At 57.0% G+C, this 56,674-nt stretch carries 52 protein-coding genes and 3 riboswitches (1 of these 55 cut by a window edge); of the genes, 32 read left to right on the forward strand and 20 right to left on the reverse strand.

The window, feature by feature from the left end; all coding sequences use genetic code 11:
• Nucleotides 1-214: 214 nt before the first annotated feature.
• The 3 genes from H6F57_RS14065 to H6F57_RS14075 form a co-directional block, all read right to left on the reverse strand.
• Complete coding sequence (locus H6F57_RS14065; RefSeq protein WP_190627055.1) at nt 215-1,342, reverse strand: DUF3352 domain-containing protein; 1,128 nt, start codon at nt 1,340-1,342, stop codon at nt 215-217.
• A gap of 77 nt (nt 1,343-1,419) precedes the next feature.
• A complete protein-coding gene (mutY, locus tag H6F57_RS14070; protein ID WP_190627058.1) occupies nt 1,420-2,514 on the reverse strand; it encodes an A/G-specific adenine glycosylase in 1,095 nt (364 codons plus the stop codon).
• A gap of 182 nt (nt 2,515-2,696) precedes the next feature.
• Complete coding sequence (locus H6F57_RS14075; RefSeq protein WP_313933592.1) at nt 2,697-3,047, reverse strand: DUF760 domain-containing protein; 351 nt, start codon at nt 3,045-3,047, stop codon at nt 2,697-2,699.
• A gap of 534 nt (nt 3,048-3,581) precedes the next feature.
• Here H6F57_RS14075 and egtB point away from each other — a divergent pair.
• The 3 genes from egtB to H6F57_RS14090 all read left to right on the forward strand — a co-directional run bounded on the left by egtB (nt 3,582) and on the right by H6F57_RS14090 (nt 7,854).
• Entirely contained in the window at nt 3,582-4,868 is a 1,287-nt protein-coding gene (gene egtB, locus H6F57_RS14080; protein WP_190627060.1) for an ergothioneine biosynthesis protein EgtB, read from the forward strand.
• Between the two features lie 103 nt (nt 4,869-4,971).
• Nucleotides 4,972-5,943 (forward strand): L-histidine N(alpha)-methyltransferase, encoded by a 972-nt coding sequence (egtD, locus tag H6F57_RS14085; RefSeq protein ID WP_190627062.1) that lies wholly within the window; start codon nt 4,972-4,974, stop codon nt 5,941-5,943.
• 94 nt (nt 5,944-6,037) lie between these two features.
• A riboswitch (TPP riboswitch) is annotated at nt 6,038-6,134 on the forward strand.
• A gap of 187 nt (nt 6,135-6,321) precedes the next feature.
• Nucleotides 6,322-7,854, forward strand: a complete 1,533-nt coding sequence (locus H6F57_RS14090; RefSeq protein ID WP_190627064.1) for a Na+/proline symporter — start codon at nt 6,322-6,324, stop codon at nt 7,852-7,854.
• Nucleotides 7,855-7,970: 116 nt separating this feature from the next.
• Here the strand turns inward: H6F57_RS14090 and H6F57_RS14095 are convergent, their stop codons facing one another.
• Nucleotides 7,971-8,471: a DUF4383 domain-containing protein gene (locus tag H6F57_RS14095; RefSeq protein ID WP_190627066.1), complete on the reverse strand. Its 501-nt coding sequence runs from the start codon at nt 8,469-8,471 to the stop codon at nt 7,971-7,973.
• A 435-nt stretch (nt 8,472-8,906) separates the two neighbouring features.
• Nucleotides 8,907-9,003: riboswitch (TPP riboswitch) on the forward strand.
• A gap of 176 nt (nt 9,004-9,179) precedes the next feature.
• Here H6F57_RS14095 and thiC point away from each other — a divergent pair.
• The 5 genes from thiC (at nt 9,180) to H6F57_RS14120 (ending at nt 14,420) form a co-directional block, all read left to right on the forward strand.
• Nucleotides 9,180-10,568 carry a phosphomethylpyrimidine synthase gene (gene thiC, locus H6F57_RS14100; protein ID WP_190627067.1) on the forward strand — a complete coding sequence of 463 codons (1,389 nt, stop codon included), beginning with the start codon at nt 9,180-9,182 and terminating at the stop codon, nt 10,566-10,568.
• Nucleotides 10,569-10,704: 136 nt separating this feature from the next.
• Complete coding sequence (locus H6F57_RS14105) at nt 10,705-11,154, forward strand: DUF29 domain-containing protein (protein ID WP_190627069.1); 450 nt, start codon at nt 10,705-10,707, stop codon at nt 11,152-11,154.
• A 121-nt stretch (nt 11,155-11,275) separates the two neighbouring features.
• The gene (locus tag H6F57_RS14110; RefSeq protein WP_190627071.1) at nt 11,276-12,754 is read left to right on the forward strand and encodes a CoA-acylating methylmalonate-semialdehyde dehydrogenase; all 1,479 of its coding nucleotides are present in this window, start codon (nt 11,276-11,278) and stop codon (nt 12,752-12,754) included.
• Between the two features lie 87 nt (nt 12,755-12,841).
• Nucleotides 12,842-13,732: an AEC family transporter gene (locus H6F57_RS14115; protein ID WP_190627074.1), complete on the forward strand. Its 891-nt coding sequence runs from the start codon at nt 12,842-12,844 to the stop codon at nt 13,730-13,732.
• Nucleotides 13,733-13,763: 31 nt separating this feature from the next.
• Complete coding sequence (locus H6F57_RS14120; protein ID WP_190627076.1) at nt 13,764-14,420, forward strand: DNA-3-methyladenine glycosylase 2 family protein; 657 nt, start codon at nt 13,764-13,766, stop codon at nt 14,418-14,420.
• Here the strand turns inward: H6F57_RS14120 and H6F57_RS14125 are convergent.
• Complete coding sequence (locus tag H6F57_RS14125; protein WP_190627078.1) at nt 14,406-14,879, reverse strand: Fur family transcriptional regulator; 474 nt, start codon at nt 14,877-14,879, stop codon at nt 14,406-14,408. The genes H6F57_RS14120 and H6F57_RS14125 overlap by 15 nt on opposite strands.
• 364 nt (nt 14,880-15,243) lie before the next feature.
• On the opposite strand from H6F57_RS14125, the gene H6F57_RS14130 reads away from it, so the two are divergent.
• On the forward strand, nt 15,244-15,780 hold the full coding sequence (locus tag H6F57_RS14130; RefSeq protein ID WP_190627080.1) for a DNA starvation/stationary phase protection protein: 537 nt from the start codon (nt 15,244-15,246) through the stop codon (nt 15,778-15,780).
• Nucleotides 15,781-15,991: 211 nt separating this feature from the next.
• Here H6F57_RS14130 and H6F57_RS14135 read toward each other — a convergent pair whose 3' ends face one another.
• Both H6F57_RS14135 and H6F57_RS14140 read right to left on the reverse strand, forming a co-directional pair.
• Complete coding sequence (locus H6F57_RS14135; protein WP_190627083.1) at nt 15,992-16,576, reverse strand: (2Fe-2S) ferredoxin domain-containing protein; 585 nt, start codon at nt 16,574-16,576, stop codon at nt 15,992-15,994.
• Complete coding sequence (locus H6F57_RS14140) at nt 16,573-16,860, reverse strand: Asr1405/Asl0597 family protein (protein ID WP_190627085.1); 288 nt, start codon at nt 16,858-16,860, stop codon at nt 16,573-16,575. The genes H6F57_RS14135 and H6F57_RS14140 overlap by 4 nt, the downstream gene beginning before the upstream one ends.
• Before the next feature lie 1,661 nt (nt 16,861-18,521).
• Here H6F57_RS14140 and gltB point away from each other — a divergent pair.
• The 8 genes from gltB to H6F57_RS14185 all read left to right on the forward strand — a co-directional run bounded on the left by gltB (nt 18,522) and on the right by H6F57_RS14185 (nt 28,231).
• A complete protein-coding gene (gltB, locus tag H6F57_RS14145; protein ID WP_190627087.1) occupies nt 18,522-23,162 on the forward strand; it encodes a glutamate synthase large subunit in 4,641 nt (1,546 codons plus the stop codon).
• A gap of 235 nt (nt 23,163-23,397) precedes the next feature.
• A complete protein-coding gene (gene gltD / locus H6F57_RS14150; RefSeq protein ID WP_190627089.1) occupies nt 23,398-24,882 on the forward strand; it encodes a glutamate synthase small subunit in 1,485 nt (494 codons plus the stop codon).
• Between the two features lie 12 nt (nt 24,883-24,894).
• Complete coding sequence (locus H6F57_RS14155; protein WP_190627091.1) at nt 24,895-25,188, forward strand: BrnT family toxin; 294 nt, start codon at nt 24,895-24,897, stop codon at nt 25,186-25,188.
• Nucleotides 25,136-25,432: a hypothetical protein gene (locus tag H6F57_RS14160; protein WP_190627094.1), complete on the forward strand. Its 297-nt coding sequence runs from the start codon at nt 25,136-25,138 to the stop codon at nt 25,430-25,432. Before H6F57_RS14155 ends, H6F57_RS14160 begins: the two co-directional genes overlap by 53 nt.
• Nucleotides 25,433-25,526: 94 nt before the next feature.
• Nucleotides 25,527-25,733, forward strand: coding sequence for a type II toxin-antitoxin system HicB family antitoxin (locus tag H6F57_RS14165; protein WP_190627097.1), 207 nt, complete (start codon nt 25,527-25,529; stop codon nt 25,731-25,733).
• A 41-nt stretch (nt 25,734-25,774) separates the two neighbouring features.
• Complete coding sequence (locus H6F57_RS14170; protein WP_190627098.1) at nt 25,775-26,476, forward strand: HNH endonuclease; 702 nt, start codon at nt 25,775-25,777, stop codon at nt 26,474-26,476.
• A gap of 280 nt (nt 26,477-26,756) precedes the next feature.
• On the forward strand, nt 26,757-27,410 hold the full coding sequence (gene rnc / locus H6F57_RS14180; RefSeq protein ID WP_190627101.1) for a ribonuclease III: 654 nt from the start codon (nt 26,757-26,759) through the stop codon (nt 27,408-27,410).
• Nucleotides 27,407-28,231 (forward strand): SDR family oxidoreductase, encoded by an 825-nt coding sequence (locus H6F57_RS14185; protein WP_190627103.1) that lies wholly within the window; start codon nt 27,407-27,409, stop codon nt 28,229-28,231. The genes rnc and H6F57_RS14185 overlap by 4 nt, the downstream gene beginning before the upstream one ends.
• Before the next feature lie 5 nt (nt 28,232-28,236).
• Here the strand turns inward: H6F57_RS14185 and H6F57_RS14190 are convergent, their stop codons facing one another.
• From H6F57_RS14190 to H6F57_RS14200, 3 genes are all read right to left on the reverse strand, one after another.
• Nucleotides 28,237-29,940 carry a hypothetical protein gene (locus H6F57_RS14190; protein ID WP_190627105.1) on the reverse strand — a complete coding sequence of 568 codons (1,704 nt, stop codon included), beginning with the start codon at nt 29,938-29,940 and terminating at the stop codon, nt 28,237-28,239.
• A gap of 145 nt (nt 29,941-30,085) precedes the next feature.
• A complete protein-coding gene (locus H6F57_RS14195) occupies nt 30,086-31,636 on the reverse strand; it encodes a D-Ala-D-Ala carboxypeptidase family metallohydrolase (protein WP_190627107.1) in 1,551 nt (516 codons plus the stop codon).
• Nucleotides 31,637-31,708: 72 nt separating this feature from the next.
• Nucleotides 31,709-32,521, reverse strand: coding sequence for a cation diffusion facilitator family transporter (locus tag H6F57_RS14200; protein ID WP_190627109.1), 813 nt, complete (start codon nt 32,519-32,521; stop codon nt 31,709-31,711).
• A gap of 331 nt (nt 32,522-32,852) precedes the next feature.
• Here H6F57_RS14200 and H6F57_RS14205 point away from each other — a divergent pair, with 331 nt between their 5' ends.
• Complete coding sequence (locus H6F57_RS14205) at nt 32,853-33,587, forward strand: histidine phosphatase family protein (RefSeq protein ID WP_190627111.1); 735 nt, start codon at nt 32,853-32,855, stop codon at nt 33,585-33,587.
• Here H6F57_RS14205 and ubiG read toward each other — a convergent pair.
• Both ubiG and H6F57_RS14215 read right to left on the reverse strand, forming a co-directional pair.
• A complete protein-coding gene (gene ubiG / locus H6F57_RS14210) occupies nt 33,584-34,351 on the reverse strand; it encodes a bifunctional 2-polyprenyl-6-hydroxyphenol methylase/3-demethylubiquinol 3-O-methyltransferase UbiG (RefSeq protein ID WP_190627113.1) in 768 nt (255 codons plus the stop codon). The two genes, H6F57_RS14205 and ubiG, sit on opposite strands and share 4 nt — an antisense overlap.
• 58 nt (nt 34,352-34,409) lie before the next feature.
• Nucleotides 34,410-35,399, reverse strand: coding sequence for a TonB C-terminal domain-containing protein (locus tag H6F57_RS14215; RefSeq protein ID WP_190627115.1), 990 nt, complete (start codon nt 35,397-35,399; stop codon nt 34,410-34,412).
• A 205-nt stretch (nt 35,400-35,604) separates the two neighbouring features.
• On the opposite strand from H6F57_RS14215, the gene H6F57_RS14220 reads away from it, so the two are divergent.
• Together H6F57_RS14220 and H6F57_RS14225 are read left to right on the forward strand one after the other, a co-directional pair.
• The gene (locus tag H6F57_RS14220) at nt 35,605-36,219 is read left to right on the forward strand and encodes a GNAT family N-acetyltransferase (protein ID WP_190627117.1); all 615 of its coding nucleotides are present in this window, start codon (nt 35,605-35,607) and stop codon (nt 36,217-36,219) included.
• Nucleotides 36,220-36,526: 307 nt separating this feature from the next.
• Nucleotides 36,527-36,991, forward strand: a complete 465-nt coding sequence (locus H6F57_RS14225) for a hypothetical protein (protein ID WP_313933593.1) — start codon at nt 36,527-36,529, stop codon at nt 36,989-36,991.
• Between the two features lie 60 nt (nt 36,992-37,051).
• On the opposite strand, the gene H6F57_RS14230 is transcribed toward H6F57_RS14225, so the two are convergent.
• Nucleotides 37,052-38,176 (reverse strand): histidinol-phosphate transaminase, encoded by a 1,125-nt coding sequence (locus H6F57_RS14230; protein ID WP_190627119.1) that lies wholly within the window; start codon nt 38,174-38,176, stop codon nt 37,052-37,054.
• 214 nt (nt 38,177-38,390) lie between these two features.
• On the opposite strand from H6F57_RS14230, the gene H6F57_RS14235 reads away from it, so the two are divergent.
• The 4 genes from H6F57_RS14235 (at nt 38,391) to H6F57_RS14250 (ending at nt 42,045) form a co-directional block, all read left to right on the forward strand.
• The gene (locus tag H6F57_RS14235; RefSeq protein ID WP_190627121.1) at nt 38,391-39,473 is read left to right on the forward strand and encodes a PIN/TRAM domain-containing protein; all 1,083 of its coding nucleotides are present in this window, start codon (nt 38,391-38,393) and stop codon (nt 39,471-39,473) included.
• Nucleotides 39,474-39,522: 49 nt separating this feature from the next.
• On the forward strand, nt 39,523-40,878 hold the full coding sequence (gene aroA, locus H6F57_RS14240; RefSeq protein ID WP_190627123.1) for a 3-phosphoshikimate 1-carboxyvinyltransferase: 1,356 nt from the start codon (nt 39,523-39,525) through the stop codon (nt 40,876-40,878).
• 111 nt (nt 40,879-40,989) lie between these two features.
• A complete protein-coding gene (locus tag H6F57_RS14245) occupies nt 40,990-41,439 on the forward strand; it encodes a hypothetical protein (protein WP_190627125.1) in 450 nt (149 codons plus the stop codon).
• 147 nt (nt 41,440-41,586) lie between these two features.
• Nucleotides 41,587-42,045 (forward strand): GatB/YqeY domain-containing protein, encoded by a 459-nt coding sequence (locus tag H6F57_RS14250; protein ID WP_190627127.1) that lies wholly within the window; start codon nt 41,587-41,589, stop codon nt 42,043-42,045.
• 111 nt (nt 42,046-42,156) lie between these two features.
• On the opposite strand, the gene H6F57_RS14255 is transcribed toward H6F57_RS14250, so the two are convergent.
• The 4 genes from H6F57_RS14255 to H6F57_RS14265 all read right to left on the reverse strand — a co-directional run bounded on the left by H6F57_RS14255 (nt 42,157) and on the right by H6F57_RS14265 (nt 45,368).
• Entirely contained in the window at nt 42,157-42,666 is a 510-nt protein-coding gene (locus H6F57_RS14255) for a transposase (RefSeq protein ID WP_190627130.1), read from the reverse strand.
• A 100-nt stretch (nt 42,667-42,766) separates the two neighbouring features.
• A complete protein-coding gene (locus tag H6F57_RS27605) occupies nt 42,767-43,111 on the reverse strand; it encodes a hypothetical protein (protein WP_199289709.1) in 345 nt (114 codons plus the stop codon).
• Nucleotides 43,108-43,233, reverse strand: coding sequence for a hypothetical protein (locus H6F57_RS28025; protein ID WP_277873679.1), 126 nt, complete (start codon nt 43,231-43,233; stop codon nt 43,108-43,110). The genes H6F57_RS27605 and H6F57_RS28025 overlap by 4 nt, the downstream gene beginning before the upstream one ends.
• Nucleotides 43,234-43,340: 107 nt before the next feature.
• Entirely contained in the window at nt 43,341-45,368 is a 2,028-nt protein-coding gene (locus H6F57_RS14265) for a serine/threonine-protein kinase (protein ID WP_190627133.1), read from the reverse strand.
• A 351-nt stretch (nt 45,369-45,719) separates the two neighbouring features.
• On the opposite strand from H6F57_RS14265, the gene cobM reads away from it, so the two are divergent.
• The 4 genes from cobM (at nt 45,720) to hypB (ending at nt 49,303) form a co-directional block, all read left to right on the forward strand.
• Nucleotides 45,720-46,598, forward strand: coding sequence for a precorrin-4 C(11)-methyltransferase (gene cobM, locus H6F57_RS14270; RefSeq protein ID WP_199289710.1), 879 nt, complete (start codon nt 45,720-45,722; stop codon nt 46,596-46,598).
• A 38-nt stretch (nt 46,599-46,636) separates the two neighbouring features.
• A riboswitch (guanidine-I (ykkC/yxkD leader) is annotated at nt 46,637-46,759 on the forward strand.
• Nucleotides 46,760-46,866: 107 nt separating this feature from the next.
• Nucleotides 46,867-48,063 carry an agmatinase family protein gene (locus H6F57_RS14275; RefSeq protein WP_190627135.1) on the forward strand — a complete coding sequence of 399 codons (1,197 nt, stop codon included), beginning with the start codon at nt 46,867-46,869 and terminating at the stop codon, nt 48,061-48,063.
• A gap of 128 nt (nt 48,064-48,191) precedes the next feature.
• Nucleotides 48,192-48,584 (forward strand): hydrogenase maturation nickel metallochaperone HypA, encoded by a 393-nt coding sequence (gene hypA / locus H6F57_RS14280; RefSeq protein ID WP_190627137.1) that lies wholly within the window; start codon nt 48,192-48,194, stop codon nt 48,582-48,584.
• Nucleotides 48,585-48,601: 17 nt separating this feature from the next.
• On the forward strand, nt 48,602-49,303 hold the full coding sequence (gene hypB / locus H6F57_RS14285; protein WP_190627140.1) for a hydrogenase nickel incorporation protein HypB: 702 nt from the start codon (nt 48,602-48,604) through the stop codon (nt 49,301-49,303).
• Between the two features lie 85 nt (nt 49,304-49,388).
• On the opposite strand, the gene H6F57_RS14290 is transcribed toward hypB, so the two are convergent.
• Nucleotides 49,389-49,916 (reverse strand): 2TM domain-containing protein, encoded by a 528-nt coding sequence (locus H6F57_RS14290; RefSeq protein ID WP_190627143.1) that lies wholly within the window; start codon nt 49,914-49,916, stop codon nt 49,389-49,391.
• Nucleotides 49,917-50,095: 179 nt separating this feature from the next.
• Between H6F57_RS14290 and H6F57_RS14295 the strand changes: the two genes are divergently transcribed.
• The 4 genes from H6F57_RS14295 (at nt 50,096) to H6F57_RS14310 (ending at nt 55,378) form a co-directional block, all read left to right on the forward strand.
• Nucleotides 50,096-50,476 (forward strand): CU044_2847 family protein, encoded by a 381-nt coding sequence (locus H6F57_RS14295; RefSeq protein WP_190627145.1) that lies wholly within the window; start codon nt 50,096-50,098, stop codon nt 50,474-50,476.
• A gap of 443 nt (nt 50,477-50,919) precedes the next feature.
• Entirely contained in the window at nt 50,920-51,522 is a 603-nt protein-coding gene (locus H6F57_RS14300; protein ID WP_190627147.1) for a hypothetical protein, read from the forward strand.
• 121 nt (nt 51,523-51,643) lie between these two features.
• Nucleotides 51,644-54,619, forward strand: coding sequence for a glycerol-3-phosphate acyltransferase (locus H6F57_RS14305; protein ID WP_190627335.1), 2,976 nt, complete (start codon nt 51,644-51,646; stop codon nt 54,617-54,619).
• A gap of 129 nt (nt 54,620-54,748) precedes the next feature.
• Entirely contained in the window at nt 54,749-55,378 is a 630-nt protein-coding gene (locus H6F57_RS14310; protein ID WP_190627149.1) for a M23 family metallopeptidase, read from the forward strand.
• Here the strand turns inward: H6F57_RS14310 and H6F57_RS14315 are convergent.
• Both H6F57_RS14315 and H6F57_RS14320 read right to left on the reverse strand, forming a co-directional pair.
• Nucleotides 55,352-56,197, reverse strand: coding sequence for a M28 family peptidase (locus H6F57_RS14315; protein ID WP_190627152.1), 846 nt, complete (start codon nt 56,195-56,197; stop codon nt 55,352-55,354). The genes H6F57_RS14310 and H6F57_RS14315 overlap by 27 nt on opposite strands.
• Before the next feature lie 9 nt (nt 56,198-56,206).
• A protein-coding gene (locus tag H6F57_RS14320; RefSeq protein ID WP_190627154.1) for an SDR family oxidoreductase crosses the window boundary here: on the reverse strand, nt 56,207-56,674 show its 3' portion. Its footprint extends 312 nt past the window's final position; only the last 468 of its 780 coding nucleotides appear in the window; its start codon lies beyond the right edge, outside the window; the stop codon is at nt 56,207-56,209.

Raw genomic sequence — 56,674 nt, forward strand, 5'->3', positions numbered from 1 at the left:
AATACCGAAGACTATGCTTACGGCTGGTGCTTGAAAGGCGAACGATTCGCGGCTGAACGTCGGGGCAATCGTACCGAACGAGTGAGCTTTATAGCGGCTTGGCATCACCATCAACTCGTTGCCCCACTTACCTATCAGGGGTACTGCAATCGCCTGGTGTTTGAAACATGGTTAGAGGAGAAACTTTTGCCCGTACTCGAAGCTGGCAGTGTGATCATCTGTGACAACGCCTCGTTTCACAAAGGTGGACGCATTGAAGCATTGATTCGTCAGGGGGGCTGTCATCTCTTATATCTGCCGCCTTACTCCCCGGATTTGAACCCGATTGAACATCAATGGTTTGTTCTGAAAAACCGGATGCGAAAACAGATTCAATCCGGCCAACCCTTTCGCCAAGTCGTTGACCAAGCCTTCGTTGACTGACCGAATCTATCCACGGATTGCTATATTGCTCAAGGGCGGCAGGGTCTTCTGCCGTAATCAAGGCATCGGGCAAAAAGGCCACAGCTAGCCCACTGGGACCAAACTCTGGCAGAGGCATCGGCACCTCGACCTCAAAGGGTTCCTCCTCTTCGTGGAAGGGGCTAACGGTCAGGGGCAAGCCTACCGCGCCGTTAAAACGCAAAATTTGGGGAGTAGGACTGGCTTTTAGTGGTGCAAGCTCCGCCTCTCCGGCTTCAGAGCTGCTCCCGTCTATAGCTTCTGGATTCGCTTCGTTATCCCAAATGCAGGCATCGGTGTCAACCTCAGCAGGGCTACAGGCTTCTGGAAGAGCTGGCTCAGACCAATCCTCGGTCTCAGGGGTAGGCCAGAAGTAGATCTCGGTACCCAGGGTAGAGGTCACCTCTGGGGCCTCCCCTTGCAGCTCAAAAAAGGTGTCGCGAAAGGCGGCAAAGGCCTCGGCATCAGCAACCGGGGCCACCATAATCGAGGCCTCAGCAATCGTCGCCGTCTTCCCAGGCTGCACCGGCAGTAGCGCCACCACGGCAGTATCGCCGATCCATGGGGCCACCTCACTAGCGAAGTCAATCCCGTAGGGCAGGTAGGGCAACCCCGGTAGGGCTGGGGCCAATCCCTGTTCTTCATCCAACAGCTTGAAGAGTTGGTACTGACTGAGCTGCTCCCAAGTGTCGGCGGTGGTGTCGATCAACATCACCAGAGCGGTGTTGGTGGGCAGGTGGTGCCAGCTTTCGGTCTCAGCGGCGTGGGTGGTTGACGGTGGCATGGTGCTAACGGCTAGTGTCGAGCCAATCAAGCCCAAGGTCAGCTTTTGCCCCGCAGGAAAAATCCTCGACCATTTCGCCCACTTATTCCCACCCAGCCCCCGATTACCAGTGCCCATAGCTACGCAACGCTCCGAACAATCTTTTCTATCAAACCCGAGGAAAAGAGCGATGTCTGTAAACTATGGCGGTTTATTTACGTTTGAGGCGCAGTTTCAACCACATCCACGGGCGTTTGCCCCGCCGTGTAGGCCCGCAGCGCGTTGATGATGTGGATATTGGCCTTAGGGAAGGGAAATTCCTCAATGGTGTCTAGGGTGACCCAGCGCACCTCGTCGCATTCGATGGGCTGGGGGTTGCCGCTCAGATGGGTGCAGTGGTGCACGTTGAGGGTGACTTTAAAGTGCGAATAGGCGTGGGTGACGGTGCAGAGGCGATCGCCCACCGCAATCTCAATCCCCAGTTCTTCTTGAATTTCGCGCGCAATACAGTCCTCAATTGTCTCGCCGGGCTCGATTTTGCCGCCAGGAAACTCCCACAGCCCGCCCAGCAGCCCTTCCTGCTTGCGGCGATCGATCAAAATTTGGTCTTGCTCATTCCAAATCACAGCGACGCCGATTTGCTTGTGGGGCAAGGGGCCTTTGGTTTCTGACATGGGCAGCTCCAGTTGAATATTGCGATTATAGGCTTGGCAGTGGGCCTGCCAGGGGCAGCGATCGCACTGAGGATTGCGCCGCGTACACAAGGTCGCCCCCAGATCCATCAACGCCTGATTAAAGTCGCGCGGGTTCTTAGTATCCAGCAGATGCTCCGAAAGAACCCACAGATCCTTTAGTGCCTTGGCCGGGGGCACCGGCAGCGCCACCAGCCGGGCCAGCACCCGCTTCACGTTGCCGTCGAGAATGGCGTGGGGCAGGTTAAAAGCCGAGCTGAGAACGCCTCCCGCCGTAGTTTTGCCAATGCCAGGGAGGGTGGTGATAGTGTCAAAATCTTGGGGGATCTCGCCGTTGTGCTCTGTGGCAATGCTCTGGGCAGCCTGGTGCAGGTTGCGGGCACGGGCATAGTAGCCCAACCCCTCCCAGGCTTTGAGCACCGTTTGTTGGTCAGCTATAGCCAGCGCCTCCACGGTGGGGAACTGCTCTAGCCAGCGCTGGTAGTAGGGCAATACCGTCTTCACTTGGGTCTGCTGGAGCATGATCTCCGAGATCCAAATGGCGTAAGGGTCGTCGATATTGCGCCAGGGCAGGGTGCGGCCGCAGTCGGCATACCAGGCCAGCAGCTCGCTTCGCAAGGCCTCAACAGGAAAATCCGGCCAGGGCAGAGTTGCCAGGGTCGGATTGGGGGAAAGAGGGTTTAGAACCCTCCTTGTACTCGTTGTGTAAGAACCCTCAGTGTCGCGCGCGGTAGAACGGCGACGGCCAAAGGAGGAATCGAAACTTGGTTGATCCGCAGGGATCGATGGTTGACTATGACTCACTCAATCTCAGGAGCAGATTCAGCCGACATCAGCGAGTCCTCGAAGGTCATGCGCTGTTCGGCACCCCGCAGAAAATACCCGCTCATCATAGCAGAGGCCAGCAGGCGGCCCAGATTTTCGCGGTTGGTGGTGATTTCTACATCGAAGTGCTGAGACGGCAGCCCGCCGAGCAAGCCGATAATGTTGTGCTCCATCATCTGCTGCACTTCGGTGGATGCAGGGTTAGAGAGCTGCGCGATCGTCTCAGGGCTCATGCCGTGGACGTATTGCATCAGAGAGTTGGGATGATCAGAGGAGTTTTTGAAGCCATTGAAAAGGTCTTGGGCTTTACCGGAAGAATTGCTCACAGGGGATACCTCGCTTGGCTAGCAGTGTGCGTGCGGCCTGGGTTTATCGGATTGAGCTGGATAGGGTTAATGTTCCCCATCGGGAGTGGACCCTAACGTTTTGTTGTCTAGATTACTACTGACATCTACATGAGGTTGCTCAGTCATTCCTGAAACCCATGTAATTAAGTTAACAGTCCAGGTTTTACCGTTGGGTAGGTAGAACCGTACTGGCGGTGGAGAGGTTTTGCCCTGCAACGGGAATCGGATATTTCCTTGAATGTTTTCCTATAGATAGATGTCTAGGGAAAATCTTGGGGTCAAGCTGGACATCAGCCTTGCTTAGGGGTATTCCGCTCAGACCAAGTATGACAGTAAACACGTAGGTCAGGCTGAGTCCTATAAACTCAGTGGATTCAGCCTGGTGCAGCCAAACCCTGGCTGTGTCTTGCGCCGAAACACCCTCAGGAAGGTTTTAGGCAATTTAAGGCAATCATCATTTTACGGTGAGTTCTATCTGTCACAATTGCCAGCAATATCCTCAAAAGCCCCAAAATGACGCTTTCTTCACCCCTTGCTCCGCCTGTAGACATCCCTTTAGAAAAACCTGACACAATCTCCCGTTATCGGGCCGTGCGCCACCTCAGCGAAGCTCTCTGTCAGCCCCTCGAAATCGAAGACTACGGTGTGCAGGCCATGGCCGATGTCAGCCCACCCAAGTGGCACCTGGCCCACACCACCTGGTTTTTTGAGACCTTTTTGCTGCGCCCCTACCTAGAGAGTTATCCAGAATTTCATCCCGGCTACGGTTATTTGTTTAACTCGTACTACGAAGCGGTGGGCGATCGCCACCCCCGTGCCCAGCGCGGCCTGCTGTCGCGTCCTACGGTGAACGAGGTTTACCAGTATCGCGCCCATGTAGATGAGGCAATGGAGAGGTTGCTGCGCGATCGCGCCGGCCATCCCGCTGTGGCCAAACTCACTACCCTTGGCCTGCACCACGAACAGCAGCACCAGGAACTCCTCCTCACCGATCTCAAGTACAACCTGGCGATCAACCCCCTACGCCCCGCCTACCGCCAAGACGTAGCCGTAGCTCAATGCGCCTGCTCCACACCGCTAGAATTTGTGGAGTTTTCGGGTGGGCTTTACGACATTGGCCACCAGGCTACGGGCTTCTCCTTTGACAACGAAGGCCCTACGCACCCGGTCTACCTGCAAGACTTTGCCTTGGCCAACCGCCTCGTCACCAATGGCGAATATTTAGAATTTATGGCTGACAAGGGCTACCAAACCGCTGCCCACTGGCTAGCCGAGGGCTGGGCCATGGTGCAGAGCGAAGGCTGGCAAGCTCCCCTCTACTGGGAGCAACGCGACGGCCAGTGGTGGATCTTTACCCTGGGCGGCTTGCAGCCTGTCAACCTAATGGAGCCAGTGTGCCACCTCAGCTACTTTGAGGCCGATGCCTTTGCCCAGTGGCGGGGCTGCCGCCTCCCCACCGAAGCTGAGTGGGAAGTCGCTGCCTCGGGGGCTTCTATCCAGGGCAACCTCCTCGCTGCTGACCATCTGCACCCTCAACCTGCCTCTAAATCCCAAAAGCTTCAGCAGCTCTACGGCGATGTTTGGGAATGGACCCAGAGTGCCTACCTGCCCTACCCCGGCTTTCGCCCTGCCCCCGGTGCCGTGGGAGAATATAACGGCAAGTTTATGTGCAACCAAATGGTGCTGCGCGGCGGCTCCTGCGTCACTCCGCATGGCCATATTCGCCCCAGCTACCGCAATTTCTTCCCACCCAGCGCCCGGTGGCAGTTTAGCGGCCTGCGGCTGGCTAGAGAGTTTTGAATGTTCAGTTTTGAGTTTTGAATTTCTTCTCTTAACTCAAAACTAAGCACTCAAAACTTTTCCTCTTCCATCTTCCCCAACTTCCCTATCGCCCCCATCCCTCATGCCCCCCACTTCCCAAACCAAGCCCTCTCCCGTCAAGCTCTACGACTTTCACCCGCCAGTGGAAGACTTTCGCAGCGCAGTGCTGCGGGGTCTGAGCCAGCCGCAGAAGAAGCTGTCTCCTCAGTTTCTCTATGACAAGCGGGGGTCAGAGTTGTTTGACGCCATTTGTCAGCTGCCGGAGTACTACCTGACCCGCACCGAGATGCAAATTCTGCGAGACAATGCCGAGGATATTGCAGTGGCATTGGATCATCGCGCTCTCGTCGAACTGGGCAGCGGCAGCAGCCAAAAAATTCGCATTTTGCTGAAGGCTGCGCCCCAGGTGACGACCTATGTGGGGGTTGATATCTCGCGGCAGCATCTGCAAGAGGCTTGCGCGGCGCTGATGGGAGATTTTGAGGGATTGGATGCGATCGCCGTCTGCGCCGACTACACTCAACCCTTGCCTATCGCTGCCATCCCTGAGCTACAAAACCGCCCCACTATCGGCTTTTTCCCCGGTTCTTCGATTGGCAATCTGGAGCCGGCTGAGGTGATTGCTTTTCTCAAAACCGTGGCGGTGCTGGGTGACTTGATCGTTGGCGTGGATCTCAAAAAATCTGCCGCCATCTTGGAACCTGCCTATGACGATGCCCAGGGGGTTTCGGCAGCTTTTGCCCTGAATGCGCTGGTGAGAATCAACCGAGAACTGGGGGCCGATTTTGACCTGACCCAATTTGAGTATCAGGCGCACTACAACGAGGCTCAGGGACGGATTGAGATGGCGATCGCCAGCCTCTGCAACCAAACCGTGCGCCTGGGCGATGCCGAAATTTTCTTCCGCCAGGGCGAAACTCTGCGCACTGAGCACTCCTATAAATACACGGTGGATGAGTTCCAGCTCTTGGCAATGGAAGCGGGTTTCCAGCCGGTACAGGTGTGGACGGATGAGCATCAGCTCTTTAGCCTCCACCACCTAAAGCAGATGTAGGACTATGCTCTGTAGGAAAAGCTTTTCTACAGGCAGCGGGGCGTTGCGGAACTGTAACCCATTTGCGCTGGCTGCAAACACCAGTGGTAGGATGCTATCAAGCTAGGGGTGTCCGAGCAATTCGGACTGAGATCATACCCTCAGAACCTGACCTGGTTGATACCAGCGGAGGAAAGCGTTGCTTGAGGTCACGTACCGAAACGACGAGCGTATAGGCGTTTTAGAACCATTTCTAGAACGATTGTGAAGCATCAGTTTTATGCTGATGCTTCACTAGCTGTAGCTCCGTTGCGTTCGACTTTACCTGTCCTCACCTGCTCAACGACCCGCCCAGGAACGCCCTCTAGCGCCACACCGTTGTTTGTGAGGTGCGTTTTTATGACCCTTGGTGCGACAGCGATCGCTGTGATATTGATTACGGCGGCTAGCTTTACCCTGCTTGGGTTGCTACAAGCCAGCCGCCACACCATTAGCCTCGAAGATTACATGGTCAGCCGCAACAGCGTGGGCACCCCGATGGCCCTGGCGACCATTGTGGCCTCGGCCATGGGCGCTTGGATTTTGTTTAGCCCGCCAGAGGTGGGTGCTACCAGCGGCATTGCTGGGATTGTCGGCTACTGCATTGGCCAGGCTACCCCGGCGGCGCTGTTTGCCTTTATGGGCACGCGGATGCGGTTTCTCATGCCCAAGGGCCACTCGCTAAATGAGTATGTGCTGCACCGCTTTGGCAATGCCATGTATCGGCTGACGCTGGGCATTGTGGTGTTTTATATGTTTGTGTATCTGGCGGCGGAGCTGACGGCGATCGCAAAGGCGGTCGAACTCATGGCTGGCGTTCCCCTCTGGCTCACCGCTCTGCTGGTGATCACCGCCGTGTTTATCTACACCCTGGTGGGCGGACTGGCGGCGACCATTTTTACCGACGCAATTCAGTTTGCGGTGATTGTGCCGCTGCTGTTGCTGAGCTTTGGCATTGCGGTGTTTGCCCTGGGCGGATGGGGGAATGCGATCGCACCCGTGACCCAGACCGCGCCAGAATTGCTGACGTTGGCAAACGGCCCTGGCATTAAATTTGGTGCCACTCTATTTATTGCGGTGATTGCTGCCGAAATGTTTAACCAGACCAACTGGCAGCGCATCTACGCCTGCAAGACGGATCAGGTGGTGCGGCGATCGTTTCTAGGATCCTTCCTGGTGATTTTGCCCATGCTATTCATCTCAGGGCTGCTGGGCATTGTGGCCATGCACTTTGGCTACAACGACGATCGCGCCTTTTTCTCGCTAATCCAGGCGCTGAATCTGCCGGGCTGGGTGAGTATTGCGGTGCTGGTATTGGTGTTGGCCCTGGTGATGAGCAGCCTGGATTCTTTGCTGAACGGCATCGCCAGTGTATTTACGACGGATCTGCTGCGGATCTTTCCCGACAAGTCGGCAAACGGCATTTTGCGCATGACCCGCGTGCTGACGCTGGTGGTGGGGTTCCCCGCCATCCTAATTGCGGCGAGAGGCTACAACGTGCTGTACCTGTTTTTGCTGGCCGATCTGGTCTGCGCTGGGGCGCTATTTCCGGTGCTGTTTGGCCTCTATTCCAGACGGCTGACAGGCACGATGGCGTTTTGGAGCGCGGTAGCTGCGATCGCAACCGGTGCCCTGTTCTTCCCCCGGCCCGACTTTAGCCCCTGGAACAGTCTGCCCTTTGCAGGCGATCTGCTGGTTAGCTTTGCCGCGCCAATTGTGGTCTCGACGCTGATCTGCCTAACGTGGATCCAGCTTAAGGCCCAGGGCGGCAAGACGAAGGTGTTTGACTTCGGCATTCTCAGCCGCGACATCCGCGCCTACGGCGAGAGCGATACGCTGCCGGTTGATAGTTTGACCGATACACAGCGCCGAGCGAATGATCCGCTGCTGTAGGTTTTCAGACCAAATTCCGAATGAATACCCCCAATTTGTAGTGGGGGCGTAGCATGCTACGCCCCCACGGGGTTCCTGATTTTGTAGCGTCAGCTGATGGCAGAGCTATTAGACGACTATTGAGTAGAAGGAGCCGTTTCTTCGGGATGGCTAGGATGCCAAACGAAGGCGAAGTAAGCTGCGATCGCCCCTGTTACAGCATTGAACCAAACATTGTTGCCAAAGATGGGCATGATGCCAAAGAGGGTATTTGAAAGCGGTATCAACCCCATGATGGCAAGCAGCAAATAGCTAATGGCAAAAAATCGATTGTACCTAAATGCCCCTTCTTTACCCGTAGCCGAAAACAGACCAAAGCCGCCAATGGCCAAGTGAACCATATTGTGAAGTAGGTTAGTCGGAAAGAGCCCAAACAAATAGCCAAAACCTCTCAGGTAAGCAGCTATGTAAGTAGGCCCACCGCTAACTGGAATTTCGCTTGTGTCTACCGGTACACTAGCTCCCATTCCTGCTCCAGGCAGGTTGATAAGGGCGGGAATGAAACCAGCAATTCCTAAAAAGGTAAAGATGATTCCCAGTGCTAATGCACATTTTTGTTCACTGTTCATGTTGTTCATTTTAAGATACTCCGTGCGACGAATTTTTTCGACAAAACTTTCCGTAAGAACAGTAATGTCTATTACTAGTAAATAAAAGCGGTAGCTATACTGCTCTCAACTATCTAGACTGTGGACCTCGATTTGTCACTGTTTGTAGTGGCTGGCTTTTCTATCCTTCTTGCGCTCTATGCTCAGAGAGGTTTCATGGTCTCAGCTGATAGCGTCGCCACTCTTATAGAAAAAATCGGCGGTAACGCTAAGTGCATCCTAAGAACTACGCGGTGCCCTTTCCTCTGACTGAAGAACTAAGTTAGTTAACGCTTTACCTGTCGGTAGGAGTATTTATGGCTAACGGTTTTTGCCTGCTCTCTGCGTCCTGACCGTAGGGCATCGGCACGCTCTGTGAGGAACCGTAACTAATTCGCGTTGCCCCTAGATATCAGTGGTACGATGCCAGCAAGCTAGGGGTGTCCGATCGCATCGGACTGAGATCATACCCTCAGAACCTGACCTGGTTAATACCAGCGGAGGAAAGCGTTGCTTGAGGTTACCAGCCGAAACGACGGGTAAATTGATGTTCTGGCACTATGCCAGGGTGTTGGGTGAAGATTCAGCAGACTGCTGAGCTTTGCCTGCGATTGCTCCACCCTTTTCGGCCTTACCCATCCTCACTTACCCGACGTGATCCGCCAGGCCAGCCCTCTAGCGCCACACCAGAGGTAAACCATGAGAACTGAATGGATCGCTAAGCGCCAGGGCCACGCTAACGTGTCGCAGATGCACTACGCTCGCCAGGGCCTCATCACCGAAGAAATGGACTACGTGGCGAAGCGGGAAAACCTGCCCGCTGACCTGATCCGCGATGAGGTGGCACGGGGCCGCATGATCATCCCCGCCAACATCAACCACCCCAATTTGGAGCCAATGGCGATCGGCATCGCCTCTAAGTGCAAGGTGAATGCCAACATCGGCGCGTCCCCCAACTCGTCTGACATCAACGAAGAGGTTGCCAAGCTGCACCTGGCGGTGAAGTACGGGGCCGACACCCTGATGGATTTGTCTACTGGGGGCGGCGATCTCGATGCCATTCGCACCGCCATTATTAATGCCTCGACGATTCCGATTGGCACGGTGCCGGTATATCAGGCGTTGGAAAGCGTTCACGGCAATATCGAAAACCTCACCGCCGACGACTTTCTGCACATTATTGAAAAGCACGCCCAGCAGGGGGTCGATTACCAAACCATCCACGCCGGAATTTTGATCGAGCACTTGCCGCTGGTGCGCGATCGCATTACCGGCATTGTCTCGCGTGGCGGCGGCATCTTGGCCCGCTGGATGCTGCACCACCACAAACAAAACCCCCTCTACACCCATTTCAACGACATCATCGAAATCTTCAAGCGCTACGACGTGTCGTTTAGCCTGGGAGATTCTCTGCGCCCTGGCTGCCTGCACGATGCTACCGATGCCGCCCAAATGGCCGAACTCAAAACCCTGGGCCAGCTCACCCGCCAGGCCTGGGAGCACGACGTGCAGGTGATGGTCGAAGGCCCCGGCCACGTGCCCATGGATCAGATCGACTACAACGTCAAAAAGCAAATGGAGGAATGCGCCGAAGCGCCCTTCTACGTGCTCGGCCCCCTGGTCACCGACATTGCCGCGGGCTACGACCACATCAGCTCGGCCATTGGCGCAGCGCTGGCGGGCTGGAGTGGGGCGGCGATGCTCTGCTACGTGACGCCGAAGGAGCACCTGGGTCTGCCCAACGCCGAGAATGTGCGGGCAGGGCTAATCGCCTACAAAATTGCGGCTCACGCGGCAGATATTGCCCGGCATCGGCCAGGGGCACGCGATCGCGACGATGCCATGTCCCACGCCCGCTACAATTTCGACTGGAACAAACAGTTCGAGCTGTCGCTGGATCCTGAGCGCGCCAAGGAATACCACGACGAAACCCTGCCCGCCGACATCTACAAAACCGCCGAGTTTTGCTCCATGTGCGGTCCCAAGTTCTGCCCCATGCAGACCAAGGTCGATGCCGACGCCCTGACCGAGCTAGAGAAGTTCCTGGCCCACGAAGACGCCAAGAAGGAGATCGCGCAGCCTGTCTAACCCAGTTCTCTTTGGGGAAAGCAAACTACCCATTCCGGCTGTCCAAAGATGACTGAGCATAGCCCCACCCCAGCGGTCTGGAGTGGGGCTTCTAACTGATAGGGCTACAATATGACCACGCGATTCAGTGGTTCCTATGCAGACAACCACGCTCTACGACCAAGACTTTCATGCCTGGGCTCAGCGCCAGGTCGGGCTACTGCGATCGGGTCAACTGGCAGAACTCGATATTGAAAATCTGGTTGAGGAAATTGAGTCATTGGGTAGGCAAGAACGTCAGGAGCTTCGCAATCGACTGGGGGTACTGCTAGGGCATCTGCTCAAGTGGCACTACCAACCCGAAGCCCGGACAAAAAGTTGGGCCGCCACCATTCAAGAACAGCGGCGAAGAATTCAACGTCACTTGAAGGAAAATCCTAGCCTAAAACCCTATCTGGCTGAAGCGATCGCCATTGGCTACGAGGATGGCTTAGATTTGGTCAACCGAGAAACACCCCTCGACCCCAAACAGCTGCCGCAAGTGTGTCCCTTTTCTGAAGCAGATATCTTTGAGCAACCCATCGACTGGCCGCCAGCCGAGACTTAATAGATGGGGCAGCCTTTTCTTCCTCACGTGGACACAAATTGATTAGGTGGAGCAGCGCCTATGATGCTTAGTGAGCAGTAATCACAGCACAAACATGACGCAATCAGGGGCGCGATCGAGCATGACGCAATCGGGGATTCTGAAGAACTACATCAACGGTCAGTGGGTGCCGTCTGCGGCGGGGGATATGCTCTCGGTAGATAACCCGGCCACGGGGGAGGTGCTAGGCCAGGTTCCCGTTTCCCCAAAGTATGAGGTCGATCAGGCCGCCCGGGCAGCGGCAACGGCGTTCGAAGACTGGCGACGAGTCCCGCCGCCCCAGCGGGTGCAGTACCTGTTTAAGCTCAAAGACTTGATGGACACCCACCTAGAGGAACTGGCCCAGATTGTCACTCAGGAGTGCGGCAAAACCCTGGCCGAGTCGAAAGGGGAACTGCGGCGGGCGATCGAAAACGTGGAGGTGGCCTGCGGCATTCCTATGATGATGCAGGGCACAGTGCTGGAGGATATTGCCAGCGGCATTGATGAGTTTATGATTCGGCAACCCCTGGGGGTCGCGGCGGCGATCGCACCCTTCAATTTTCCCGCCATGATTCCCTTTTGGTTTATGCCCTACGCCCTGGCCTGCGGCAACACCTACATCGTTAAACCCTCCGAAAAAGTGCCCCTGACCATGCAGCGCATCTTCGAGCTGTTGGATCAGGCTGGCTTTCCCCCCGGCGTGGTGAACCTGGTGAATGGGGCCAAAGAAACGGTGGATGCGATTCTGGAACATCCCACCATTCGGGCTATCAGCTTTGTCGGCTCTTCCCCGGTCGCCAAGTACATCTACGCTCAGGCGGCAGCCCACGGCAAGCGGGTGCAGTGCCAGGGCGGGGCCAAAAACCCGGTGATTGTGCTGCCCGATGCCGATCGCGACATGACGACGCGAATTGTGGCCGATAGCGCCTTTGGCTGTGCCGGTCAGCGCTGCCTGGCTGCCTCCCTGGCGGTGACGGTGGGGGAAGCGACGGAGTGGTTCACTGATGCCATCGCCCACACCGCCGCCACCCGTACGGTCGGCAATGGCCTTGACCCCCAGGTGCAGATGGGGCCGGTGATTAATGCCCAAAGTCGGCAGCGGATCGAAAACCTGATTCAAACTGGTGCAGACGAGGGAGCAACGGTTTTGGTGGACGGTCGTAACGCCCAAATTCCCGACCTGGAAGCGGGTCACTTCGTCAAACCCACAGTGTTGCAGGGAGTACCCGCTACCGGAGAAATCGCCCAGACGGAAATCTTCGGCCCCGTGCTGGGGCTGATGCCGGTGGACACGATTGAGGCGGCGATCGACCTGGTGAACCGCAGCCCTTGGGGAAACATGGCCTGTCTATTCACCAACAGCGGTGCCGCCGCCCGTCAGTTTCGCTACGCAGCTAACGCTGGCAACATCGGCATCAATATCGGCGTAGCGGCACCAATGGCCTTTTTCCCCTTCAGCGGCTGGAAAGACAGCTTCTTTGGTGACCTCCACGGACAGGGGGCGCACGCGGTGGAATTTTTTACGCAGACCAAGGTGGTGGTCGAGCGCTGGCCAAAGGAGTGGAGTCGGCAGTTTTAGAATCGGCGATCACCTTATTAGTCGCTCACATTACCCTCGAAACGGTCACTATGGCATAGGCAGTGACGCGAAGGTGGCTCGGCATCTATGGAAATTCTGATTTCGGCGATGCTGCCCATTGCCCTGGTGGCCCTGGTGGGGTTTGGCGTGGGGCGCAGCTTTGAGCTAGACATGCAAACCCTGGCGCGGATAAACATCTACGCCCTGCTGCCGGCGCTAGTGCTGACCAGCCTGGCCCAAACCACTCTAGCGCTGGGGAATGCGATCGCGATCGTCGCCAGCTTTTTGCTCAACACTGTGGTGCTGTACCTGCTGGCGGTGGGGCTGAGCCGTCGCCTCGACTTCTCGGTGGATGAGCAAAAGAGTCTGATTGCCATCGTGCTGTTCTCAAACGTGGGCAACCTGGGGCTGCCCTTCATTTTGTTTGCCCTTGGCGAGGCTGGGCTAGAGCGGGCGGTGGTGTACCTGGTGGGCTCTAGCGTGATGATTGCCAGCGTGTTCCCCATTGTGCTGAAGCAGGCCGGGCTAAAGGCGGGGCTCAACGTAACGCTGCGACTACCGGTGTTGTGGGCTGCTTTGACGGGTATAGGTCTCCAGGCCACGCAGGAAGCGTTTCCGCTGCCGCTGGAGCGGGGCATAACGCTACTGGGGGAGGGCGCAATTCCGGTGGCGCTACTGACGCTGGGGGTGCAGCTGGCGCGAACAGAACTGGTGTTTGGCCGCTATGAATTAATCGGCTCGGTGCTGCGGCTAGGAGTAGCACCCCTACTTGCCTACGGCATTGGCACGGCACTGGGCTTGCAGGGGTTAGACCGTCAAGTGCTGGTGCTACAGGCGGCGATGCCGGTGGCGGTGAATTCGCTAATTTGGGTGACGGAGCTGGGGGGCGATCGCACGCGCGTAGCCCGCACCATTCTGCTCTCAACCTTTCTCAGCGTGATTACCCTGCCGGTGGTACTGTGGCTCAGCAGTCGGTAGAGCAATTTTGGATTTTGGATGATTTTTAGCCATGGCACCTAGCGATGCAGCAAAAAACCTCAATAGCGAGCTGTTGCCGCCCAGCCCTGAGCTGCGGCAGGCGGTGGCTGTCGTGTGCGATCGCGATCCTAGATTTCAGCGCATTGAGGCCGAAGCTGGCCCCCTCACTGTTCGCACCTGGGCTGCCGGGTTGCCATCGCTGGTGCGCATTATTATGGGACAGCAGCTGTCGTCTAGAGCTGCCCAGGCGATCTTTCAGCGGCTGATGGCAACGATAGAGCTGACTCCTGAAGCGATCGCCGCCACCCCAGACAGCACCCTCAAACAGGTGGGGCTAAGCCAGGCTAAAATTGCCACCTGTCAACGGCTTTCGGCCGCTATTTTATCGGGCCAGCTCAGCCTAGAAACCCTTGCCGCCTTGCCTGATGTAGAGGCGATCGAACACCTGACCCAGATCAAAGGCATCGGAGTCTGGACGGCAGAAGTTTACCTGCTGTTTTGCCTCCAGCGCTTAAGCAGTTTTCCGGCCTCAGACTTGGCCATTCAAATTAGCTACCAGCGGCTACACAATCTGGAGAGCCGCCCCACGCGCAAAGACCTGTTGGTTTCTACAGCGGCTCTCGATCCCTACCGGGGTGCGGTGGCCCACTTGCTGTGGCACTACTACCGACATTTAGCCCAGCAGTGACTGGCAGCTAGGGCAAATGCCATAGACCGTAAACTGGCAGTTCAGCAGCGAGAACCCGTGGGAGGCACTCTCACTGCTGCCCACCTGGGTCATTTTGGTGTCCTCAAACTCTTTCACATCGCCGCAGTGAACACAGACCAAATGGTGGTGCTGATTCATAAAGGGAGTGTTGAGCTCGTAATACTTTCTGCCCTCGGCTAGCTCTAGCTCTTGCAGCAACCCTAGCCTGACCATGACATGCAGCGCTCTATAGATGGTAGAAAAGCTGATTTTTTCACCCTGATCTAGCAACTGCTGATGAATTTCTTCAGCATTGAGGTGATGACCTAGAGCTGCTGACTGAAATAAGTCCAGTATTTTTTGCCGCTGGCTGGTGAACCGAAACCCTTCTTTATTAAGAACAGTTTTGAGTAGTTCGGGCTCTTGACTCAAGCTAGGCAGAGCTGGATCTTGTTCCATCGTCCTGTTATCACGATTGAAGAAAGCAGTTAGATTAGTCATATAAATCAGAGCATCGACATCTAACGAAGGGCATAACTAAAGCAGGGTTTTGGGGCGATCGCCCTGGGCTGATTAAATTAGTCAGTGTTATTGAAAGTGTCTTTCACCAAAGGGTTTGGGCCTATCGCCAATCAGTTTCGATACAAAGAATTAAACCTAATGAAAATCATTTTCGCTATTCCTATTAACAGCTAAATTTTGCACTTCTCTATACTTTTTTAGGCAAACAAAGTTATTAGCTAGATTCAAAAAAATAAGGTAGGCTCAATGAGCAACCCTGAAAGGCTAGGGCTGCTTTCACTGCTAAAAAAGGGGGATGCTTATGCCTATTACTGAGACTCTGCTGCAAACCTATGGCGAGGTGGCCAACAACCCGGTACTGCTGGAGAAGTCGGTTACAGAGCCGGTGGTGGATGGGCTGGCAACGCTCTATGCCAGCTTCACAGCCCTGTCCTTGCAGTACCAAAAGCACCATTTTGTTGTGGAAGGTTCTGAGTACTACATGCTCCACAACTATTTTGAGGAGAGCTACGAAGCGGCCCAGGCCCACGCCCACGAGGTGGGTGAGCGCCTGCACGGGCTGGGGGGCATTCCCCCTCTGAGCTTTGGCAAACTGGCAGAGCTGTGCTGCTTCGACATGGAAAACGACGACACCTACCGCTGCCGCGTCATGATCGACCACGATCTGAAGGCTGAGCAGGCGATGATCGAAATGATTCGTCGGCTGGCTGCCCAGGCTGAGAGTTTGGGCGATCGCGCTACCCGCTACCTCTACGAGCAAATTTTGCTGAAAACCGAGGAGCGGGCTTACCATCTAGAGCACTTCCTCACTCCAGACAGCCTCAAGCTAGGCTGGTAGTGGCTGAGAAAAGTCCTCTGCAAACCCTGCTGCTCATTCTCATTGATTGAGTGCAGGGTTATTTGGCTGTAGTTGTCCTCCAGCTGACAATCGCTCACGCTCACCACCTACGAATCGAGATAAACCTTCCAGATAATCCAGCTTGAAAGCACCACAAAGGTCACAATCACCAGCCAATGGTCCCACCGCTGGGGGTCAAATTCCTGAGCGGTCATCGTTTTGCATCCAGCTGCGCTAAAGCTTCGGCGGGGCTGACTCGGTGCAGCATTCGGCCATTGGGCATGCGCAGGTTTGGGCCTTGCTTGCAGGCTTTCATGCAGCCCGTTTCCTTAATGGCAACGTGGGCCAAGGCTGGATCGCTATCCACGGCCTCTTGCAGGGCGCTATGGACTTGACGAGCGCCCTGCTTGTAGCATTTGCCCTTGGTGCAGACCTCAATGCACATGCGTTTTTGCGAGGTCTGAGCCGGCTTTGAGGCAGGGACAAGGTCGCCCCACTGCTGTCGCAGCATCTCAGCCTCGCACTGGGGCAAAGGCAAAACATTGATGGCCCGCCAGCGATCATCTTCGGGATAGGCCCAGACCTGCACAAAATCACCCGGTGCTAGCTCTCGCACCAGCATGGGGCGCAGATATTTGGGCAGCTTAACGGTGAACTTGGCCTCACCCGCTTGCAGCAGCAGTCCCTTAATCTTGCCTTTGTCGGAACGATAGGCCCCGCTATACTGCCCTTTGAGTACTTGGCCAGTGGGCATTGCGGTCCCAGCCTCTAGGGTGGCGGACTCGTGGAGAGTCATGTCAGGCTCCTTTGCTGCCAGCAGCACTTGAGGTGGTCGGCGAGAACTAGCTTAGGCTGAGTGGCAGCCTGCACCACGCTCCAGACCAGCAGAGCATCGGCGGGTGTGTGGATGGCAACAGTGAGGGGGCGATCGCCACCACAGGCGCACACCATATGCAGCTCTTGTAGGCGGCGGTAGACATTCCAACGGGTAACGCGATCTAAATCAACCACGGTTTGAGCGGGGGCAGTATTTTGAAGGTCTTGCCCTGACCCTAAATAATCTGACTCTAAAACGTGCATATTAACTCGACTGAATCTCCATAGTGATGACCGCCAAGGGTCTGAACTTATTGAAATTAACTCTGAACTAAACGCTAAGGTGTAGGGCTAAGCCGAGGCTTAGAAGAGCTGAAGCCCTTTCCTATAAAGCATTAAGGCATTTTTCTAAGAATTACTGAACGCGATACCCTAGGGACATCGGTTGCTGTTGCTATTGACTATCGTTGTTACTAAGATACCCAAGTCCCGAGATTAATGCAACAGATTTTCAATAAGGCTGCTCTATTGGCAGTAAAGCCTGAGCACCAGCGACGGAATTCGGCCGATTGACTGAGCTTCATTAGCTTTAAGGGCAACGGACGGGAATGCTGGCAGCGATCGCCCACCTAATCTACCCGCACCGAGTCAGCTCAAGCCGTTCTAATGCAATGTCACGTTAGGGATTCTTGCTTGGAGAAGTTAGTACAGCTTGCTTCCACCATGGTGGATTTGAGGATGAGCCTAGCGATCGCCCCCAATGGCCCAGCTTCGCCGTTGCGATCGGCTTGCGGCTTTAGACACAGAAATCCCCGGCTCTTCTCTACTTAAAGAGAAAAGCCGGGGATGAGGACGGATGCAGCACTAGCAAAGGCAGACTTGCGTAGGCTGTTAGCGCTTCAAAGTGGGAATCGCAATAGCATTCATCTTTTGCTTCACTTGTCAGTGCCACCCATGCAAGCGCAGACGCCGTGAAAGGTACTCAGCTACCGATAGGCGAAGGCCAAAAAATTCAATACGACGCTGCCACATAAAAACTTTGTCAGACAGCTTAAACCGTTTGACATCTAGAGAGCTAACAGCCAACCTGGGCAATTCGCTGAGTTTGTAGCCTTTATCGATTAGCAAATCTGCAATATTGGCTTCTACTACCTGTATTTCCCGGGGGGAGAGATGCGATCGGGCGATCGCAACTTTTTCCTGTCATCGAATACTAAAAGCAGCAACATGATGCTGACATGGCTCTGCGATCAGACAATTACGGTCATTATTCACGGCAGTTATCTGGCCTACCAGCGCGATAATCAGATCACTCAAGCTACCCAACAAAATATGTAGGCGTATTTGATCGCCGAAGCTGCAAATCATTCAGCAGATCACACAATTTACAAGCCTTTTAACTTCTATATAAATCCCAGTGGGGCATCTACACTTCAAAGTGCTCGTCTCGAACTGATCTAGCTAGCCTATTCGAGTAGAATAAGGCTTGATTGTGCTTGGCTTTGTGGCTGAAGTTCATTACAGAAATATGCTTTAGAGGTTGCTTTAAGGGTTCTGCCTCTACAAAAAAAGCTGAGTTCCTCCTTAAATATTTCTTCTTAAGAGATATTCTAAGCTTGAACACACCCCTCTCAAGGGTGCAGGCAACCCAAGTTACGATAGATCCTTTGTAAACAGTCTCTCAACCTGACGGAAAATCCGTTTGTTGGCATCGCAGTATATCTTTTCTTGTAGATGTGCTTGATTTAGCAGAAATTCTTGCCGATAAAAAACACTGATCTTCGTGATATTTCGCAAACTTCTTAAGGCGTTGAGCTGATTATTTGCTTAAGGGACTAGTCAACGCCCCATGGCTCATCGCAGAATATCTAGGCACAGTCTATAGCTATGCCTGTTTGAGTTCCTTCCTGTTGCTCGATAAATCAATGACCCTATCTCAACCGCCCCAAGCTCAAGGTCTTTACCATCCGCAGTACGAACACGATGCCTGCGGCGTTGGCTTCATCGTCCACATGAAGGGCGCTCAGTCGCACAGCATCGTGCAGCAGGGGCTGACAATTTTGGTCAATCTGGCCCACCGGGGCGCGGTGGGGGCCGAGGCTAACACCGGTGACGGGGCGGGTATTTTGCTGCAAATGCCCCATAAATTTATGGCCAAGGTGGCGGCGGCAGAGGGCATTACCCTACCGGCACCGGGGCACTACGGTGTCGGCTTTTTCTTTTCGTCACCCACACCGGCAGACCGCGAACAAGGTCGTCGCGTCTTCGAGCAAATTGCCGCAGAAGAAGGGCAACAGGTGCTGGGCTGGCGCGATGTGCCTACCGACAACGCCTCTCTAGGAGAGACAGCCAAGGCTAGCGAGCCTTTCATGCAGCAGGTGTTTATTCAGCGATCGCCCGATCTCGCTGACGACCAAGCCTTTGAGCGAAAGCTGTACATCATTCGTAAGCGCACCCATTCGGCCATTCACCCCACCGGCATCGACCCTTACTGGTATGCCACCAGCCTGTCCTGCCGCACGGTGGTCTACAAGGGCATGCTGACGCCAGAGCAGGTGGGGTTGTACTTCCCCGACCTGGCCGATGAGGCAATGGAAAGCGCGCTGGCCCTGGTGCACTCGCGCTTTAGCACCAACACCTTCCCCAGCTGGGAGCGGGCGCACCCCTATCGCTATGTGGCCCACAACGGCGAAATCAACACCCTACGCGGCAACATCAACTGGATGTATGCCCGCCAGTCGATGTTTGAGGCTGAGCTATTTGGCGGCGATCTCGATCGCGCCAAGCCGCTGATCAACAAAGAAGGTAGCGATTCCGGCATTTTCGACAACACCCTGGAGCTGATGACGCTGGCTGGGCGATCGCTTCCCCACGCCATGATGATGATGGTGCCCGAACCCTGGACGGCCCATGAATCGATGAGCGCCGAGAAAAAAGCCTTTTACGAATACCACGCCTGCCTGATGGAGCCCTGGGATGGCCCGGCGGCGATCGCCTTCACCGATGGCACGATGATGGGTGCGGTGCTCGATCGCAATGGCCTGCGCCCTTCTCGCTACACGGTGACGAAGGATGACCTGGTGATTATGGCCTCGGAGGCCGGGGTGCTGCCTATCGAACCCGAGCGGGTCGCCTACAAGGGTCGCCTAGAGCCGGGCCGCATGTTCCTAGTGAATATGGAAGAGGGTCGCATTGTCTCCGATGAGGAGATCAAGCATCAAATTGCCGCCGAGCAGCCCTACCGGGAATGGCTCGATCAGCACCTGGTGAAACTGGCGGATCTGCCGGAGGCCACAGACCCCGCAGGGTTAAACGGCAATGGCACAAACCCCGTAGGGGCGCAGCATGCTGCGCCCCTACCCACTCCTGCGCCCCTATCGATCGCCCAAACCGCTTTTGGCTACACCTTCGAGGAGCTACGCCTGCTGCTCAAGCCCATGGCCGAAAGCGGTGTGGAAGCCGTCGGTGCCATGGGTACCGACACGCCGCTGCCCGTGCTGTCGAATAAGCCCCGGCTGTTATACGACTATTTTCACCAGCTGTTCGCCCAGGTGACTAACCCGCCCATCGACTCCATTCGCGAGGCAATCATCACCTCCGCAGACACCACCATCGGCAGCGAGCGCAATCTGCTGAAGCCCGAGCCTGAGAGCTGTCGGCTGATCAACCTCAAAACGCCGATCATCACCAATGCGGAACTGGCTAAGCTGAAGAATGCTGGCAGTAACGGGTTCTCTTCGGTGACGCTGCCGAGCGTATTCACAGCGGCTGAAGGTGAAGCAGGGCTAGAAGCGGCACTGAACGGAATCTTTGCGGCGGCGGATGAGGCGATCGCCAATGGCACCAGTCTAATCATTTTGAGCGATCGCACCCTTGACGCTGACCACGCCCCCATCCCCGCGCTGCTGGCCGTCGCAGGCCTGCACCATCACCTAATTCGCAACGGCAGCCGCACCCGCGTCGGTCTGGTGCTGGAGTCGGGCGAACCGCGCGAAGTCCACCACTTCGCCACTCTGATTGGTTATGGCTGCGGCGCGATCAACCCCTACCTGGTGTTTGACACCATCGAGGGCATGATCAACGATCAGCTGCTGCCGCCGATGGAGTTCGACAAAGCTTGCCAAAACTTTATCAAGGCCGTCACCAAGGGGGTGATCAAAATCGCCTCTAAAATTGGCATCTCCACCATTCAGAGCTATCGCGGCGCGCAGATCTTCGAAGCCCTGGGCCTCAACCACACCGTCGTTGACCAGTACTTCACCTGGACGGCCTCCCGCATTCAGGGTATCGGGCTAGACGTATTAGCTGAAGAAGCCCTCAAGCGGCACCGCCACGCCTTCCCCGATCGCCCTGCCGAGCACATTACCCTGGATGCGGGCGGCGACTACCAGTGGCGCAAAGAGGGAGAAGCGCACCTGTTTAGCCCCGAAATCATTCACTCACTGCAAAAAGCGGTGAGAACAGGCGATTACGAGGCCTATAAGCGCTATGCCGCCTTGGTGAACGAGCAAGAGAAGCAGCTCTTTCGCCTGCGCGACCTGCTCCAGTTCAAGCAGCGCGAGCCGATTCCCCTCGATGAGGTGGAGCCGGTGGAGGCGATCACCCGGCGGTTTAAGACCGGGGCGATGAGCTACGGGTCGATTTCTAAGGAGGCCCACGAGGCGCTGGCGATCGCCATGAACCGCCTAGGCGGCAAATCTAACACCGGCGAAGGCGGCGAAGACCCCGATCGCTACACCTGGACGAACGAGAAGGGCGACTCCAAAAACAGCGCCATCAAGCAGGTAGCCTCTGGCCGCTTCGGCGTCACCAGCCTCTACCTGTCTCAAGCCCAAGAGATCCAAATCAAAATGGCCCAGGGTGCTAAGCCTGGCGAAGGCGGGCAATTACCGGGCCGCAAGGTTTACCCCTGGATTGCCAAGGTGCGCCACTCCACGCCGGGCGTGGGGCTGATTTCGCCACCGCCCCACCACGACATCTACTCCATTGAAGATCTGGCCGAGCTGATCCACGACCTTAAGAACGCCAACCGCGATGCCCGCGTCAACGTCAAACTGGTGTCCGAAGTTGGGGTTGGCACCATCGCCGCTGGGGTAGCTAAGGCCCACGCCGATGTCATTCTAATTGCCGGGTTCGACGGCGGCACCGGGGCCTCTCCCCAAACTTCCATCAAGCACGCCGGTCTGCCCTGGGAATTGGGCCTCGCCGAAACTCACCAAACCCTGGTGATGAACAACCTGCGCAGCCGGGTGGTAGTCGAAACCGACGGCCAAATGAAAACCGGGCGCGATGTCATCGTCGCCGCCCTGCTTGGGGCTGAAGAGTTTGGCTTTGCCACCGCCCCCCTGATCTCCCTGGGCTGCATCATGATGCGGGTCTGCCACCTGAACACCTGCCCCGTGGGTGTCGCCACCCAAGATCCTGAGCTGCGCAAGCACTTCATGGGCGACCCCGACCACGTGGTCAACTTCATGCGGTTCATCGCCCAGGATATGCGCGAAATCATGGCCCAGCTGGGCTTCCGCACCCTGGATGAGATGGTAGGCCGCACCGATGTGCTGGAGCCAAAGGCCGCGATCGCCCACTGGAAAGCCAAGGGCCTCGACCTCTCCCCCATCCTGCACCAGCCGGAGGTTGGCCCCGAAGTCGGGCGCTACTGCCAGATGGCCCAGGACCACGGCCTGGAGAAATCGCTGGATATGACCACGTTGCTGGAGCTGTGCGAACCTGCGATCGCGCGGGGCGAAAAGGTCAGCGCCACCCTGCCAATTCAAAACGTCAACCGCGTCGTCGGCACCATTCTCGGCAACGAGATCACCAAACGCCACTGGGAGGGATTGCCGGAAGACACCGTTCACCTCCACTTCCAGGGCAGTGCTGGGCAAAGTTTCGGGGCCTTTGTGCCCAAGGGCGTCACTCTAGAGTTGGAAGGCGAAGCCAACGACTACTTAGGCAAAGGCCTCAGCGGCGGCAAGCTGATTGTCTATCCGCCCAAGCAGTCGACCTTTGTGCCCGCTGAAAACATCATCACCGGCAACGTCGCTTTCTATGGCGCTACCAGTGGCGAAGCCTACATTCGGGGGCTAGCAGGTGAGCGCTTCTGCGTGCGCAACTCGGGCGTGACCGCAATAGTGGAAGGGGTTGGCGACCACGCCTGCGAATATATGACCGGTGGCAAGGCGATCGTGCTGGGATTAACTGGGCGCAACTTTGCGGCAGGCATGAGCGGCGGTGTCGCCTACGTGCTTGACGAAGCGGGCGATTTTGCCACCCGCTGCAACACCGAGATGGTGGATCTGGAGCAGCTCACCGATCCCGAAGAAATTCGCGACCTGCAAGAGCTGATTCAGCGTCATGTCGATTACACCCAGAGCAAGCGGGGGCTGAAGCTGCTCGAAGACTGGGATAACGCAGTCTCCAAATTTGTGAAGGTGATGCCCCGCGACTACAAGCGCGTACTGCAACACATTCAAAAAGCTCTGGCCGATGGGCTAACCGGCGACGATGCCCTAACGGCAGCGTTTGAAGAAAACGCTCGCGACGTCGCGCGGATTGGGGGGAGTTAACTACCCTACAACCACAACCTACTAAAGCGTAGGTTGGGTGGAACAGAGTGGAAACCAACGCAAACCCTGGCAATGTTGGGTTCCACTGACGCTTCACCCAACCTACGCAATCCGTAGAGAGGCAAAGGTCGATAGACCATGCCCAATCACTCCAAAGAAACTTTTTGGTAGGCATGTATAAGCTTTGCCTATCCTATCTGTCTCCCCCATCAACACTCTTTTCAGGACAACCACCATGGGAAAACCGACTGGCTTTATGGAATACCTGCGGGAAGTGGCGCAAGAAGTCGCCCCCGCCGATCGCATTCGCAACTGGGACGAGTTCCACCTTCACATGCCGGAGGAAAACCTCCGCACCCAGGGGGCGCGCTGTATGGATTGCGGCACCCCCTTTTGCCACACGGGCATGACCATCAGCGGCATGGCCAGCGGTTGCCCCGTCAACAACCTGATTCCTGAATGGAACGACCTGGTCTATCGCGGTCTGTGGGAAGAAGCTCTGGAGCGGCTGCACAAGACTAACAACTTCCCCGAGTTTACCGGGCGCGTCTGCCCCGCCCCCTGCGAGGGTTCCTGCGTGCTGGGCATCACCAGCCCCCCCGTGACAATTAAGAATATTGAGTATTCCATTGCCGAAAAGGGTTGGGAATCGGGTTGGATTACCCCCACGCCACCGCAGCAGCGCACGGGCAAAAAAGTCGCGGTGATTGGCTCTGGCCCCGCTGGGCTGGCCGCTGCCGCCCAGCTCAACTCGGCGGGCCACTGGGTCACCGTGTACGAGCGGGCCGATCGCCCCGGCGGCCTGCTCATGTATGGCATCCCCAACATGAAGCTCGATAAGCAGCAGGTGGTGCAGCGCCGGCTAGATGTGCTCGAAGCTGAGGGCGTTACCTTTGTCTGCAACACCGAAGTCGGCAAAGACATTTCTGCGGAAAACTTGCTGAAGGAGTTCGACTCGGTGGTGCTCTGCACCGGTTCCACTAAGCCCCGTGACCTGCCCATCGAAGGGCGTGACCTGAAGGGTATTCACTTTGCGATGGAATTCCTTACCGCCAATACGCGATCGCTGCTGGATGGCTACCCTGGCAACGACTACATCTCGGCGTCGGGCAAAGATGTGGTGATTATCGGCGGCGGCGACACGGGCACCGACTGCGTGGGCACCTCCATTCGCCACGGGTGCAACAACGTCACCCAGGTGGAAATCATGCCCCAGCCACCTGAAACCCGCTCTGCCGCCAACCCCTGGCCCGAGTGGCCTAAGGTCTACAAGATGGACTACGGCCAAGAAGAAGCCGCCGCTATGTTTGGCGACGACCCCCGAGCCTACCTGACTACCGCCACCAAGTTTGAGGGCGATGAGCAGGGCAACGTTAAGGCTGTCCATACGGTGCAGATTCAGTGGGGCAAAGACGAGAATGGGCGGTTTGTGCCTCAGAACGTGCCCGGCACCGAGAAGGTCGTCCCCGCCCATCTGGTGCTGTTGGCGATGGGCTTCCTTGGCCCCGAGCAGCCGTTGATTGATGCGTTGGGCTTAGAAAAAGATGGCCGCAGCAATGTGAAGGCTGAGCATGAGCAGTACACCACTTCAATTCCAGGCGTGTTTGCGGCTGGGGATTGTCGCCGGGGCCAAAGCTTAGTGGTTTGGGCGATCAATGAAGGGCGTGGGGCGGCGCGGGAGTGCGATCGCTACCTGATGGGCACCACCGAGCTGCCCTAACCTGAGCCGCCTATGCAGTTTGAGTGGGATGACCGAAAGAATGAGACCAACATCGGTAAGCATGGCTTCGACTTCGCAGACGCGTATCGAATCTTTGACTTGCCGTTGTTGATTGATTTAGATGAGCGCGATGATTATGGTGAAGACCGATGGTTGGGCATTGGCTTGCTGGATGGCCGCGTTATCGTGATCATATTCACAGAGCCAGAAGCAAATACCATTCGCGTCATTTCTTTAAGAAAGGCACTCTCGCATGAACGAAAGCGCTATGAACAATACATCCAAGACCGATTGGGCCAGAATTGACGCAATGACCGACGAGGATATCGACACTTCTGATATTCCGCCGCTTGATGAGGCTTTCTTTGCAAAAGCAAAGCTACGAATGCCTCATCAATCATCGGCTTCTATAGTCACTGTGCCCATTGATGCCGAAACCTTGAACTGGTTTCAGTCTCAAGGGGAAGGCGCAGAGCAACATATGGCAGCAGCTCTCAGAATCTATGCCGAATCTCAAAAGCAAGCTGCTCTACTGCATAGACCAACCTAAGCACAGCCGAAACCGATTGAAATTCGCTGTTGAGGCTAACCTAGCCAGAGGATGTTTTCTTTAAAGGAGTAATGCAGTAAGGGAATGAGAGATAATGAGCACCCTTTGTTATGAAATGGTAATTGTCTGGTCAGAGGAAGATGATTGCTTTCTGGTGCATCTGCCCGACTTTCCCAAACAGACCTATCGTACCCACGGCAACAGTTATGAAGAAGCGGCCCGAAGTGGTCAGGAGGTTTTACAGCTTTTGCTAGAGGAAGACGGGTTGCCCCTGCCCGAACCTAAACCTTATGCTGCTTAATAGTTGATGGTGAATACTGCCCATCCTGCTAGCACTAAATTATGACAAAATCTCGTGTGACAAAAGAATTGAAAGGATTTCTTTTAAGAAAGATAAAGAATCATCCATTCAAAGAAGCTTCTACGGAAGATCTGATTTCTGAGGTCGAAAAAATCAACATTAAAGAACTAGACAAAACAGATTGGAAGTCTTGGTCGGATACCGTAAAACATGCTCTTATAAGCTTGAGAGATAGTGAAAATGCTATAGGCAGCTTCGCTCAGAATGTATCCAAGCCAACAAGGAAAGAGAAGGAAAGAATATCTAACTGGATTAACCAGAATAGGCCAAATCAAAGCAAGAAACAGCAAATTTGGTATTTAGTAGAAGATTACATTGCCTTCCCAGGCGAAATAGAATCAAAAGATTACTATGAAGGAGCCGTTCGCAAAGTATTTGTGAATGCTTATGAAAGAGATCCTGAGGCTAGGAAGAAATGTATTGATTATCATGGGTTGAGCTGTAAGGTTTGTAACTTCAACTTTGGAGAAGAGTTTGGAGATTTGGGTAGAGATTTCATCAATGTTCATCATTTAAAACCTTTGTCAGAGGTGGGTGGGGAATATCAGGTTGATCCAATTAGAGATCTGTTGCCTGTTTGTCCTAATTGTCATGCGATGTTTCATCGCAAGGAGCCTGCGCTTAGCATTGAGGAAGTTAAAGCCGCAAGGATGAGCACTGATTTATTGACAGAAGATCAATGAGTCGCCGTGAAATCGCTCTCCTCAGCTATTAGACGTTGTAGCCCTAACGGTTGACCTGCCTCAGTACAATCTTTGGAGAGGGCAGGTTGGCATAGTAGCCGAGACCTTAGCCAATGGGTCAGCCTTTGAAGTCGAATTCAGCGATCGCGAAGGACGCACTTACAAATCTTTAGGGTTACGGCTGAACCAGATTATGGTCTTACATTTTGAACCTGCACCACCTAACACTAAAGCTGAAATAGCTACAGAACTCGGTTTTCTGCATCAGCACGATCGCACAATGTCTCTGCCCAGTTTTCAAAATCCAGCCTTGCTTCGGCAAGCGCTCACCCACAGCAGCTACGCCAACGAACACCCCAGCGAAGGCCCCGATTACGATCGCCTAGAGTTTTTGGGCGACGGCATTCTTGAAGTTGTGGTGCGCGATTTAATCTTTGCCCGCTATCCCCACCTGGCCGTAGGGGAAATGTCGCAGCGGTGCGATCGCCTCGTTGATGAGCCTTCCCTAGCAGAGATAGCAGTGCAGTTGGGCATTCCCAACCAAATGCGTCTAGGGGCTGGAGCCCAGCACGAGCGCCACAATCCTAGCGTTCAAGCTGACATGTTTGAAGCGGTGATCGGCGCTTACCGCTTAGATGCTGGCATTGCCGCCGCCTATAGCTACGTTGAGGCGATCGTTGGCCCCCTAATCGATCGCGCCCTAGACCTTCAGGCCGCCGACCCCGTGACCAAGCTGCAAGAGTATGTGCAGGCCCACATGGGTGGAGCATTGCCAAGCTATCTAGAAAAAGAGCGCCTTGGCCCAGACCACGCCAAAGTATTTACCCTAGAAGTTTGGGCTGGCGGCACAAACTATGGCATTGGTCAAGGCCGCAGCATCAAAGAAGCGCGTAAAAACGCCGCGATCGCAGCACTGAGGATTTTAAAGCCATGAATGCAGCAATTTTGGGCTGTGGATATGTGGGCAAAGCAGTAGCCCAGCTTTGGAGCAGCCAAGGCGTCAAGGTCACCGCCACCACCACCAGCCCCGAGCGCATTGAAGAGTTACGCTCCGTAGCGGCGGATGTGCAGGTGGTGAATGGGTCAGATGCAGACGGCATTGCCGCTCTCTTACAAGACCAAGACACGCTGCTCATCTGCGTAGGGGCCGGTCGCCAAGCCAGCTACGAAGAAATTTACCTAAATACCGCCAAAACCGTTGTGGGCGCCCTCGATCAAGCTCCCAGCCTGAAGCAAATTATCTTCACCAGCAGCTATTCCGTATATGGCAACTACGATGGGGCCTGGGTGAGCGAAGATGACCCAGTCAAACCCGCCACCGACAACGCCCGCACGATGGCAGAGACCGAGCAAACACTGCTGGGGGCAACTACACCTGAGCGCAACGTCTGCATCTTCCGCCTCGGCGGCATCTACGGCCCAGGGCGCGAGCTGGCTAAGATCTACAGCCGCGCCGCTGGCACCACCCGCCCTGGCTCCGGCCACGAAGGCAGCAACTGGATTCATTTAAATGACATTGTGGGGGCGATCGCCTTTGCCCAATCCCAATCTCTCAGCGGCCTCTACAATCTGGTGCAAGACGAAATTCTCACCGTGCGCGAGCTGATCGATCGCGTCTGCCAGGCCAACCAACTAGAACCTGTGCAGTGGGATCCATCCCAACCCAGTGCTCGGCCCTACAACGTGCGGGTGTCGAACCAAAAGCTCAAGGCGGCAGGTTACACCTTTCGCCACAGCACCTTTGAAGGCATATAGGAACGTTAATTCTGCCCCACAAACTCAATGCTGGCTAGATGCATCTTGCCCTGGGGAACCTGGTCAAACACCAGCTCTACACTTGTCAACGCTGCCAGATCTACACCTGAAAACTGCCCCAGGGAAATGCGCAGGGCGCTGGGATAGAGGGGTGCCGTGTTGCCGTGGGTAGGGTCAGCCTCAAACTGCCTTAAAGCAGGCACCGTCGAGAGAATTTCGACCCGCGCCGCCCCTCCTTGACTATCGCGCAGCACCACCGCAAACACCGGCTGCCCCTGGGGTATTGACCAGGATGGATCAGAAGCGAGACGCAGTTCAAGACTGGCAAAGCCGCCAACGTTGACGCCCTCCAACGGCACTTGCAGCGACTCTGTAGCGGTCTCCCACCCCAGGGCAAGCAGGGTCGGAAAGTGAGGGTAGGGCCGCGAGGGCTGCTGGCAATCGGTTAGCGACTCGCAGAACGTCGCCTTTAGACCAGCAGTGAGAACTGCTGCTGGCGCATTCTCGGCCTCAAACACGGTGTAGCGCTGGGCATTGGGAGCCACGAGAGCGGTAAGTACCGGCTGTTCAAACAGCTCCGCTGGGGCCACTCGGTTGGGAGCCATGCCCACCTCAGCGAGGTTGGCCTGCCCAGGAGCAGCCCAGACGGTGCCCAAAAACGCCTGGGTATATTGGGCCAGAAAACCTTCTTGGGCCACCCGCGACAGGCGATCGCGCGATCGCTGAGGGTTGCACAACGGCCCATTGTTGGGTCTGCGGTAATAGTCATCTTCCGCCACGGCAGCGTTGAAATAGTTGTGGTTGGCCCCCGCCAGCAGAATTCCTACCATCGGCGTTGTGCGGGGCTGCTGGCGAGCGATGTCGACATAGTAGAGGCTGCTGAAGTCAAAAATGTCGCGATCGCACCCTCCAGCGATCACCGCCGTCGGCACATCCGGCAGCTGGTAGGCGTCGGGGCGCTGGGCGATGGGGTAGCTACGAGTAGGGCTGATCAGCACTAGAGCCGACGGGCGAAGGCTAGAGGCGATTTTGTCCTCGCTACCAAACCGCTGCAAGGTGCTAAGAGCCGCCGCGCCGCCGCCCATAGAGTGACCTACCATCGCCAGACGAGCTAGGTCAACTCGCCCCGTTAAAGGCACCCCAAAATCAGAGGTATCTCCGTGGTGAGCCATAGCTAGGCGGGTGAGGTGGGCGTCAATAATTTGGCCGCTGCGCTGATCAGCAAAGTCGTTGCGGGTGTCGGCGGTGGCCCCATAGGTTTCGCTAAAGGCCGCATTTAGATTAGGAATCAGCACACCGTAGCCAGCTTCAGCCAGGGCCTGGGCCAAGTAGGCAAAGCCCAGATCAAAGCGAGGTTCAGGGTCACAGGGCCACTGGCTAGTGGTCTCGGGCTGAAAGTGGCACCCGGCATGGCGACCGTGGAGCACCACAACCCAGGGAATAGGGGAATTGCCAGGGGGAAGGGCGATCGCCCCCGTGAGCGCCAGCGGCATGGTGTCAATGTTCGTCCCACTCTGGGCCAGACTAGCCATACCCAAATCGTAGGATTTCACCAGAGGAAAATCTGCCAAATCGGGGGTGATGGCAGTCGCCGGCGGGGGCAAAAGCGCCAGGCCCGCTACCGGCATTCCCCCCAAGCTCAGCGCCAGCGTAAGGATTACCAGAGCTAGAAACTTTCTGCCATCTCTGATTGATCTAAGTAGGGGCACAGCATGCTGTGCCCCTACAAACCTTGGGTTGTAAATCGCAGATAATGCGCGGCGATTTAAAAAAGGATACCGGCATCGCAAAACACCTCTGCGGTGAGGCTTCCCCCACCGCAGAGCCATCAAGACTCGCCGAACAGGCCCCAGCCTAGTAGCCGTAGCTCCAGCGGGCTCGGTAGCCCCGCACATCGATATGGGTAAACACCGACGAGCTAGCCAATCCACCCCGGTTGCCCCACCAGCCGTTGAGCCGCGCATACACATCCGAGCACCGCACGCCGGGCACCACAAAGTCCACCGCATCGCCCGATAGGTGACGCGACATTGAGGCTCCGCCTACCGCCGCGTTGGTAGCAGGGTCGCGATACCAGGAATTGATTTTCAGCGGCTTATCGCCGTACATTTTGCGAATTTCTTCCATGGCGTCGGCCACTTTCAAAATGTTGTAGATCACGCCAGCGTTGGCGGGGCGACGGTAGGCCCCGGTAGAGCGGTTGACGTGCAGGGCTTCGCCCCAGGTAAAATTGCCCCGCACACCGTAGCGGTTTTTGGGCTGAATCGGGTCGTTGGAGTAATAAGTGCCCTTAAACCCAGGGAAGCTCAACGGCACGCCCCGATCGGCTGGATTGCTGGGCTGCCCTGGCCCTTGGTCACCGGGACGGTTGCCAATTTCAGTACCTGAAATTTGAATATCGGGCACGTAAGCGTACCAAGAGGTGCGGTTTTGAGGGCCGAGAAAAGCACCTTGCAGGGCCACCCGCACATGGTTGCTCTCGGGCTGAGCATAGGAATTTAGCAAAAAGACCGTGCCCTTTTTCACCAGCACCTTATCGGCGTCAGTGAGCTGACTAGCTTGCACTGGCCGAGCCTTAAAGATGGTGTCACCTGTCACCTCTAGTGTCTGACGATTGCCGTCTACCTTGGTGTCGAGGCTGTAGACATACCATTTGGTGTTGACTGCGGCACCCGCGATCGCATCGGCCAGTTCAACCTCGTAATGGTCGCCCGCCGCTGGCTTAAAGGCCAGCAGACTTAGCTGCGTGCCGTTTTTGACAAACACCTTTTGCGACTCGCTCAGCTGCGACGAAATTTTAGGCTCGGTTTTGAAAAGAGTGTCGCTGATCACCCGGAGCCGTACGCCAGTCAGCACATCAATATCTGGGGTGTAGACATACCAGGTGCGATTGGTTTTATCACCTAGAGTCGGTTCGAGCAGCTGCACCTGCCAGTGGTTTTTGCCCACGTCGATATAGTGCTGAATGTTAAAGGTCGTCCCGTTGGTGACCAGCACCTTTTCGGCATCGGTGAGATCATTGGCCAGCTTGGGCTGGAGCTTAAAATAGGTCGTGCTTTTGACCCGCAGCGCGAGGCTCTTGGCGGGCTCAGGGGCAGGTTCGCCGCCCGAGCCAGGTTCTGCGGGTAAGGTGTCACCGCCCGTCGGGAGTGGAGTTTCGCCTGCGGGCGGTAGGGTTTGCCCTTCCGTAGACCCAGCCTTCTCTGGTTCTAGCCCGCCGGTTCCTACCGACACCGTCATGGCTAGGGGCGAATCCGATCGCAAAAACCAGTCCCGCATGCCCTCCACATTCAGCACCCGCTCGTTGGGGTTGGCGGCAGAGGGGCGCTTCTGAATGCGGGAGATCCACTTGTTTCCCTGCATCAGGTAAAAAGCTTCATCGGTTTCCTTAACCCAGGTACCCATGGTTTGACTCCCGTAGACACAGTGCAGTGCTGGCCCATGCAGAAATGGCCACCTAGCTATGAATATTAGAATCTAAAAGCCGTTGTGGCGCAGTTTTGTCGCTAATACGCCAGGTTTGTTACCCAAAGCAGTTGCTGACGGTGCGCCAGGGGGGGATGCCCCAAAAATGTGGGCGCTCAAGTCGGTGCGCCCAGCCTCTAAGAACCCAAGAGACGATAGGTCTGGGGTAGCGTTGCCCCTCAGGTGGCCCCAGCTCTGGTAGATCAGCGGCAGGGCGCTGCTGCCAATTAGCAGGGCGATCGCCAGACTCAAGGCCCCATCCACCCAAAACCAGTGAAACAGCGCCATACACAGCGCCCCCACAATCACCCCCACCGAGCTCACCAGATCGGCCACCACATGCAAAAACGCCCCGCGCCGGTTCAGCGACTCATCGCCCTGGCCGTGCAGCAGCCAAACCCCAAACCCGTTAATGCCCAGACCCACCAGAGCGGTTCCCAGCATTGGCCCGCTGACCAGGGCCACAGGTGGCGCACTCAGGTGCTGCCAGGCCTCTAGAGAAATCAACCCCGCCATGGCTAGCAGCCCCAGGCCATTGACTAGAGCCGCGATCGCCTCCAGGCGCGGCTGCTCCGGTCGAGGCCGAGCCAGCGTCAGCCGAGTGAGCCAGCTGGCCGACAGTGCCAGGGCGATCGCCCCTGCATCGGTCAACATGTGCCCCGCATCTGACTGAAGCGCTAAGCTGTGGCTCTGGCTGCCCACCAGCCATTCCACCACCGCAAACCCCAGCACCACGCTGAGAAACAGGCCCAACCGCTGGCGATCGACGGCATCAAGATTACAGCGGCAGGCAACCGGTGATGTGGAACGAACCGAACAAATCATAGGTAAACCGCAAGGCCAGAAGTTTTGTTAGATTTTGGCATGCCACCAGCATTCTGACGGCATTAGTAGACACTTTCCCGCTTCCCTATCTCCTCTACCCACATCCAAGGCTTGACTTTGGGATCCACTACCAAGAACAGATCGCATCTTCCGCCGATCGCGCCCGCAGCAGATGCGATCGCACTTGATTGAACCCTGCCCTAAGACAGCAAGCCGCCCAGAGAAAATAGTAGAAGAGTGCAGAAGATTCTTCTCTCGACCTCTAGGCGGCAAAGGTACCCTTAGACGACCTAGACTTAGGTGGGCATAGCTTTACCGTTGAATCTAGCCGATGGCCGTTCTCAAACTGCTGCTTGTGCGTCACGGCCAGTCGGTGGGCAACACCGAGAGCCGCATGGAAGGATGCAGCTCTACCGGGCTAACCCCTCTAGGCGTGGAGCAGTCGCAACGGTTGGGCCAACATTTGGCAACTACCAATTGGCACCCTACCCACCTCTATTGCAGCCCCTTGGCACGCTCTACCGCCACTCTGGCAGAAATAGTCAAGGGATTACGGGAAGAGGCCCTTCAAGAGGTTAACGGGCCAAATTCAGCTCCGCACGCTGCGATCGCAAACACGCCCAAGGCTGTGACCCTGCTGGACGACCTCAAAGAATATGACGCTGGAATTTTTACTGGCCTGACCTGGGCCGAAGCCCGCGATCGCCACCCCGACCTCTGCCACCAGCTCGAAACCAACCTCGACTGGCAGCCCATTCCCCAGGCCGAAACCCTAGAGCAGGGCCACGCTAGAGCCCTGCGGGTAGTGGATGGGCTGATCGATCGTCATTGCAACGGCGATCGCGTTCTCGTCATTGGCCACCACTGGATTTTGCAGCATGTGATCGCTGGCCTGATGTGCTGCGATCGCGCTTGGGGTTTGCCCATGGCCAACACCGCCCTGTTTGAATTTTGGCTTGATCGCGATCGTTGGCCCCAAACTGGCCCCAACCGTCTCAATAGCGAACTGTGGCGCATCAAACAATTCAACGCCACTCCCCACCTACACCATCCGCACGAACGTTAACCCCACTCACCCACCTGCTCGGCACCCCCCTTTACCGCCGTGCCGATATACATCACTCGCATATCCCCATCGAAGCGCGCCTCAAACTTGCCCGTCGTCTGATACAGCCGATAGGCCGCCACCACTTCCCTCACCGTGCTGCCAAACAGATTGAAGCCATCCATCCTCACCGCCCCAAAGCCCGCCTGGGCCAACATGGTGCGCAGCTCATCGGGGGTGATGAACTTCTCCCAGTCGTGAATACCCACCGGAATCTGGCGCAGGATGTTCTCTAGTAGCCAGATCATGACTAAGCGCGATCGGGCCGTGCGGTTGATCGTGTCAAAGCAAAACAACCCGCCAGGTCTCAGCACCCGGCTGATTTCCTGCACCGACTTCAGGGGGTCGGTCACGTGCTCTAACACATCCACACAGACCACCACATCAAAGGCAGCGGCCTCAAAGGGCAACGCTTCTGCCACGCCCCAGCGGTAGGTAATCGGCCAGCCCCCTGCTTCGGCATGGGCCTGGGCTGCCGCAATACAGCGGGCCGACTGGTCTAGCCCCCACACCTGTGCCTGCTGGTGAGCCAAAAACTCGCAGGTAAAGCCCCCGCCACAGCCTACATCCAGCACCCTCAGCCCTTTCCAGTGGGGTATGACCCGATCAAAATATTTGAACCTGAGCGGGTTCAAGCGATTGAGCGGCGCAATGGTGGCGGTTTCATCCCACCAGTGGGCAGCCTGCTGATCGTAAAAAGCAAGGTTGTTGCGCTGTCGTCCCAAAATTCTTTCCTAAAACTCCACTACCGGTATACAAAAACCGCGCTCACTACAGGCATTTCTAGAAAAACTGAATCCGAGCATCCAAAATAAATGCATCCGTCAGCTGAGGCACACCCGCCGAACTGGCCGGTTGCAGGCGCAGACGCTGCTGCACTACGCAACTCACCAAATCATCCACTGCGCTGCTGCCCGTGCCCTGCACCAGCCGCACATTAGAAATCTCGCCGCTGGGCTCCACCCGAATCTGCATTTGCACCGAGGCCGCCGAGATCCCCGCCAGCAGCGCATCTAGATTGGCAAATCCACAGCTTGAAGCCAAAGGCCGCATGGCAATGGCGCTGGTGTTCAACAGCTGCGGAGCCGTTTCAGGAATATCCCTACCATTGGGGTCAAGGCGAAGACCCACCGGCACCACTTGGCCGCCCTGCCCCTCAGCCCCACCCGGTGCGGCATTCCCTGGGGGTGGTGAGGGTGGCGGCGCAACAGGAGACGGACTATCTACCCCAGGCTGGGCCTCTGCTACCGGCGATCGGCTGACCTCTGGCGCGGGCGAAATCGGTGGCTCTGGACGAGGGGAAACTGGAGCCTCCGGCGGCTGTGGCGTCACTGGCGCCGGGGTAGGCCGCGGGGCCGGAGCCACCGGCGGGCTATCCGCTGGGGGGGCTGCTGGCGGCGGTGAGGAGACAGGTGGTTCTACCGGCTGAGGGGCTGGGGCAACCGACGGAGCCTCTGCCGGAGCGGTCTGCGTTACTAGGGGTGTTGCGGCAGCCGCCAATGGATCCGCTGCTGCGATCGCGACGTCGGCTAAGGATGAGTCACCTGTGTCCGCAGACTGTCCGGAGGCAGTCTGATCAGCAGATAACTCCACCAGCTGAATCGGTAACGGAGCCATCTCGCCCTCGGGTAGCACAGGAGTTTGGATAGCCAGAGTGCGTACCATGCCCAAAGCGAGGCCGTGGGCCAGCACCGAGGCCACAGCGGCCACGGGCCACAGCGGTTTGGGGTCGCGGTGGCGGGCAAAGGTAGTCAAAAACGGAGAGTTGGCCATAGCTAGCGATGCCCCCGCCAGGGCAGACCCAAAGACAGTGTCAGCGTTATCGAGCTGTAAAAAAGGATTCTCTAGATCGTACCCTCTGGGCAGGGGGAGAAGGGTATATTGACTGCTAAGGCGATGGCCAAACGTCCGGCTGAGTGCTGGGCACTCGCTCCGCGAAGGGCAGCGCTGGCAATAGTTGTGTTTGCCGCAGAGGCTCATGGTACAGGCCGACCCAAATTCTCCCCCTCAGGCCCCAGCCGCACCCCAGCCGCACGTTCGCCCAGCCAGTCTGCGCGATCTCGACCGGCTTACCGATGTGCTCACTGCTAGCTTTTACGATCGCGACGGTTGGCGGCAGTGGGTCTATCCCTTCATTCGGCTCGGCATTTACGAAGATTTAAAGCAGCGGCTTAAGGCCCAGTCGCCTCGTTATGCTTGCCTGACCGCCATTGCCATACCCACCGCCGATTCCACGCCAACGAATGGCGAGGCCATTGCTGGTACTGTCGAAGCCTCTTTACGCCAGCCGTGGCCCTGGCAGGGCGATCGCCACGTCTACATTTCAAATCTGGCTGTAGATCAAACCTTCAGGCGGCAGGGCATTGCCCTCACCCTGCTGCGATCGTGTGAACAGGTGGCGCAACGGTGGGGCATCTGTGAACTACACCTCCACGTCATGGAAGACAACCTGGCGGCCCGAGCGCTTTACCGCAAGGCAGGATTTTCAGTGGTGCAGACCGAAGACTCACCAGCCTCGTGGCTAGGGCTACAGGCCCGTCGGCTGCTAATGCGCAAAACCCTACAGCCGCCGACTCATTTAACCAAGCCCTAGCCCAGCCGGACAACTTTACAGAAACATCAAGCTACAAGCAGAGAAATTTATCCCTACTTCAGCGCAGCTAAACACTTCATGGAGGGGCGAGTAGGCGTTTACCCTAGAATGAAGGCCTGGGAATCTAGTTAACCAGGGAACCCAAAGTAACCCAGACTGTAGCTAATCGAGCTGTTGTCGCTACTATGTGACGGGGATGATCTCCAATTTTGAGCAGGATATTTCAGGGCCAGGATACGGGAGTTCTCTGCACTCCCCTGGGTTCTCTGCGGCATCTCCGCCTACGCGTCCCTACGCCGTCAGCTCAGTGAGCAGCCTTTCAACCCCATTTTTTGAGTCTGGCTTGCTGTCAGAAGAAGATGACATTCTGGCTAGAATTCGCGGCGGCGAACTGTGGGTCGTCAACAGCCGCCGTCGCAACGGCTTAATTATTCACAAAGAGTTTTACACCGAGTTCGCTGGCCCTGGTGCCGCTGTGGGCGGTGGCCTAGATGCCGACTGCCGAGCCGTGATTCCCCTGGGCAGCCTATCGCTGATTTCTCCCGAGTCGGCTGAGGCCCAGCAAAAAGCCCTCAAAATTCGCTTGCAGTGGGTGCGGCTCACCCAAAACTTTACCGATAAGCCGGTGCCCCTCGATCGCGCCCAGCTCATCCTCGAACAGTTTAAGAGCTACTTTGACCAAAGCATTGTTGATAAGGTGCCCGACGAAGCCTTTGCCCTGCTAGTGGGCGTGCTTCCCTATACCGTTCGCCGTGCCCGCGCCCTGGTGTAGGGGCAAATGGCATTTGCCTAACCCTATTGAGCATGACAGACAGGATTTTGGCGGAGAACACTACAGCTGCTGCATGTGGGCTAAGGTTCGCTGATTCTCCTCCGGAGTGCCAATGGTGATTCTCAGGCCGCCGCCTGTGTGGCGCACCAGCGTGCCCTGCCTGCGCAGCCGGTTAAACCAGCGCTCTAGCTCTGCGTCTAGAGATTGACCAGTGGGCACTGGCAGTCGCCCATAGAGAAAGTTGGCATCGCTGGGCCAGAGGCGTAGGGGGGTGTGCTGAGCGATCGCCGCCGCCAATTCCCTCCGCTGCTGCTGAATCTCGGGCACCACCGCCAACAGCTCCTGCCGGTGGGTCAGGGCCAGCTGAGCCGCCGCCTGAGTAAGGCTGGGCAGGTTGTAGGGCAGTCGCACTTTTTCGAGCGCTTGAGTCAACTCTGCATTCGCCACGGTATAACCCACCCGGTAAGCCGCCAGGCGAAAGGCTTTTGAAAACGTTCTCATCACCACCCAGTTGGGTCGAGTCAGCACCTCCGCCACGGTAGTCTGCTGGCTGAATTCAAAATAGGCCTCGTCCACCACGACCAGAATCTCGGGAGGCAGAGATTTGAGCCAGTCCAATTCGGTGGTGGTGAGGGCATTGGCCGTGGGGGAGTTGGGGTGCACCACAAACACCACTCGCACGGGGGCTGCCTGGGGTTGGTCAATTGCTTGCTGCGCTGCGGCCAGATCGATCTCAAAGGTGGCTTCGCTGCGGCCTATCGCCACTACCGGAATGCCCAGAGTGCGAGCGAGAATGCCATACATTGAAAAGGTGGGATTGGCCACCAGTACCGAGCCTTCACCGCCAACGCAGGTGGCGATCAGCAGCGAGCGAATCAGTTCGTCAGAGCCATTGCCGACGGAGATATGGTCGGCGTTAACGGCGATTCCGCTGGCGGATTCGGTAACGTATTGGGCGATCGCGCTCTTCAACGCTCCATGCCCACCGTCGGGGTAGCGGTTGGCAGCGACATCGTGGTGCAGGTGCCAGGCCAGCTTTTCTTTGAGCGCCTCGGGCAGGTCGTAGGGGCACTCGTTGGTATCAAGAATGTCGAAATTAGCTGGGGACGGGTCGTCTGCTGACTCAACATGAGGGGTGTAGGCCGTCAGTTGAACCACCGCCGATCGCAAAAAGGGCAAAGCCATAGAGAACGCAAGTGCAGTAACCCCCCCATTATTGCAGAGCCAGTGGGGTGGCTAGGAAGATGGGCATTAGCGGTATACTTTTGCCAACTCGGCTCCCCTGAGCGCTTAATCTGGCGCGTTTCGCCGGTTGCTTTTGATGCAGGGGAGTACACTGAGAGGAACAGGCACTTAGCCTCTACCCGCTGCAAAATCAAGGCCAGAACCGCAGATCACCATGCTAGACGCACTGATTATATTTTCATTTATCCTGGCCGGGGCGGGCATTGGGTTCTACAGCATTGATCTGCTGCCCCAGCCGATTTTGCAGCAGGTTACCAATATTGAGGCGCTGGGTGCAGTGACCGCCGTGTTCGGTGGGCTGATTGGCACCGGTTTGGGCCTGGTAATGCAGACTAGCTACCGCCGCCTGGAGCGCCAGGTCAAAGAACTGCCGCCCGATCGCATTCTCACCCGCGCCGTGGGTCTGGTGCTAGGCTTGCTGATCGCCAACCTGATGCTGGCCCCGCTGTTTTTGCTGCCGATCCCCTCGGAGTTTGGCTTTATTAAGCCGATGACGGCGGTGCTGGGCAGCGTGCTGTTTGCCGTGTCGGGCATGAACTTGGCCGATACCCACGGGCGATCGCTGCTGCGCCTGATTAGCCCCGGCACGCTGGAATCGACTCTGATGGCCGAGGGCACCCTCAAGCCCAGCAAAACCAAGGTGCTCGACACCAGCTGCATTATTGATGGCCGCATCGAAGGGCTAATGGATACGGGTTTTTTGGAGGGGCAGCTGCTAGTGCCCCAATTTGTGTTGCAAGAGTTGCAGAACGTGGCTGATGCCAGCAATGACCAAAAGCGCGATCGCGGCCGACGCGGCCTTGATGTGCTCAACCGCATTCGCGAGTCTTACCCCAACCGTCTGCTGATCAACTCTGTTGACTACGACGACATCCCCACAGTGGATGCCAAGCTGGTGAAGCTGGCCCAAGAACTCAACGCCATGCTGCTCACCAACGACTACAACCTCAACAAAGTCGCCAGCTTTCAGGATGTCGAAGTCCTCAACGTCAACGACTTAGCCCAGGCCATTCGCCCCGCCTACCTGCCCGGTGACGACATCGACCTGAAGATTCTCAAAGAAGGCAAAGAGCCATCCCAGGGCGTGGGCTATCTCAACGACGGCACTATGGTGGTGGTCGAAGAGGGCCGCGACTATATCGGCGAAGAGCTAGAGGTGGTGGTGACAGGGTCACTACAAACCTCCGCTGGACGCATGATTTTTGCCCGCCCCAAAACCTCAATGGTGGCTTCGTAGACCGGACTGCAATGAGGTACGATCAGCAACGGCTTTTCACTTCGCTGCCATGACCGCCCGCATTGAGCTGACTGACGCTGCCCCGCATCAAACCCTTACGCTTGAGTTCCCCGGCGATGGGGTGGCGCTGCGAGGTCGGGTACGGGTGCCGGGGGATAAGTCAATTTCTCACCGATCGCTGATGCTGGGGGCGATCGCCCAGGGTGAAACTCGCATTCAGGGCCTGCTGCTGGGGGAAGACCCGCGCAGCACCGCCGCCTGCTTTCAGGCTATGGGCGTTACCATGTCCTCGCTTGAGGACGAATGGGTAACGATGCAGGGGGTGGGCTTAGGCAATTTGCAAGAACCAGCGGACGTGCTCAACGCCGGAAATTCAGGCACCACCCTACGGCTGATGCTGGGGCTGCTGGCGTCCCACCCCGATCGCTACTTTGCAGTGACGGGGGATGGTTCGCTGCGATCGCGCCCCATGGATCGGGTGATTAAGCCTCTCAGCCAGATGGGCGCAGAGATTTGGGGCCGGCAAAACAACCGCCTAGCGCCCCTAGCGGTGCGGGGTAAATCCCTCAAACCCATCCACTACCACTCCCCCGTGGCTTCAGCCCAGATCAAGTCCTGCATCCTCTTGGCCGGGCTGCTGACCGAGGGCGCTACCACCGTCACCGAGCCCAGCCTGTCGCGCGACCACAGCGAGCGCATGCTGCGAGCCTTTGGGGCCGACATTTCGGTGGATTCCGACACCTGTAGCGTCACCGTGCGCGGACCAGCCACCCTCACCGGGCAAACCGTGGTGGTACCTGGCGACATCAGCTCGGCCGCCTTTTGGCTGGTAGCCGGAGCCATTACCCCCGGCTCCGATCTAGTCGTTGAGAATGTAGGCATCAACCCAACTCGCACCGGCATTCTCGACGCCCTAGAAGCCATGGAAGCCGACATTACCTTAGAAAATCCGCGTGAGGTCACCGGAGAACCCGTGGCCGATCTGCGAGTACGCTACAGCCGCCTCAAGGCCACTACCCTGAGCGGTGACCTGATTCCCCGCATGATCGACGAGGTACCGATTTTGGCGGTGGCGGCGCTGTTTGCCGAGGGCAATACGGTAATCACCGACGCCGAAGAGTTGCGGGTGAAGGAGTGCGATCGCATTGCCGTTATGGCCAGTCAGCTCGCCCAGCTAGGTGCCCGCGTTGAAGAACATCCCGACGGACTTACCATTTATGGCGGCACCCCCCTCACAGGGGCCATCGTCGATAGTTACACTGATCATAGAGTCGCCATGAGCCTGGCGATCGCCGCCCTGCGAGCCAAAGGCTCGATGCAGGTGCAGCGGGCCGAAGCAGCAGCGGTTTCTTATCCAAGCTTTACCGCTACCTTGGCTGAGCTGTGCGGATTGAGCGTAGGTTGAGCTAAGTTCATGCTTAAACCATGACTTAGAGCGTTACCCTGGGCACACTCTATGCAAGCCCCAGAGGCCAAGCCCCAAAAGCAATTTTAGGGCTCGACGTTCAAGCAACCGATGTGGCAACCGTTGAAAAACTTTGTCAATAGCCTTACCACCTATATGGCCCTCAGCCCCGACATGGTCGCCCGCCAACGGGTGAACCAGTGGCTGCGATCGCGCCGCTGCCTCACCTGCGACGAGTGGTACCGCTACCATTGGACTCCGCCAGCGGTGCGTCGGCCTCTGCCCAAACCGCTGATTGACTTTACCTTCCAACAGCTCACCGCCTACTCCGGCCTCGAGATCGGTTGCGTAAAGCCCAGCGATCGTTTGGTCGAAGACCTGTCGTTTCCAGCGGTGTGCTGGTTTGACTGGAGCCTCACCCTCTGCGAAGACTTCTACGAAACTTTTGGCCTCGATATCAGCGAACACTTCGACGAAACTCAGCTGTTGACCTGCGCTGATTTGGTGAACTTTTTAGAGCAGCAGTTGGAGAGTCGGAAAGATGAAGAGATAGGGGGATGAAGGAGATAGGGAGTGCTTAGATATCTGCCTTTTACCTTGCTCTCTCCCCTTATCTTCCTCACCTTCCCCATCTCCTGATCGCCAACGGTTTAAAGTGAAGGGATAGCCTACAACGCGCCGTCGAGATAGGCGTAAGGAATCTCCCCCATGAGTCTGAAAGACCGCATCAGCGACGACATTAAAACCGCCATGAAGGCCAAAGATAAGGTGCGCCTAGAGACGGTTCGCAGCATTAAAAAAGTGATTCTCGAAAAAGAGTCTCTGGTGCGCCCCAGCGGACAAGATGAGCTCACCGCCGATCAAGAGCTAGAGGTACTGACCCAGCTGGCCAAACAGCGCAAAGACTCAATCGAGCAGTACCAAAACGCTGGGCGCGACGAGCTTGCCGCCCAGGAAGCTCAAGAGCTAGCCATTATTGAAGAATATCTGCCCCAGCAGCTCAGCGATGCCGAGGTCGAAGCCGTCATTGACGATCTGATCGCCCAAACCGGGGCCTCGTCGCCCAAAGATATGGGTAAAGTGATGGGGCCGGCCATGCAGCAGCTTAAAGGGCGTGCCGATGGCGGCAAGGTGCAGGCTTTGGTTAAGGCCAAACTAGCGGGCTAGAGCCAAGTTCAAAGCCGTTTTGATCCTTCAGTTAGTAAGGGCGATCGCCCCCAAGCGTTACAGCCATCGCCCGATCTGTCAGAGCATTCTGCACAACCTTGTGGGGTGATGCTATACAGTGGGCTGTTGGTTCTGGCTTTGCAGCTTATAGCGCAGCTCGGCAAGGTGGTCGTCGTCACCAATTAGGTGCTCGTTATAGTTACGCTGCCACACCGAGTGACCCAGTTGGTTCAGCCGCAGGTTAATGCGCTTAGCCGCTACCGCTTTAAAGCTGGCAATAAATGATGACAGCAGCCAGGGCTTTTGGCCTTCGTGGATGCCAGTTAGCCCGGCACTGACCGTAGCTGGCACCTGCAAAAAGACAATGCTTTGCAAGCTAGTGGGGGTAATCGTCCAGACATCGAGGTCGATGCCTTTGCGGTTGGCGGCAGATCGGACCCACTCGTCGGCCACGATCAGGCCGCAGTCGTTGAGGCACAGCTGGCTCTGCCTATAGTCGCCCAGTAGCGGCTGCTGCTGAAAGGTCGAAAGCCTAATCAGGTAAGGTTTAGGCGCAGCGGAATGAGTCAAGATATTTGCCCTCGAAGCAACTGTGGCGTAGGCGTTATTGCGTAGACTCATCAGCGCCAAACCATGAAAGCACCAGTACCCTATAGTCTTCCCAGCCAACTCGGGCGAGTATCAACCTTGGAGATGAAGTTATGGTGCTATTGCAGCTGGTCTATAGGCCGACGCCCAGAGCTTGGATTAGCTTGCCTAGATAGCTGTTAATGAGCTGAGCCGAGGCCTCAGGTAAGACAGCCCGAACTTCAACTTGCAGGCTGCGGTAGGCGGCGATCGCAGAGTCTTGTTTGTGCAGGGCGCGGGTAATATTCTGCATCCACACCACATACTCTTCCATAAAGCCGTCGGGGTCATCGAGCAGCACGGCTTTGGCAATGCACTCTAGGGTGTAGAGCATGTCGCGCTGGCACTTGGCCCCATGCGCTTGCATCACCTCGCGGTAGGAGCCCACCATGAGCTGGCGCATAGCGCTGAACACCAGGGTTTCACCGTCTTCTTTCACGCGGGTAAAGGCTTAAAGCGCGTCTCGAAAGATGCCACAAACTGGGCTAGGGGCCGTAGTTCTAAATCGCTCAAATACCGACCGTCAGCCTGCTGAATGGAGGTGAGCAGAGTGTGGTTCATAACCGTGGGAAAAGTGCGTTGACTCAAACAAATATCGCCCTAAGTCGTCCCCAAGAGTTGTAAAAGTTAACAATTGGAAACGGTAGAGAAAGCAAGCAACGCTAGCGTCAATTGTTTTTTTCAGGCGGATCTGGCTGGTTAATAATGTCGTTGATGACGTTATCGACCGCCACAGTGAGGCGGTAGGGAATGACGTTTTCGGCTTGGGACACCACCACAATCTCGTAGTAACCTGACTGGGGCAGCTCCCCAGCCCAGGTGTTTTGCTCAGCATCGGCCAAAATGTAGGGCAGTTCGTCGGTGGGCACCGGCACGTAGAGCGAAAGGCGAGTGCTCTCGGGGGGCGCTTGCAGGTTTAGTCGAAGCAACTGCTGAGCGGTGAGATTGACAATGTAGATCTGGCCGTGGCCAGGGCTGAGGTTGCCCTCCTGCTGCTGGTTGAAGGTGCCTTGCTCAAAGGTAACCTCGGTCAGGTTTTCGCCACTTTCCATGGCATTGACTTGGTCTTGGGCCAGGGCAAACCAGATTTGGTCGACGGGAGTCTCAACAAAGCCCTCTCTGGGCCGCCCCGAAAACAGCTGGCTAAAACGGGCGTCAGCTAGATCGTAAAGAGCGTTGCTGCTGACATAGAGGGCGTTAACTTGGCGCTTCCAGCGATCGCTGTCGGTGGGGTTATAGCGGCCTAGCTTGCTGCGGGCGTCGGTGCTGAGGTTGGCTTCAATCAGGTCTAGATTGTTGGCGGCGATCGCATCCCATGCAATCCGCAGGGGCTCATCTTGGGGCTGATCGGTGAGCTGGGTGCCCTGGCGATCGGGGTTTTGCTCATAAAACAGCTGGTCAGTCAGGCTGGTGACGTAGGACCAGTCAACGCTGAGGGCGACGGCACGATCGCGCAGCGCTTGTTTGCGATCGCGCTCGGCCTCGCTGAGGTTGGGGTTGCTGGCATCACTGCCGCCGGGTGAAACAACTTCAGAGCCATCTCCCCCAAATTGGCTCAGGGGGTCGAGCCACCACCACAGCCCGCCAGCGACTCCCACTATGACCAGCAATCCGGCCAGGGCGGGCCACCACCCCGACGATGTTTTTTGCACCGGCACTGCGCGGGGCGGTGGGGCCACTGTGGCCGTGGGGTCGTGGGCCATGGGTGGCGCGTAAGGAGCTGCCGGGGCGATCGCCACCGTGGGTGCTGGCGGCGGTTCGGGCCGGGGCGGCGGCACCGTAGGCTGCATACGAATGGGCATGGGCTGCGACCAAGCCGCTGAGAACGCGTCGGGGTGAGCCAGGTTAAGGGCAGCCATCGCCTGTCCGGCAGACTGGTAGCGATCGCTCGGATCGTGCGCCACTAGCTGGGTCAGCACCTGGCTCAGAGTGGCCGATAGCTCAACTTGCTGGGGCCAAACCCAGCGATCGCGGCGGTCGTCGTAAAGTTCGTCGGGGTCTTTGCCCGTCAACAGCACCAGGGTCGTCATGCCTAGAGCGTAGAGGTCGGTGACCGGGCTCACCTGGCCCGATTCCAGCTGTTCTTCGGGGGCATAGCCCACGGTGCCCAGGCGAGTGATCGTGCCATCGGCGGCCTGGTAGGGCTGGGCTACCCCCAGCTGATGGCGCACGTTCACCACCAGCTGCTTCACACCGCCAAAGTCGATCAGCACCGGCCGACCGTCGGCGTTGCGCTGAATTAAGTTGTCGGGCGAAATATTGCGATGCACGATACCTATGCTGTGCAGATATTGCAGCAGCGGCAGCGTTTGCATCAAAAACTGCACCCCCTCCGCTTCGCTAAACCTCTCGTCGACGGCACGGCGGCGATCGAGCAACTCTCGGTAGGTGGGGCCTTCGACGTAGTCTTGCACCAAAAACAGCCGTCCCTGATCCCGCAGCAGCTCACGAAACCGAGGCACCTGGGGATGGTTGATCTGGTAGAGAATGCTGGCCTCGCGCTCAAACAGGGTTTGGGCTTTATCCAAAGCCAGCTTGCCCGGCACCTGGGGATTGAATTCTTTGAGAACGCAAAGTTCTTGAAATCGGTGGGTGTCTTCGGCCAGGTAAGTATCGCCAAAGCTGCCCCGGCTGAGCTGCCGCAGCACCCGGTAATGGCCCCCGAGCAATCGTTCTTCCTGTCCTGCTTCAGCCATAGGTGCGTACTGCTGAACCCAGCTATCTAGTGTTGTGTTCGATGCATTTGTCACAGATTAGCGCAAACCAGCACTATTTCTATGAACGGCTAAAGTGGGTCATTTAGGGCGCAGCTGGGCGGTGATGCACAGCTGCCCAAGCGCTCTGGCAGCCGACTTCATAGACCAGGATCAGCCTTGCAAAAAAAAGACCCTTGAGTTAGCTATCCTCAAGGGTCTGAATCAGGGTGCATCTACCGCTCCAATCTCCTAGCACCACCGCTAAATTCCGGGGAAATACCTGAGGTTCACGGATACTTGAAACAAAGTGGCTATGATCCAGGGACTCTGTGAATTGTTGACCTTTGCTCTATGGCTAGCCCTGTGACCTCCTCTAGAATCCAAGATTTCCCCGCCGATGCACATGCTGCGAGTGCGGCCCTAGCGCCGGGAGTGTATATCGTGGGGGCGGGGCCGGGCGACCCAGAGCTACTGACTGTCAAGGCCCAGCGGCTGCTCAGCCAGGCGGATGTGATTCTCTACGCCAACTCCCTGGTGCCTCAGCAAATCTTAGAGTGGACCCGCCCTGATGCCGAGCGCATTGGCACCGCCACCCTGACATTGGAAAGCATTTTGCCGCTGATGATTGAGCGGGTACGGGCCGGAAAATCGGTAATTCGGCTGCAATCGGGCGATCCGAGCTTGTACAGCGCCATTCACGAGCAAATTCAGGCATTGGCGGAGGCGGAGGTGCCCTTTGAGGTGGTGCCGGGCATTAGTGCCTACCAAGCGGCGGCGGCCAAGCTCAACGCCGAGCTGACCATTCCAGGGCTGGTGCAGTCGATCATTCTTACGCGCATTAGCGGGCGCACCCAGGTGCCCGAGTCCGAGGACTTAGCCTCCCTGGCAGCCCACAAAACCAGCTTGTGTTTGTACCTGAGCGCTCGCCATGTAGAAGAATCCCAAGCGCAGCTATTGAAACACTACGAGCCAGACACTCCTGTGGCGATCTGCTTTCGCATTGGCTGGCCCGATGAACAGCTCTTAGTCGTGCCCCTGTCGGAGATGGCCAAGACCACCCGCGAAAAAGACCTGATTCGCACCACGCTGTACGTGATTAGCCCAGCGCTGCGAGGGCAGAAGGTGCGATCGCGGCTCTACAACCCTGACCACACCCACCTGTTTCGCCCTCGCAGCGGCTCGGTTGTGCCCTCAGACTCAACCCAGGACGCTGTGACGTCCCAGCCTTGACCACAGCTGGCTCTGGGCTTAGAGTATCTGCATGAAAAAATTAAAGCCTCTAGGGTTCCGGTTTGGCTGTTACGGTCAGACGGCTGGTCCGAGAGAGGCGAGTTAGTGATGGCCCCTAGGAGCCATCACTAACTACACGGCGGGACAAAAGCCCGGGAGGATTCTAGAAGTTGAATTATCCAACTTCTTAGGTTTTCCTGGGCTTTGCTATACCTGGCCTGGGAATCGCGTTTAGTCTAGTGCTCAATTAACCCTGCGAGGCTTTTCGATGACTACCGACCCCTCCAACGATCCCGTGTTTCAAAGCCCCAACGGTGCTTCGAGCGAGGCCCAGCGCGCCTTGGAGATGGAAGCCCGCCTGCCTCTGACCGGCTGGCAGCAGGAGGTTTCTCAAGGGCTGGAGTACGGCCTAGAGGCAGCGGCGAGTATTCGCGATCGCACCATTCCTACCTTCTCTCGCGGTGAGCTGCCCCACTACGCGGGCATCAACACCTTTCTCAAAGCGCCCTACGTCGAAGACGTGCGCAAGGTGGGTGAGTACGATGTGGCGATCGTTGGCATTCCCCACGACTCCGGTACCACCTACCGTCCCGGCACCCGCTTTGGCCCCCAGGGGATTCGCCGCATCTCCGCCCTCTACACCCCCTATAACTTTGAAATGGGGATTGATCTGCGCGAGAGCATTACCCTCTGCGACGTGGGCGACGTGTTCACCATCCCCGCTAACAACGAAAAATCCTTCGACCAGATTTCCAAAGGTGTGGCCCACGTGTTTGCCTCGGGCGCGTTCCCGATTTTGCTGGGGGGCGACCACTCCATTGGCTTCCCCACGGTGCGGGGCATCTGCCGCCACCTGGGCGACAAAAAAGTAGGGATCATCCACTTCGATCGCCACGTTGACACCCAGGAGACTGACCTGGATGAGCGCATGCACACCTGCCCCTGGTTCCACGCCACCAATATGGCCAATGCCCCGGCCAAAAACCTGGTGCAGATGGGCATCGGCGGTTGGCAGGTACCCCGCCAGGGGGTGAAGGTGTGCCGCGAGCGGGCCACCAACATTCTCACCGTTACTGACATCACTGAGATGGGCCTCGATGCCGCCGCCGACTTTGCGATCGCCCGCGCCACCGACGGCACCGACTGCGTCTGGATTAGCTTCGACATCGACTGCATTGACGCGGGCTTTGTGCCCGGCACCGGCTGGCCCGAACCCGGCGGTCTGCTGCCCCGCGAAGCCCTCTACCTGCTCAAGCGCATCGTGCAAGAAACCACCGTTTGCGGCATCGAAGTGGTCGAAGTCTCGCCTCCCTACGATGTCAGCGACATGACGGCACTAATGGCAACCCGCGTAATTTGCGACACCATGGCCCACCTGGTGAAGTCGGGTCAGCTGCCCCGCCGTGAAAAGCCCAGCTACATCCATGAAGAAGCGAATATGAGTGTGGACGAGCCGTGGCAGTAGGAAAGTTTTGAGTTTTAAGTTTTGAATTTTGAGTTAAAGCTCTGTCGGTAGAACTCAACACTCAAAACTAAGAACTTAGAACTCAACACCCCCTCATTCCCTCTCCTCATCCTTCCCTGTTCCCCGCCATGCACGAAACCGACATGACCAAGGCTCTGATTCTCACCGTGCGCGACTGGTGGGAATCGCAGCCCGATCGCCCCAACATCACCAAAATTCATCTAATGGTGGGGCAGTTTACCTGTGTGGAACCGGCAGGGTTGCAGTTTGCCTTTGAAGTGCAAACCCGCCAGACGTTTCTTGAAAATGCTGACCTGGTGATTCAAGACGTACCCCTGGTGGCCTTTTGCCACCCCTGCCAACAGGAGTATCGACCCGAAATTGGGCGACAATACGCTTGCCCCACCTGCCAAGCGCCGATGGATGACATTCGCTCGGGGCGGGAGTTAAAGATCGATCGCATTGAGTACGATGGCGCAGAGGTGGGCAACCTCACCCCCAACCCTGCCACCACCCGATAACCCCAAAAGAGACCTCTATGCACCAAACTTTTGACGCCGCCCTGGGTATCGATCTGCTCCATGTCAACCAGGCGGGGGCCGACCACAACCGCGCCCACTTCGACGGGTGGGGCATCACCTGCATGAATATCATGAGCAGCCCTGGGGCAGGTAAGACAGCGCTACTGGAGCGCACGTTGGAAGGGCTGCACGGGGATCTAGCGATCGCCGTCATCGAAGGCGATATGACCACCGAACTCGATGCCGATCGCCTGCGCCAATACGGGGTGCCGGTGGTAGCGATCAACACGGGGCGATCGTGCCACCTAGACGCCAAAATGGTCGCGGGTGGCATCCACACCCTAGAGCATCAGCACGACCCAAATGCCCTCGATCTGGTGCTGGTCGAAAACGTGGGTAACCTGGTCTGCCCCGCCGAATTTGAGGTGGGCGAACACGCCAAAGTCGCCCTGCTGAGCATCACTGAGGGAGAAGACAAGCCTCTCAAGTATCCGATTATGTTTCAAGAGGCCGACTGCCTGCTGATCACAAAGGTAGATTTGGCTCCCTACCTAGACGTGAACATAGAGCAGATCGCGGCCAACGTGCGGCAGATGAATCCCCACTGCACAATCATTTCAGTTTCGGCTAAGACTGGCGAAGGATTAGAGGAATGGTTTGATTGGGTGCGATCGCGCGTACAGGCGTCAACTTCAACCAAGACCCCTACCCACACCTAGGCTGCATCGCTGCGCGGCTGCACTCCGTTGTTTGTGCTCCCCACTATTTAAGAGAGATCAGAAAGGGGAGACATCCGGCGGGCCGCTAAGACGGCCCCAGCAGTCGCCGCATAGCACCGCCAACAACCCGCTTCATCTGCTGCTTGCGCCGCCAGTGCTGAAATTCTTTGCGGTAGCCATACTCATTGGGGCGGTAGATACGCCAGGCATCCCAGCTGAGCTTCAGACCCCAGGGTGCCACCGTCAGGTATAAGAAAGCCTTCACCAGCCCACCCCAAAATCCAACACCACCTGTCAGCACCAAAAACAGCAGCAAGAAACCGCCATAGATAGCGAATCGAGACAACCCATGGTGAAATCGCTGCTGGCGCTGGCTATCGAATAGCCTTTGGTCGGCAAGTTCGTACTTTTTTATATCCCACTCGCGCTCAGCAGCGGCGATCGTGTCAGCAGAGATGCCCAGTTCGTCGGCAATTTCTAATAGCTGGGCGCGGGAAAGCTCACCTGACTCGGTTTGACGGGCGATCGCAATACTCAAAATCTGCTGAGCATCCTCAGCCGGGTATAAAAACTCACCACTGCTGGTGTAAACATCCGTCGCCAAATCTGCCATCGTCACCCTCTCGGCTGAGATTCCCTCCTTTCTTTTATAAACAAAAACTAAAGCGTTGGGGGGATCGGTTGCGGTACGGAAAACCTGTTGGCACAGGCTCTAAGGCCAATTGGTGAACACTGCACCGATTTGGGAATGCTAGCGCTTGGATACGCATCTTAACCATCGGAGTGTGCACTATGACTCAACTGGTCCCTATCCGCCTAGAGGATGGCACCGAGATCTACATGGAGGCCACCGACGACGTGGTTGCTCCAGACTCGGCTCCAGCCCCCTACGCCGATCCCTATGCTGAAACCACCCGCACCGCCAAGGGTTTCAACATGACCGCCCCAGCAGCCCAGGTTCACGCTGCCCAGAGTTTTAAGGCCATTGAAGGCACCATTCGCACCTATACCAGCTACACCATGAATGCCTTCAAAGATATGGCCACCGCTAATGTCGAAAAAGTCACCCTAGAGTTTGGCCTCAAGGTCGGCGGAGAGGCAGGCGTTCCTTATGTTACTAAAGGCACAGCAGAGAGCAACTTGAAAATTACAGTAGAGTGCTCGTTCAACTAAACCGCCTTTAGACCTAGAAATCATCGTCACCCAGCCGGGTTTCTGCCAAAATAGCCAGCTTTTGTTGGCTACCCTGGCAGAAACCCGGTTTTTGTTGTGCCAATTCTGGGCCGATGTATAATGATCTGATGTATAGATCCTAGAAATCACAGGTATTTTCTGCATTCTGTTTATTGTTAATGAGATGCAGCAGGCCTTAGGTCTTCAGGATGTTTGATAATTCCCACGGTAGATCGGTCGCTAGACCGTTCTCAGGAAACCTATCGCTGCGCTACCCTTCCCTTAGGCTGGGTTTCATCGTCTTTAAGATCGCTCCTGAACGTTCCTGGAAATCCTAACTAACATCACCACTACAAGGGAATGAGATCTTGCAGGGATTGACGAGGGAAAAACCTATCTTAATCACCTGTTGCGCTGCCGGTGGTGCGTTGTTTATTTTGACGATGCTGGTCAAAACCGGCACGGGAAGAACGCCATCGCTGCCGCCTCCCCCTCCCAGTGCAGAAAGTTTGAACGTTCAGACCGTACCGGTGCCATCGCCGCCCACCGCTGGCCAAGAGCTACAGCAAGACCGCTTTGAGCGCGATCTGAACCGACAGCAAGATCTGGTAAACAGCTTACAAGACGAGCTGCGCGCCCAGGAGAATCTAGCCGATGACCTCAAGGCCCAGCTCGAACGTCAGCAGGCCGAAACGCAAGCTGTGCGGGAGCAACTCGACACCTACCAGACGGCAGTGGAGGAGATGACCTCCCAGCAGGTGCGGCTGATTGAGTCGATACCACGCAACAACGAGACTCAGACCATGCTGCTGTGGGGCATTTTGGGGCTGTTTATGCTGCTGGTGCTGGGCGGCGGCACGGCCTTTGCAGTTATTGCCTTATGGCTTATGCACCTGCAGCGGCGCACCTATCAGCCGCCACCCCAGCCGATGATGTATCCGGTGCGCATGCCGCCCAATCCCTACTTTTATTACGAAAAGCAGCCCCTGCCGCCGCCGGCCCAGCCGCAGCCCTACATCCAGTACGACGTTAGACCCTATGAATAGGGTTACTGCCCTGCAATGGCGCAGGGATACAGAGGGTTTAAGATTCCCGGTGTAAGGTTTAAGGGGTAGTACAATGCCCTGACCCTTTGCTGATGTCATCTAACCCCTAACGACAATGGCTATGACCCTTACCCAGGTTTGGGGTGCCTTTTTAATCTTTGTGCTGTCTCCCGTAGTGGGTGGGCTACCCCTGACGGGGTGGTCGACTCGACTGCTCTCGGGGAAACGGCTGCGGCGAGTGGGCACGGGCAATGTCGGCGTGTCGGCTGCTTTTTACCACGGGGGCAAAGTAGCGGGCATTGTGGCAGTGCTGCTGGAGGCAGCCAAGGGCATTGGGGTCGTGCTGCTGGCGCGTTATTACTTTCCGGCAGACCCGGTGTGGGAAATTATCGCTCTGATTGGGCTGGTGATGGGCCGCTACTGGTTTGCCAAGGGAGCGGGCACCACTAACGTGGTGTGGGGGGTTGCGGCGTACGACTGGCCGACGGCGCTGCTGACGTTTATGCTCAGCGGGCTGGGGTTTACCATCTTTCGCGAGCGGCGTCAGGGTCGGCTGCTGTCGCTGGTGTTGCTGCCGCTGATCACCGCTCTGCGCCACTCAGATGGAGAGCTGGTGTTGGCGATGTCTTGCCTTAGCGGGCTGATCGCCTGGATTTATCAAAAGCTACCTGACGATCTCGATTTGCCTGACGATGAAGGACGATTGGAGTCTCGCACCATGTTTCGGTTTTTTCGCGGCGATCGCGCCCTTGTTGCCCTTGATCGCCCCCTTGACCCCGCTAAGTTTGGCCACAAAGCAGCCGCTCTGGGTCAGCTAACGGCCTGGGGCTACCCGGTGCCGCGCGGCTATGTGCTGCCCGCCGGAGATGACCCGACCGCTCTGCTGGCGATCGCCGAGCCCTCCCCCACCCAGCCCCTCGCTGTCCGCTCCTCGGCCCAGGACGAAGACACGGGCACGGCCTCGGCGGCGGGAGTCTACCAGTCATTTTTGAATATCACCAGCCAGGAGGCGCTGGCGGCGGCGATCGTGCGAGTGTTCTCGTCCTATAACGCGCCTCAAGCAAAGGCCTATCGGCAGAGCAAGGGGTTGCCCGAGCAGGGGCTGGCGGTGATTGTGCAGCAGCAGGTGCAGGGGCAGTTTTCGGGGGTGGCCTTTAGCCGTGACCCGATTGCCCGCTGCGGTGATGCGGTGGTGATCGAGGCGCTGCCCGGCGGGGCCGACCAGGTGGTGGGGGGGCAGGTGACACCCGAACAGTATCGGGTGCTGGTGCAGCCCGACGATGTGCCCCCCCTTGCGGCGATCGCCGAGGCCGATTGGCAGCTCTCCGACGCGCTGACGCTGACGGTAGAAGGTCAAGGCCAGACCCCCTCGCGGCTGCTTCAACAAGTGGCCTACCTGGCTCGCCACCTAGAGAGCCGCTACCAGGGCGTTCCCCAAGACATTGAGTGGAGCTTTGACGGCAACACCCTATGGCTGTTGCAGAGCCGACCCATCACCACACTGCAACCACTGTGGACACGCAAGATCGCCGCCGAGGTGATCCCCGGCACGATTCGTCCGCTGACTTGGTCGATCAACCGGCCCTTGACCTGCGGCGTGTGGGGCGAGATTTTTACGGTGGTGCTGGGCGATCGCGCCCGTGGGCTTGACTTTGAAGCTACCGCTACGCTGCACCACGCCCACGCCTACTTCAACGCCACGCTGCTGGGGGACATCTTCCGCCGCATGGGCCTGCCGGCCGAAAGCCTGGAGTTTTTGACCCGCGGAGCTAAGTTTAGCCGCCCTCCCCTCGGCTCCACGCTGCGGAATATACCCGGTCTGGTGCGCCTGCTGCGCCGTGAGCTCAAGCTGGAGCAGCAGTTTACCCAGGAGAATCGCGATCGCTTTGAGCCCGCCCTCCAAGCCTTAGCCAGTACCCCTAGGGATGCCCTCACGCCCCAGGAATTGCTCGACCGAGTAGATACGATTCTTGAGCTGTTGAAGCGGGTCACCTACTACAACATCCTTGGCCCGCTTAGCTTTGCCCTGCGCCGCGCCCTGCTCAAGGTGCCGGAAGAAAGCCTCAACCCCATGCAAAACGCCGAGATTGCCGCTTTGGAGGCATTGCGGGCGATCGCCCAAGACATTCGACAGACGCTTTCAAAGCCCGAGCTGGCTCGCATTACCGACAGCTCGTCGCTGATGACAGCCCTGGCTGAGAGCACCGACGGCGAATCGTTGCTCAAGGCCATGGGGCAATTTATTGAGCAGTATGGCTACCTTAGCCCCGTGGGCACCGACATTGCCGTGGCCACGTGGCAAGAAAGCCCTGGCCCAGTGCGCGAACTGCTAGCCCAGTTTGTGCAGCAGCCACCACCTCCAAAAACTGCCGCCATTGCACCCCAGGGCAAAGCCACCACCGTGCAGCGTCGCCTCGATCTCAAGGGACAGGTGAATACCATCTACAACCGCCTGCTAGCTGAGCTGCGCTGGAGTGTTTTAGCCCTAGCAACCCAGTGGCAAGAGCAAGGGCGTTTGCAGGAACGGGATGACATCTTCTTGCTTACATTGGAGGAAATTCAAGAGTTGGTAACGGGGCGTGAAACGCCCGATTGGAGGGGGGTGCGGGAGCGGATTGGCGATCGCAAAGCCCAGTATGAGCGAGACAAGAAGATGCGCGCCGTTCCCTACCTGGTGTTTGGCAACGAGCCTCCCAGCCGCCAGCTTCCCCTCATGCCCACCGCCACCGTGCAGCAAAAGCTCACCGGCATTGGTGCCAGCGCTGGCACCGTCGCGGGCCCAGTGGTGGTAGTGACCCAGCTTGAATCTGTGACCGCTACCGAAGGCCCCTTCATTCTGGTGGTGCCCTACACCGATGCCGGCTGGGCACCCCTGCTGGCCCGTGCCCAGGGGCTGATTGCCGAAGTGGGCGGTCGTCTCTCCCACGGGGCGATCATCGCCCGCGAGTACGGCATTCCCGCCGTTATGGATGTGACCAACGCCACCCAGCGGCTGCACACCGGCCAGTGGGTGCGCGTCAACGGCGAAACTGGCACCGTGGAGGTACTGGAGCCACCACGGGGTGAACCCATAGGCCTTGAGCCAGGCAAAACCTGAGATTGTCTCCTCTCTATCCACGGGCCTAGCCCGAATTAAGTAGAAATCCTTGGCAAATAAGTACAATTGAACTACTCTTGGTAATGCAACTGTACTGTTGCAGATTTCAGCCACTCAATTTTTGCAAATATGAATGGTCACCGTGGCGGGGCGCAAGCCCTGAGCTGGATTGTTGCGCTCAGCGTAGGCGTTAGCATTATGTCAGAACTCACCCAATCGACTCCCCAGGTCGTTGCCGAAGAGCAAGCGGTAGCCAAGGCACCGGTCAACCCTTGGCTAGGCGCGTCGTTTCCCCTAGAAAATTTTTCGCGCTACACGTCACCCTTTGGCTATCGGCAACACCCCATGGGAGGCAACCGTTTCCACTACGGGCTAGACCTGGCCGCCCCCATGGGCAGCTATATCCGCAGCTGGTGGGCAGGTAAAGTAGTTGAGGTACACGATCACACCGCCTGCGGCACCGCCGCCATCATTCAATCTGGCTTGTGGACCCACGTCTACTGCCACATGCAGGGCAGCATCGTGGTCGAAAAAGAAGGAGGCCGGGTACTGGTCGATCGCGACGGCGGCATAGAAATTCGCCAGGGGCAAATGGTAACCTCGGGCCAGCGCATTGGTCGGGTGGGCATGACCGGCAGCACCACCGGGCCGCACCTGCACTGGGGCCTCAAGTACGAAGGAGCCTGGGTTGACCCAGCGATGGTAATTAGGGCCGAAGCCGACTATCAGCAGCTACAGGCGACGCAAGCCGTAGATTAACCCCTGGCACACCTGGGTGAGAAACCCTGTGTCTAGGGTGTCTAGGGTATCGGTAGATTGATGGTAGTGGGGGTTGCGCAGGTAAGCGGTATCCGTGACCAGAATGGCCGGATAGCCCCGATCCCAAAAGGGAACGTGGTCGCTTTGGCGAGTGTCGGGCACAGCTTTTCCTTGGTTCACAACTGGTAGCCACTGGCTACGCAACTCGGCGGCACGAAACCCCCACCACAGCCCCATCATGGTGGGAATGCTTTGCCAAGGACCAACTAGGGCGATGTAGTTGCCCTGGTTAGGGTAGATGCGCTCTAACCCAGGGGGATAGTTCTGGGAGTGGGGCTGGTGACAGCAGTAGCCCAGCATTTCAAGGGATAGCATGAGGCCCAGAGGTTCGCCGCGCCAGTGCAGGTCATCGACGTAGTGGCGGCTGCCCACAAAGCCCAATTCTTCTAGATCAAACGCTACTAAGCGCAGGGGAGACCTGCCTGGCCGCTCGGCAAAGGCGCGGGCTAGCTCCAGCAGCACCGCAATTCCGGTAGCGTTATCATCGGCTCCAGGAGAGCCAGACACTGAGTCGTAGTGAGCCCCAACTAAAATAGGCGGGCGATGGGGATCTCGCCCTGGCAGGTTCAGGACCCAGTTGGTGTGCTGTTGACCTCGGTGCTCGAAGGTATGGCCTGTGCACTGACCCCAGCGGGAAAATTCTTGCTGGATGTATTGCTGCACAAAAAAGTGGTTGGCAGAGGCAAAGTAGGGGTTGCGATCGCCCACCACCTGCTCCAAATGAGCCACCAGCCGAGATTCTAGGACATTATCGGGCAAGGGTTTCACCTACGCAGGCTTTTGCAGCCCCTTTGTGACGTCGGCCAAATTCTTGCGGGGCAGCAGCCGGGTTACCAGCGAAATCATTTTGTTACTCGTGCCGTGGACAGCAATGCGCTGGCCTTTTTCCATCGCTGTGTAGGCGTAGGCGGCGACGGCTGCTGAAGTGGGTAGGGTTTTGCTCGCAAATAGCTTGGCATCTTTAATCTCAGCCCGCGTCTGAAACTCTGACTGAGTGGGTCCAGGGCAGAGGGTGGTAGCGGTAACGCCGGTACCCTGAAGTTCAGTGGCGATCGCATCGGTAAACGACAGCACGTAGGCCTTGGTGGCATAATACACTGCCATATAAGGCCCCGGCAAAAATGCCGCCGTAGAGGCCACATTGAGAATGCGGCCCTGGCCCTGGGCAATCATAGCGGGCAGGTACAGCCGCGTCAGGTGGGTCAGCGCCACAATATTGAGCTGAATCATGGCGTC

Source organism: Leptolyngbya sp. FACHB-60, from assembly GCF_014695775.1.
Taxonomy (GTDB): domain Bacteria; phylum Cyanobacteriota; class Cyanobacteriia; order Phormidesmidales; family Phormidesmidaceae; genus Nodosilinea.

What these genes read in the sequence shown, in the direction of transcription:
- H6F57_RS14065 (WP_190627055.1), bottom strand. Translation starts at nt 1,342, where the DNA reads ATGGGCACTGGTAATCGGGGGCTGGGTGGGAATAAGTGGGCGAAATGG.
- egtB (WP_190627060.1), top strand. Translation starts at nt 3,582, where the DNA reads ATGACGCTTTCTTCACCCCTTGCTCCGCCTGTAGACATCCCTTTAGAA.
- egtD (WP_190627062.1), top strand. Translation starts at nt 4,972, where the DNA reads ATGCCCCCCACTTCCCAAACCAAGCCCTCTCCCGTCAAGCTCTACGAC.
- H6F57_RS14090 (WP_190627064.1), top strand. Translation starts at nt 6,322, where the DNA reads ATGACCCTTGGTGCGACAGCGATCGCTGTGATATTGATTACGGCGGCT.
- H6F57_RS14095 (WP_190627066.1), bottom strand. Translation starts at nt 8,471, where the DNA reads ATGAACAACATGAACAGTGAACAAAAATGTGCATTAGCACTGGGAATC.
- thiC (WP_190627067.1), top strand. Translation starts at nt 9,180, where the DNA reads ATGAGAACTGAATGGATCGCTAAGCGCCAGGGCCACGCTAACGTGTCG.
- H6F57_RS14105 (WP_190627069.1), top strand. Translation starts at nt 10,705, where the DNA reads ATGCAGACAACCACGCTCTACGACCAAGACTTTCATGCCTGGGCTCAG.
- H6F57_RS14110 (WP_190627071.1), top strand. Translation starts at nt 11,276, where the DNA reads ATGACGCAATCGGGGATTCTGAAGAACTACATCAACGGTCAGTGGGTG.
- H6F57_RS14115 (WP_190627074.1), top strand. Translation starts at nt 12,842, where the DNA reads ATGGAAATTCTGATTTCGGCGATGCTGCCCATTGCCCTGGTGGCCCTG.
- H6F57_RS14120 (WP_190627076.1), top strand. Translation starts at nt 13,764, where the DNA reads ATGGCACCTAGCGATGCAGCAAAAAACCTCAATAGCGAGCTGTTGCCG.
- H6F57_RS14125 (WP_190627078.1), bottom strand. Translation starts at nt 14,879, where the DNA reads ATGGAACAAGATCCAGCTCTGCCTAGCTTGAGTCAAGAGCCCGAACTA.
- H6F57_RS14130 (WP_190627080.1), top strand. Translation starts at nt 15,244, where the DNA reads ATGCCTATTACTGAGACTCTGCTGCAAACCTATGGCGAGGTGGCCAAC.
- H6F57_RS14135 (WP_190627083.1), bottom strand. Translation starts at nt 16,576, where the DNA reads ATGACTCTCCACGAGTCCGCCACCCTAGAGGCTGGGACCGCAATGCCC.
- H6F57_RS14140 (WP_190627085.1), bottom strand. Translation starts at nt 16,860, where the DNA reads ATGCACGTTTTAGAGTCAGATTATTTAGGGTCAGGGCAAGACCTTCAA.
- gltB (WP_190627087.1), top strand. Translation starts at nt 18,522, where the DNA reads ATGACCCTATCTCAACCGCCCCAAGCTCAAGGTCTTTACCATCCGCAG.
- gltD (WP_190627089.1), top strand. Translation starts at nt 23,398, where the DNA reads ATGGGAAAACCGACTGGCTTTATGGAATACCTGCGGGAAGTGGCGCAA.
- H6F57_RS14155 (WP_190627091.1), top strand. Translation starts at nt 24,895, where the DNA reads ATGCAGTTTGAGTGGGATGACCGAAAGAATGAGACCAACATCGGTAAG.
- H6F57_RS14160 (WP_190627094.1), top strand. Translation starts at nt 25,136, where the DNA reads ATGAACGAAAGCGCTATGAACAATACATCCAAGACCGATTGGGCCAGA.
- H6F57_RS14165 (WP_190627097.1), top strand. Translation starts at nt 25,527, where the DNA reads ATGAGCACCCTTTGTTATGAAATGGTAATTGTCTGGTCAGAGGAAGAT.
- H6F57_RS14170 (WP_190627098.1), top strand. Translation starts at nt 25,775, where the DNA reads ATGACAAAATCTCGTGTGACAAAAGAATTGAAAGGATTTCTTTTAAGA.
- rnc (WP_190627101.1), top strand. Translation starts at nt 26,757, where the DNA reads ATGTCTCTGCCCAGTTTTCAAAATCCAGCCTTGCTTCGGCAAGCGCTC.
- H6F57_RS14185 (WP_190627103.1), top strand. Translation starts at nt 27,407, where the DNA reads ATGAATGCAGCAATTTTGGGCTGTGGATATGTGGGCAAAGCAGTAGCC.
- H6F57_RS14195 (WP_190627107.1), bottom strand. Translation starts at nt 31,636, where the DNA reads ATGGGTACCTGGGTTAAGGAAACCGATGAAGCTTTTTACCTGATGCAG.
- H6F57_RS14200 (WP_190627109.1), bottom strand. Translation starts at nt 32,521, where the DNA reads ATGATTTGTTCGGTTCGTTCCACATCACCGGTTGCCTGCCGCTGTAAT.
- H6F57_RS14205 (WP_190627111.1), top strand. Translation starts at nt 32,853, where the DNA reads ATGGCCGTTCTCAAACTGCTGCTTGTGCGTCACGGCCAGTCGGTGGGC.
- H6F57_RS14215 (WP_190627115.1), bottom strand. Translation starts at nt 35,399, where the DNA reads ATGGCCAACTCTCCGTTTTTGACTACCTTTGCCCGCCACCGCGACCCC.
- H6F57_RS14220 (WP_190627117.1), top strand. Translation starts at nt 35,605, where the DNA reads ATGGTACAGGCCGACCCAAATTCTCCCCCTCAGGCCCCAGCCGCACCC.
- H6F57_RS14230 (WP_190627119.1), bottom strand. Translation starts at nt 38,176, where the DNA reads ATGGCTTTGCCCTTTTTGCGATCGGCGGTGGTTCAACTGACGGCCTAC.
- H6F57_RS14235 (WP_190627121.1), top strand. Translation starts at nt 38,391, where the DNA reads ATGCTAGACGCACTGATTATATTTTCATTTATCCTGGCCGGGGCGGGC.
- aroA (WP_190627123.1), top strand. Translation starts at nt 39,523, where the DNA reads ATGACCGCCCGCATTGAGCTGACTGACGCTGCCCCGCATCAAACCCTT.
- H6F57_RS14245 (WP_190627125.1), top strand. Translation starts at nt 40,990, where the DNA reads ATGTGGCAACCGTTGAAAAACTTTGTCAATAGCCTTACCACCTATATG.
- H6F57_RS14250 (WP_190627127.1), top strand. Translation starts at nt 41,587, where the DNA reads ATGAGTCTGAAAGACCGCATCAGCGACGACATTAAAACCGCCATGAAG.
- H6F57_RS14255 (WP_190627130.1), bottom strand. Translation starts at nt 42,666, where the DNA reads ATGAGTCTACGCAATAACGCCTACGCCACAGTTGCTTCGAGGGCAAAT.
- H6F57_RS28025 (WP_277873679.1), bottom strand. Translation starts at nt 43,233, where the DNA reads ATGAACCACACTCTGCTCACCTCCATTCAGCAGGCTGACGGTCGGTAT.
- H6F57_RS14265 (WP_190627133.1), bottom strand. Translation starts at nt 45,368, where the DNA reads ATGGCTGAAGCAGGACAGGAAGAACGATTGCTCGGGGGCCATTACCGG.
- cobM (WP_199289710.1), top strand. Translation starts at nt 45,720, where the DNA reads ATGGCTAGCCCTGTGACCTCCTCTAGAATCCAAGATTTCCCCGCCGAT.
- H6F57_RS14275 (WP_190627135.1), top strand. Translation starts at nt 46,867, where the DNA reads ATGACTACCGACCCCTCCAACGATCCCGTGTTTCAAAGCCCCAACGGT.
- hypA (WP_190627137.1), top strand. Translation starts at nt 48,192, where the DNA reads ATGCACGAAACCGACATGACCAAGGCTCTGATTCTCACCGTGCGCGAC.
- hypB (WP_190627140.1), top strand. Translation starts at nt 48,602, where the DNA reads ATGCACCAAACTTTTGACGCCGCCCTGGGTATCGATCTGCTCCATGTC.
- H6F57_RS14290 (WP_190627143.1), bottom strand. Translation starts at nt 49,916, where the DNA reads ATGGCAGATTTGGCGACGGATGTTTACACCAGCAGTGGTGAGTTTTTA.
- H6F57_RS14295 (WP_190627145.1), top strand. Translation starts at nt 50,096, where the DNA reads ATGACTCAACTGGTCCCTATCCGCCTAGAGGATGGCACCGAGATCTAC.
- H6F57_RS14300 (WP_190627147.1), top strand. Translation starts at nt 50,920, where the DNA reads ATGCTGGTCAAAACCGGCACGGGAAGAACGCCATCGCTGCCGCCTCCC.
- H6F57_RS14305 (WP_190627335.1), top strand. Translation starts at nt 51,644, where the DNA reads ATGACCCTTACCCAGGTTTGGGGTGCCTTTTTAATCTTTGTGCTGTCT.
- H6F57_RS14310 (WP_190627149.1), top strand. Translation starts at nt 54,749, where the DNA reads ATGAATGGTCACCGTGGCGGGGCGCAAGCCCTGAGCTGGATTGTTGCG.